The following is a 56532-nucleotide window of genomic DNA, read 5'->3' on the forward strand; positions in this document are numbered from 1 at the left end:
GGGGCCCGGCTCGAGGGGGGGTATTGTACGGACGCGGCCGGCCTCTGTAAGCCGTGTCACCGGCCGGTGACCTGCTACCCTCAGCGAAGGGATCCCCGTGCGTCGGGTTCCCGGCGCGGATCCCGCCGGTGCCATCTGTGCCACCTGATGAGGAGCCTCGTCCATGAGCATATGGGTCGTCGTTGCGGACGCCAGCCGCGCCCGGATCTTCAGTGCCGACAAGTCCTTCAGTCCGCTGGTGGAAGAGGAGGATCTCTCCCATCCTAAGGCGCGGCTGCATGCCCAGGAGCTGGAGACGGAGCGCATGGGGCGGGCGTTCGACAGTACCGGCGAGGGACGTCATGCCCTGAGCCGGGAGGTGCCGCCAAAGAAACAGGAGGCCCAGCGCTTCGCCCGGGAACTGTGTGAGCGCCTGAACACGGCCCGCGCCTCGGGGCGCTTCGAGAGGCTCTACATCATCGCCGCCCCGGCCTTTCTGGGCATCCTGCGCAACTGCTTGGACGACACCATGCAGAAATCCGTGGCGGGCACGGTGGATAAGAATCTGGCGGCCCATGACGTGGAGGAGATCCGCCGGCAGCTCCCCCGTTTCCTGTGAGCCACCCTTTCAGCCGCAGGCGTCTCTAGGCGGGGTACTGCGGGGCGGCTTGGGACCAGGGGGGCAGCTGTCAGCCCGGATCGCCAGGGTCGGGGGGCGGGGCCTCTGCCCCGGCACCAGGGGCACAAAACGGACCCCCAGGACCTTGCGCCGTTGCAGGTCCCCGTCCTGTGCGCGTGTCACCACCCACAGGTCCTGGGCCTGCCAGCCGGAATCCACCGGCAGCACCAGGCGCCCGCCGGGGCGCAACTGCTCTGGCAGGGCGGGGGGGATCTCGGGGGCGGCGGCGGTGACCAGGATGGCATCGAAGGGGGCCGCCTCGGGCCAGCCGGCGCGGCCGTCCCCCACCCGCGTCTGTACGCGGTTGTAGCCCAGCGCCTCCAGACGCTCCCGGGCGGCCCGGGCCAGTTCCGGCACCACCTCGATGGTATGGACCTGGGCCGCCATCTCCGCCAGTACCGCGGTCTGATAGCCGCAGCCCGTGCCCACCTCCAGCACGCGGCTGTCCTTGTCCAGGGCCAGCAGCTCCGTCATCAGGGCAACGATGAAGGGCTGGGAGATGGTCTGACCGAAGCCGATGGGCAGGGCGGTGTTCTCCCAGGCCCGGTGGGCGAGGTCCTCGGGGATGAAGCGCTCCCGGGGGACGCGGCGCAGGGCCGCCTCCACCCCGGGGGATGGGGCCTCCAGGCCGGTGGTGGCGGCGGTGGCCTGGTAGTCGCCGCGGATGCGGCGGAGGAGTCGGTCGATGGGGTCCTTCATCACGGGCCTGTATGGCTGGACGGGCGACACGGCGTTTCTTTTCAGATGATAGTATCTCCGCAGGCCGGTGGAAGGAGACCGGGGGATCCGGGACGGCCCGATGCCTGAATCATGACCACGGGGGAATGTACATGACCATGGGGATGGATGACGAAAAGCGGGACTTCCAGCGCCTGCAGGTGGATCATCCCGTGCGCGTCACCGAGACGGATGGCGGACGGACCCACGAGGCCCTGGGGCGGGATCTGAGCGCCACCGGCGTGTCCTTCGTGATGGCCTCGCCGCTGCCGGTGGGGGCCACGATCTCCGTGGCCATCGAGCCCAGCAGCACCATGCTGTCCCCCTTCCATGCCGATGCGCAGGTGCTGCGGGTGGAACCGGAGGACGGCGGCTACCGGGTGGCCGCCCGCATCCTCGGGGTGCGCAGATGATCCCGCCCTCGGACCGGGATCTGCAGTCCCTGGCCCGGACCGTGGAGCAGGCGGCCCTCGCCACCGGGGGCGGCCTGGCCACGGCGGAGTCCTGCACCGGGGGATGGGTGGCCAAGGTGCTCACGGACATCCCCGGTTCCTCCCGCTGGTTCGACCGGGGGTTTGTCACCTACAGCAACGCGGCCAAGCAGGCCCAGCTGGAGGTGCCGGCGGTCCTCCTGGAACGAGACGGCGCGGTCAGCCGGGAGACCGTGCGGGCCATGGCCGTGGGGGCCCTGGCCCGCAGCGAGGCCCGGGTGGCGGTGGCCATCAGCGGCATCGCCGGACCCGGCGGCGGCACCGCGGAGAAGCCCGTGGGCACCGTCTGGCTGGCCTGGGCCCGGCGCGGGGTGGAGGAGGTGGACACGGCCTGCCGCCATTTCCCCGGCGACCGGGACGCCGTGCGCCGCCAGGCGGTGGCCGCGGCCCTGGAGGGCCTGGCCGCGGCCCTGTCCCGGCGGTGAATACCGTACCTTCTTCGCGGTTGGCGGGGCAGGGGGAACCTGTGAGATAATCAACAGTTTGAACCGGCCACACGGCGCCTTGGGTCGTCGGCCGGGTTCCGGCAGCGCAAGAGGGAATGGATCTTGGACGAGAATCGCAAGAAGGCCTTATCCGCGGCCCTTGGGCAGATCGAACGCCAGTTTGGTAAAGGCGCCGTCATGCGCATGGGCGATGCCAGCGCCGTGCGCGACGTGCCGGCCATCTCCACCGGCTCCCTGGCCCTGGATATCGCCCTTGGGGTGGGCGGTCTCCCCCGGGGTCGGGTGGTGGAGATCTTCGGGCCGGAGTCCTCCGGCAAGACCACCCTCACCCTGCAGGTGATCGCCGAATGCCAGAAGCAGGGGGGCACCGCCGCCTTCGTGGACGCCGAGCACGCCCTGGATCCCACCTACGCCCAGGCCCTGGGGGTGGACGTGGACAACCTGCTGGTATCCCAGCCGGACACCGGCGAACAGGCCCTGGAGATCGCCGACATGCTGGTGCGCTCCGGTGCCGTGGACGTGGTGGTGGTGGACTCGGTGGCGGCCCTCACCCCCAAGGCCGAGATCGAGGGGGAGATGGGGGATGCCCACGTGGGCCTGCAGGCCCGCCTCATGTCCCAGGCCCTGCGCAAGCTCACGGCCAACATCAAGCGCTCCAACACCCTGGTGGTGTTCATCAACCAGATCCGCATGAAGATCGGCGTGATGTTCGGCAACCCCGAGACCACCACCGGCGGTAATGCCCTCAAGTTCTACTCCTCCGTGCGCCTGGACATCCGCCGCACCGGTGGCATCAAGAAGGGCGACGAGGTGATCGGCAACGAGACCCGGGTGAAGGTGGTCAAGAACAAGGTGGCCCCCCCGTTCCGGGAGGCCCACTTCGAGATCCTCTACGGCGAGGGCATCTCCCGCCTGGGGGAGATCATCGACATGGGGGTCAAGGACGGCCTGATCGACAAGGCCGGCGCCTGGTACAGCTACAAGGGCGAGCGCATCGGCCAGGGCAAGGACAATGCCCGCACCTATCTGAAGGATCATCCCGAGATCGCCCAGGCCATCGAGACCCAGATCCGCGAGGCCCATATGCCCCGCCGCGGCGGGGAGAGTTCCGAGGGTGAGGGCGAGGACGCCACCGCCCAGGGCTGACCAGGACCCGGCCGAGGCCGCGGTGCGCCTCCTGGCCCGCCGCGAGCACAGCCGCCTGGAACTGGGCCGCAAGCTCGCCGCCCGGGGCTACCCATGCCCCGACGTGGAGGCCGCCCTGGACCGTCTGGAGGCCCAGGGGCTGCTGAGCGAGGCGCGCTTCACCGAATCCCTGGTGCGCCAGCGGGTGCAGCAAGGGCACGGACCGCTGCGGATCATCGCGGACCTGCGCCAGCGGGGGATCGAGGATCCGGGTTCGGCGGTGGAGGCCGCGCAGGTGGACTGGGAGGCCCTGGCCCGGGAGGTGTACCGGCGCCGCTTCGGCGGCGACACACCGCAGGCGCCCAGGGAGCGCGCCCGGCGGATGCGTTTCCTGCAGGGTCGCGGGTTCCCCCCCGAGACCATCCGCAGGGTGATGAATGACGTGGATACGACATGAAAAGCGCCGAGATCAGAAGCAGTTTCCTTGAATACTTCCGCTCCAAGGGTCACGAATGCGTGCCCTCGAGCCCGCTGGTACCCGGCAACGACCCCACCCTGCTGTTCACCAATGCGGGCATGGTGCAGTTCAAGGAGGTGTTTCTGGGAAGGGAGCAGCGCCCCTACACCCGGGCGGTGACCTCCCAGCGCTGCGTGCGCGCCGGGGGCAAGCACAACGACCTGGAGAACGTGGGCTACACCGCGCGCCATCACACGTTCTTCGAGATGCTGGGCAATTTCAGTTTCGGCGACTACTTCAAGCGCGATGCCATCCACTTCGCCTGGGAATACCTTACCCGGGTGCTGGGCATGCCCCCGGAGAAGCTCTGGGTCACCGTCTACGAGACCGATGACGAGGCCTACGACATCTGGATCCACGAGATCGGTATCCCCCGGGAGCGGCTCACCCGCATCGGTGACGATCCGGACGGCGGCTCCGACAACTTCTGGCAGATGGGCGACACCGGCCCCTGTGGCCCCTGCTCGGAGATCTTCTACGATCACGGCCCCGAGGTCTGGGGCGGCCCCCCGGGCAGCCCCGAGGCGGACGGGGACCGCTACATCGAGATCTGGAACCTGGTCTTCATGCAGTACGACCGGGACAAGGACGGCGTCCTGCATCCCCTGCCCAGCCCCTCCGTGGACACCGGCATGGGCCTGGAACGCTTGGCGGCGGTGATGCAGGGGGTGCACTCCAACTACGAGATCGACCTCTTCCAGAACCTTCTCGCCGCCGTGGGCCGGGTGCTGGGCCAGGAGGATGTCCAGGGACCGTCCTTCAAGGTAATCGCCGATCACATCCGCTCCTGCAGCTTCCTCATCACCGACGGCGTCATGCCCGCCAACGAGGGCCGCGGGTATGTCCTGCGCCGCATCATTCGCCGCGCTGCCCGCCATGGCCACAAGCTGGGCATGAACGAGCCCTTCTTCCACCGCCTGGTGGCCCCCCTGGTGGAGGAGATGGGGGCGGCCTATCCGGAGCTGGCCCGGGACCAGACCCAGGTGGAGAAGATCCTGCTGCAGGAGGAGGAGCGCTTTCGCGAGACCCTGGAGCATGGCCTCAAACATCTGGAGGAGGGCCTGGAACGGATCCGGGACAAGACCCTCCCCGGCGGCCTCATCTTCAAGCTCTATGACACCTACGGTTTCCCCGTGGACCTGACCGGCGACATCGCCCGGGAGAAGGGTCTGGAACTGGACATGGCCGGTTTCGAGGAGGAGATGCGCCAGCAGCGGGAACGGGCCCGGGCCGCCAGCAGCTTCCGCATGACCGACGCCGGTGCCGTGGCCGCCGGACTCTCCGAGTCCCGCTTCGTGGGTTACGAGGACATCGAGGCGCCGGGCCGGGTGATCCGCCTGGGGCAGGGGGAGGACGGCACCCCCGTGGAGCGCCTGCAAGGGGATCAGTCGGGCAGTGTGGTCCTGGACACCACCCCCTTCTATGCCGAATCCGGCGGCCAGGTGGGGGATACCGGGTTCATCGAGGGTCCCCAGGGCCTGTTCCAGGTGACCGGCACCCACAAGCAGGGGGGGGTGTTCATCCACCAGGGACAGATGGTGCGCGGCAGCCTGGCCTGTGACGACATGGTCACCGCCCGTGTGGACGGCGAGCGCCGCCAGGCCGTGGTCCTGAACCATTCCGCCACCCACCTGCTGCACGCCGCCCTGCGGGAGGTGCTGGGGGAGCACGTGCAGCAGAAGGGTTCCCTGGTGGCCCCGGACCGGCTGCGCTTTGACTTCTCCCATTTCGAACCCTTGCGTCCCGAGGAGATCGCCCGCATCGAACAACTGGTGAACCGCGCCATCCGCGCCAACGCCCCGGCCGAGGCCCGGGTCATGCCCATCCAGGAGGCCCTGGAGGCGGGGGCCATGGCCCTGTTCGGGGAGAAGTATGGCGACCAGGTGCGGGTGCTCTCCCTGGGGGAGTTCTCCATCGAGCTGTGCGGCGGCACCCACGTGCGCCGCACCGGTGACATCGGTCTGTTCAAGGTGATCCAGGAGGCCGGTGTGGCCGCCGGCATCCGCCGCATTGAGGCGGTGACCGGGCAAAATGCCCTGGACCACGTGGCCCGCATGCAGTCCACCCTGGAGCAATCCGCCGAGCTGCTGCGCGCCCGGCCCGAGGAGCTCACCGAACGGGTCCGCCAGTTGCAGGAACACAGCCGCAGCCTGGAGAAGGAACTGGAGGCGGTGAAGAACCGCCTGGCCTCCCAGGCCGGGTCCAGCCTCACGGACCAGGTGGAGGATGTGGGCGGTATCCCGGTTTTGGCGGCCCGTCTGGATGGGGCCGATCCCAAGTCCCTGCGGGATACCGTGGACCAGCTCAAGAACAAGCTGGGGGAGGGGGTCATCGTCCTGGCCACCGCCCGGGAGGGCAAGGTGAATCTGGTGGCCGGGGTCACCGATGCCTACAACAAGACCCTCAAGGCCGGGGACCTGGTGAACGAGGTGGCCCGCCAGGTGGGGGGGCGCGGCGGCGGCCGTCCCGACATGGCCATGGCGGGGGGCAGCCAGCCCGAGGCCCTGGACGAGGCCCTGGCCTCGGTGAAGGCCTGGGTGCAGGCCCGGACCTAGCGCCTGTACGCAAAGACCCGATTTCCACGCGGCTTGAACGCAGCCGCCCGCGGGCGGTCTATACCTGAATAAAAGACTATGTCATTAATCGTACAGAAATACGGCGGCACCTCGGTGGGTAGCGTGGAACGCATCCAGCACGTGGCCGACCGGGTGATCGGCTACCGCCGCCAGGGACATGACGTGGTGGTGGTGGTCTCCGCCATGAGCGGGGAGACCGACCGGCTCTTGGGGTTGGCCCGGGAGATCCGGCCCGATGCCGACGGCCGGGAACTGGACGTGCTGCTCTCCACCGGCGAGCAGGTGACCATCGCCCTGCTGGCCATGGCCCTGGAGTCCAAGGGTTGCCCGGCCCGTTCCTTCACCGGGGCGCAGGTACATATCCGCACCGACAGTGCCCATAACAAGGCCCGCATCCAGGAGATTGACGGGGCCCGGGTACGCCGCGACCTGGCGGACGGGCGCGTGGTGGTGGTGGCCGGTTTCCAGGGGGTGGACGAGATGGGCAACATCACCACCCTCGGCCGCGGGGGCTCCGACACCACGGCCGTGGCCCTGGCGGCGGCCCTGAACGCCGACGAATGCCAGATCTTCACCGATGTGGATGGCGTCTACACCACTGACCCGCGGGTGGTGCCCAATGCCCGCCGGCTGGAGCGCATCACCTTCGAGGAGATGCTGGAGATGGCCAGTCTGGGCTCCAAGGTCCTGCAGATCCGCGCCGTGGAATTCGCAGGAAAGTACAACGTACCGCTGCGTGTCCTATCCTCCTTCGAGGAAGGCGGGGAGGGCACGCTCATCACGCTCGAGGAAGGGGACATGGAACAGGCGCTCATCTCCGGTATCGCCTTCAACCAGAACGAGGCCCAGCTCACCGTCGAGGGGGTGCCCGACCAGCCGGGTGTGGCCCACCGCATCCTGGGGGCCGTGGCCGATGCCAACATCGAGGTAGACATGATCGTGCAGAACGTGGGGGCCGATGCCACCACCGACTTCACCTTCACCGTGCACCGCAACGACTTCGACAAGGCCATGCGCATCGTCGGCGAACGGGCCCGGGAGCTGGGGGCCCGCGAGGTGAAGGGGGATCCGCGTATCGTCAAGATCTCCATCGTGGGCGTGGGCATGCGTTCCCACGCCGGCATCGCCAGCCGCATGTTCTCCGCCCTGGCGGCGGAAGGCATCAACATCCGCATGATCTCCACCTCCGAGATCAAGATCTCGGTGGTGGTGGACGAGAAGTACCTGGAACTGGGGGTGCGCGCCCTGCATGACGCCTTCGGGCTGGAGCACGCACCGCAAGAGGCTTCCTGAGGGAAGACAGCGCCATGGCCATGGGTACGGGGAGAAGGAACCACATCCCCTCCCAGGGCCGCAAGCGCACATGACGAACCGGGGTGAACACCGGTCGACCCCAGGCCCCGAGCCTGGATGATGATAAGCAAGGTGATTGAAGTTCAGAATGGAGAAAAGGACATGTTGATTTTGACGCGTCGGGTAGGTGAGACCCTGATGATCGGTGACGAGGTCACCGTGACCGTGCTGGGTGTGAAGGGGAACCAGGTCCGGGTAGGTATCAATGCCCCGAAGGACGTGGCCGTGCACCGCGAGGAGATCTACGAACGGATCCAGCGCGAGCAGGACGGAGAAGAAGTGGCGGCCGGCGACCAGTAAGACCGGTCGGTGGCTTGCATGCGCACAGACGGGGGGCCTTCAAGGCCCCCTTTTTTATTGAGGGGTTCATGCGCCGGTGTCCGCCCGCTGCGCTTTACCTGTCCCGCCGAAAACGCTACCATATACACTTTATCGGTCGCGCCGTCAGGGCGCCGTATCCGGAGAGATGGCCGAGTGGCTGAAGGCGCTCCCCTGCTAAGGGAGTATGGGTCAAAAGCCCATCGAGGGTTCGAATCCCTCTCTCTCCGCCATATTGCCAATGTGATCGGTCAGTGATGGGGAGGGCTGATTCTCCGCCCATCGGAGATTCCCCCGATCTGTGACCGGCCCATGCCGGCCATCCCGTCATGGGTAACCAGCGCCCCGAAGGCTTCGGCCTTCGGGGCGTTTTTGTTGCATACCGGTTTTTGCTTGCGAGACTCGTCATCGTGCATGGCCCCCTTGCGGGCAGAGGTCTTCCTCGGCCAACTCCACCCGGTTGCGGCCCGTCTCCTTGGCCCGTAGCAGGGCGTGGTCGGCGTTGCCAAGCAGCTTATGGGCCCGTGCCACCGGGTCCTGTCCCTGCAACCCCCCTGGGGGCAAACGGGCCCCGCCGATGGAGACGGTGACCTGGATGGCATCGTCTCCTTCCACGGGTACGGGGGCGGCGGCGACGGTGCGGCGCATGCGTTCTGCAATGGAACGCAGTTCGGAGTCGTCCAGGGCGGGCAGGAGGATGACGAACTCCTCACCGCCGTAGCGGGCCAGCAGGTCGAACCGGCGCAGATGGCGCGCCAGGCGCTGTGCCACGGCGGCAATCACCCGGTCTCCTGCGGCATGACCGTGGCCATCGTTCACCCGCTTGAAATGGTCGATGTCGATGAACAGGCAGGCCAGGGCGTGACCCTCACGGTCCATGCGCCCGATCTCGTCCCGCAGGCGCTGGTCAAAGAAGCGCCGGTTGCGTACGCCGGTGAGGGGGTCGGTGACGCCCATCTCCCGCAGCCGCCAGTGGGCAAGGGCGTTCTCCAGGCAGACGGAGACGATGGCCGCCAGGCGCCTGAGCAGAAAGGTGTCCTGGTCGGGGGTGTATCGCTCGGGCCGGTTACTCCCCAGCAGGAGCGCCCCCTGGGGCTGATCGCCGCGGCCCAGGGGCAGGAGGGCGCGGCTGGCCAGGTCTTCCCCCTCCGGACGCAGGACGGCGGGATCCCCATCCCCTGCAGGGCCCAGCACGGGGGCGTGCAGTCCCTGCAGGGGGGCGGCATCGGGGATCAGCCGCAGTGGCCATCTCCCGTCCAGGAGGGGATCTTCCAGGGCTGCCTGCAGGTCCCCCGTGGGATCGCAGAGCACCAGGCCCACGTGGTCCAGTTCGAAATCACGCTTCAGATCCTGCAGCAGGAGGCGCAGCAGGTGGGATAGATCCCTCGCCTGCAGGAGGCGGAACTCCAGGTCGGCCAGACGGTTGAGTTTGTCCTCGGTCTCCCGCGCGGTCTCGATCAGGGTCTCCAGCCGGGCACGCAACCATCGGTTCTCCGTTGCCAGTGGTGTGTCCATGGGGTTTTGGTCTTCTGTGCAGTAGGGATCGCGATGGGGATTCCGGGACGCGCCTGGCTAGCGTAATCCATCTTCATGGCCCGGGGATGACCCGTGAAAGGATGCCGTCGGGTGGCTGGGAGCATGCGGAAACGAAAAAGCCGGATCACCGTTGCCGGAAGAGATCCGGCACGATGACCCGGCATGGATCTGGTCTGCCCGCACCGCCGGGGGCGGGGCGGGCAAAGACCACAGGCCCCTCAGTAGAAGGGTCTCCAGAGGTAGACCAGGAAGTGGGCCACGGCAGCCAGCACCATGAAGACGGTGAAGGTGGTCTTGAACTGCTCGTGGAATTCCATCGCCTGTTCTTCGGTCAGGCCGGAGATGCTGGTTTCCATCGTCGTTGTCCTCCGATTGGTTTATTCGGCTTCGGATTCGGCGGCCGCCTGGGCGGACGCGTCGTAGGTGAGCGGGTTGTAGTTGTCGTTGCTGTACACGAAGGCGTGAACAACCAGGGCGACAAACAGAACCGCCATCAGGATCGGCATCAGCCAGGTGCCCGGATTGACCACCAGCCAGAGCTTCCAGTCGTCCCGGGGATTGCTGGGTTTCGTGGGTCTGTATTCGCTCATGCGGATTGTACCTCCCTTGAACAGGATTCAGGCGTTTGGATGTCACGGCATGCACGGCGGTCGTCGACATAACCGAGCGCATGTCCGCCGAAGAGGCCAATGACCGCCCAACCCCAGTTGCCGTGTGGTCTTGAGTGTAAGGGCGGCACACCGGATGTCAAGCACCCGGATCCAGGCAGGGAGGGGCCTCCCTGCCTGGATAGGTGGCGATCAATCCGGCACGAACAGCTTGCCCCGGAAGAGGGCGATGGTGGTGGCCACCAGCACCACCAGGATGATGAAGGAGGTGATGGTCAGCAGCGTCCAGCCGATGAGGGTCAGGCCGAGGCCGCCGGTGACCGCCAGGTATTCCAGGGTGGCGATGGTCATGGCCGCCAAGGGGAAGGTGTAGGCCCACCAGGAGACGAAGAAGGGTACCCGCAGGAACTGGCGCACCAGGCTGAGGTTGAGCACGGTGATGAACAGGCCGGAGTAGACCAGGAGCTTCACCAGCACGTCCGCCTGGTGGTTCATCAGGCCCATGTAGGCGATCACCGCCACCCCCGGCGGGGCGATGAGGATGAATAGGGTGGGCAGGAACTTGGCGGGCATCGGATTGTGGAAGACGATGCGATAGAAGACGATGGTGAACAGGAGTATCCAGAACACCATACCGATGGAGAAGAAGAACCAGGAGGTCTCCAGAAAACCCAGCCGCACCCCGGCGATGGGCACCAGCAGGTTCCCCACCACGGGGATGAACCAGGCCGGGTTGATCATGTGGATCTCATGGGTATGGTTGATCCAGCGGCCCATGAAATAGACCGTGGCGATGAAGTGCAGGGTCGTGCCCATGCCCCACAGGGCCAGGGAGGTGGCCTGGGAGTAGTCGAAGGAGGCGATGGCCAGCAGCAGCAGGGAGATGCTCACCGTGGGGAAGAAGTTCACGCGGATGGGATTGGAGAACTCCGCCTTCACCTCCCCGGGATGGGCGATGGCCTTGGTCATGTAGAGCATGAAGATGAGTACGAACAGCACCGCGCCCGTACCCAGGAGGTATTCCCCCACCATGGCCGGTGCCCCCAGTACGTGCCCGGCCTTGCGCCAGGCCAGGCCGAGACCCGTGATACCCATCACCATGGCAAACAGGGGGATGGGCACGTGCATCAGCCAGTAGGTGCCCCCCTCGGATGTTTTTTCCTGAGAAGCGTTGGCAGCTTGTGACATCGTGTTCGGTTCCTCGTGATGTGGTTGGATGGTGGATGTGGACCCGGTGGCCGGCTGGTCCTTCGGTGAATGGGAATATAATACAATACCAATATACTCAGGTACTGACATTGACCCTTTTCAATCCCTGTGGGCCCATCGGCGAAAGAATCGGCCGCCGCTGACCAATGGGGTTGAATATTAGAAAATACTGATTCCATAATGAAGGGTCCGGCGTAACACACGAGGTCAGGTCATGCTCAGGCGCAATCTGGGAGAATCGTACAACCCACTGTTTTTTCTTGCCCCTTTGGGGGCCGGCGGGCTGGCGGTGTCCTTCTTTCTCTATCCCATGTTCCTGGTGGATCACCAGGGCGTGCCCCTGGTGACCTTCGAACACATCTGGCCCATCCTAACGGGGCCGGTTTCCCTGGGCTCGGCGTTGCTGGGGTTGGCCCTCCTGCTGGTGCTGTTCTTCGCCGTGCTCCACTTTCGTCTGCTGGTCTGGAACCTGCGGGAATACCGCTTGTTCCGGTGCACCCCGGCCTTCGAGAGGCTGCGCAACAGCAATGACGAGATCGCCCTCATGGCCATCCCCCTGACCCTGGCCATGACCATCAATATCCTGTTCGTGCTGGGGGCGTTGTTCGTGCCCGGCCTGTGGACGGTGGTGGAATGGCTCTTCCCCATGGCCCTGGTGGGTTTCGCCGCGGTGGGGGTGTACGCCCTGAAGATCCTCACCACCTATTTCGCCCGCACCCTGGCCCAGGGCAACGTGGACTTCTCCACCAACAACAGCCTCTCCCCCATGATCGCCATCTTCGCCCTGGCGATGATCGCCGTGGGCTTCGCCGCCCCGGCCATGATGAGCCAGACCCTGGTGACCATGATGATGGGGATGCTGCTGTCCCTGTTCTTCTTTACCTCCGCGGCCCTGTTGGCGGTGATCAAGCTGGTGCACGGCTTCCAGGCCATGATGATCAAGGGGATTCGTGAGGCAGCCAGCCCCAGCCTGTGGATCGTCATCCCCATCCTCACCCTCATGGGCATCACCTGGGTGCGCCTGAGCTATGGCATGCATCACACCCTGGGCCAGCCCATGGATCATACGGACATCCTGGTGTTCGGCGCGGGCATCGTCTCGGCGCAGATCCTCTTCGGTCTCATCGGTTACGCCGTGATGCAGCGCCTGGGGTATTTCCGCGATTACGTGCGCGGCCCCAAGGGGGATGCCGGCACCTTCACCCTCATCTGCCCGGGGGTGGCCTTCTTCGTCTTCGGCCTGTTTTTCATCCATTTGGGCCTGATCGCCAGTGGCGTGGTGCAGGCCGGATCCTGGGTCCACTACACCCTCATGGCCCCGTTCGTGCTGGTGCAGGCCAAGACGGTGCTTGTGATGCTGCATCTCAAACGCCATGTGCTGCACGAGCCCGCGGCATCCACGGCCACGGCGACCCGCTAAGCGGCACCCGATCCTTTGGGTGGCCGCCTATCGATCCCTGTGGGGCCCTGTAGCAGGGCCTCTGGGGCATCCCGCCCGGCGGGGATCTTTTCCGCCGGATCCATGTAAAACCGCAACCGTATCCATTGGGAGCTCTCGATGAAGCAGACCCTGTTCCAGGAAAAGTATCCCGTGTTCTATTTCGAGGTGGACAAGTCCGAAACCACCTTCCAGTCCGTGCCCGAGATCATCGCCTATTTCAAGGAGAAGGTGGACGCCCACCCGGTGGCCCAGTACATCGGAGAATTCGATCACTACAACCACACCAAGCAGCTGGAAGAGGGTGAGATCAACCCGGATATCCTGGATGCCAAGCACATCCTCTTCTGCTTCGGCATCAAGCTGCCCACGCCCCGGGCCATGGCCGTGCGCCCCCGCTCCATCGGCGTGTGTGAAATGGCCGACCATTTCGTGATCGATTTCCTGGAGGCCCCCATGCCGGCCGCCAATGCCGCCATGGAGGAGTGGACCCGGGCGGTGCGCAACAAGGACTGATCCGGCCAAGACCGCCGGGGAGGAAGGAGGCGATCGCGGCGCCATGTACGCCGCGGCAGGTTGGACCCACCCCGTCTGGGGTGGGTTTTTTACGTTATAACGTTTTAAAAAAGCCCCGAGCCCAGGGCTCCCGCCTCAGGGGGCGGCCTTGCCCCGCAGGGATTCCAGGTACTGGCGATAGTCCCCGTGGGGGATCTGGCACCGGGGATCCACCCGGGCGTTGTAGAGGTAGACCAGCACCTCCCGGGGTTCCCCATCCACCCGCCAGGCCCGGCGGGTCACCCGGCGATACAGGGATCCAGCGGGATCCTGGGGATCGTAGTCCTCGAGGCGGTCCATATGGGCCAGGGTGGCCGCATCCACACGGTAGATCTCGCCCCGCACCCGATCCGGCCCGGGCCGGAGGGCCGGGTAGGGGCCCAGGTCGAAGAGCCGGCCCCGCAGATGGGCATGCCCCAGGAATTGCGCCCCCGCCAGGACCCCGTGGTGGCGCAGTCCCTGCAGGAGGGTGCCGTAGACGAAGACCTCGTGCATTGCCGAGCCCTGTATGGCTTGGGTTTGTCCCCGATCCTAATGCCTGCCTCCGGTGAGGGCCAAAGGGCCCTGCCGAATCGGGATGGTCCGGCGGTTCGCCGCCGGGTACCATTGAGACCTGGTTCAAAACCCCAGGGGCGTCCCCATGTCCCGGCGGATTCATACGATGGTGCGCCTCCTCCTGGCGGCCCTGCTGGCCGGGGGCGGAGCCATGGCCGTGGCCCAGGTCCCCGCCGGGTATTGGACCATCGAGGACTATCTGCAACGCCATCCGGAGCAAGCCGCCCTGACGGAGGCCTTCACCCGGCGGGTGCGTGGTCCCGCACTGCCCCTGGCGGAGCGGGAGGGCGGATCCCGGCCGCGGGTGCAGGTGGCGGTGATCTACCCTGGGTTGCAGAGTTCCGGATACTGGCGCCGCAATCTGGTGGCCTTCCGCAAACGGGCTCGGGAACTGGGCCTGGAACTGGACCTGCAAGTCTTCTTCAGCGGTCCCGATAGTGGCGACGTGCAACTGCAGGCCGATCAGCTTCGGGAGGTCCTGCTGCAAGACCCCGATTATCTCGTGTACACCCTGGATACGGACCTGCACCGCGAGCTCATCGACCGCATCCTGGCCCGGGGGGATGGGCCGCGCCTCATCCTGCAGAACATCACCACCCCGGTGCGCGCCTGGGAGGGGCGCCAGCCCCTCATCTATGTGGGTTTCGATCACGCCCAGGGATCGCGCATCCTGGCAAAACACCTGCGCGGCATACTCCCCGGCGGCGATCTGGTGATCCTCTATGGCACGGACGGCTATGTGAGCCGCGCCCGGGGCGGCGCCTTCCTCAAGGCCCTGGAGGGCAGCGGCCTGCGCATCCGGGAGGGCTATGTCACCGATTTCCTGGCCCCCGTGGTGCGTCGGGCCACCCGGGACGCCCTGGCGCGTTACCCGCAGTTGAAGGCGGTCATCGCCTGCGCCACGGACATGGCCCTCACCGCCGCCGGGATGTTGCAAGAGGCGGCGCCGGAGCGAGAGATCCTGGTGACCGGCTGGGGCGGGGGCAGCGAGGAGCTGGCGGCCCTGGAGGCGGGCCGCCTGGCGGCCACGGTCATGCGCATGAACGACGATGCCGGCGTGGCCATGGCCGAGGCGGTGGCCCTGGATGTGGCGGGAAAGGGAGACCAGGTACCCACCGTATACGCCGGGGATATGGTGTTGGTGACCCGGCAGACCCCGGTCCAGGTGTTGCGCGGCCTGGAGGCCCGGGCCTTCCGTTACTCCGGGCGTGATACGGAGGCGGGGAGCGCCCCAATCCCCGATGCCGGAAAGGGGATACCCCAATGAAACGGCAAGGGCCCCGATCATGACCGGCGTCGATCCCCCCGCCGTTGCAGAGAATACCCCTGCCACGCCTCGACCCAGGACACTGATCCGCACCCTGGTGCTGGCCCTGGGCGGGGCCATGACGGTCTTCACCCTGCTGGCGGTGCTGCTGGCGGTCCAGGGGGCGCGGGAGACCACGCTGCAGGAACTGCAGCGCGGCTTTGATCGCAGCGCCGCCCTGGCCGCCCTGGTGCTGGACCAGGAGATCCAGGCGGCGGAGCGGGCCGTGGGGGAACTGGCGCGGCTGCCGGCCCTGGAACAGGCAGTGCGGGGGGATCGCCCGCAGCAGGCGGCGAAGGTGCTCAACCAGCCCCAGGCCGGGGCGGTGGCGCGGCGGTTCGATGCCGTGGTCCTCACCCGGGATGCCGTTACCCCCTGGGCCGCCGGGGGGGTGGCCCTGGGGCACCGGGGGGATCTGCAGGCATGGCTCGCCCGCCGCGCCGCCACACCCTACCTTTCCAATACCCGTCTGGTGATCCATCCCGGGGACGCCAATCGGGCCCCGTCGCTGGTGCTTGTGGTGCGGCGGGGGGTGCGCGATCCCGCCACCGGACGCGCCGTGGCCCATCTGGCCGGGGCGGTGATCTTGTCGGATAAACTCTCCCTGTTCAACGCCATCCGCCACCACGCCCGCCTGGAGGGGGTGGGCCTCACCCTGGGGGACCGCCTCTTCACGATCCCGGATCCCCAGGGCCAGGGATTGGCGCAACTGGAGTGGCCACCATCGGGGCAGTACACGGCCGTTCCTTCCCCGGAGGGTCGGCATGTGGCCTGGCGTCCTTTGGGTCTTTCCCATCTGCAGGCCCCGGCGGGTGTGCTCATGAGCGTGCGGGACCATGGTGGCGAGGCCGGGGTGCTGGTGCGCACGGTTCTTCTCATCGCCGCCCTGATGCTGGTGATCATGCTGGCGCTGCTGGCCTTCCTCACCCACTACATCGGGCTCCCGCTGCGTACGCTGGCGGAACAGGCCCGTCAGTCCCATGTGGGCCCCTTCCAGCCCCTGCGGCTGCCGCAACGGCATCGGGCGGACGAACTGGTGGGGCTGGTCACTGCCTTCAATGACCTGATCCATCGCATCGGCACCCATCAGGCCGAACTGGACCGCATCGCCCACTACGACGCCCTCACCGGGGTGCCCAACCGGCGCCTGCTGGTGGCGCGCCTGGAGCGGGCCGTGACCGCCGCCCGCCGTCACGGCAATCCGCTGGCGGTGTGTTATCTGGACCTGGATGGCTTCAAGTCCATCAACGATCGCCACGGCCATGCCATGGGGGACCGGTTGCTGCTGGAGATCACCGCACGGCTCAAGGACCTGCTGCGGGCGGGGGATACCCTGGGCCGCCTGGGCGGGGATGAGTTCGTCATCCTGTGCAACCGCATCGGGTCGCCGGATCGGGCCGACGCTGCCCTGCGCCGGGTGCTGGAGGCGGCCAGCGCGCCGGTGTGGCTGGACGGCCTGCGCCTGCAGGTCTCTGCCAGCATCGGTGTGACCTTCTGCCCGCCGGACGAGGGGGACCCCGACCATCTGCTGCGCCATGCCGATCAGGCCATGTATCAGGCCAAGGAGGCCGGGCGCAACCGCTATCACCGCTTCGATCCCGAGCGTCATCGCGAGGTCCGGGACCTGCAACACCAGGCCGAACGGGTGCGGTCGGCCCTGCGGGAGGATGAGCTGACCATCCACTATCAGCCCAAGGTGGACCTGCGCACGGGGGAAGTGTTGGGGGCGGAGGCCCTGGTGCGTTGGGACGAGCCCGGGTGCGGGTTGCGGGGGCCGGATCATTTCCTGCCCGCCTTCCGCGCCGCGGGCCTGGAGGGGGACCTGGACGAGTGGGTGCTGGAACAGGTGTTCAGGCAGATGGAATCCTGGCGGCGGGCGGGCTTTCATTGTCCCGTGGGCGTCAATGTCAGCGGTGAATTCCTCCTGGGGCCGCGCTTCGAGCCCGCCTGGCGCCGGGGTCTGGAGGCCCATCCTGCGGTCTCCCCCGAGGATCTGCAGTTCGAGATCCTGGAAACCACCACCCTGGCGGACCTGCCCCAGGCCAGCGAGGTGATCTCCCGCTGCCTCCATCATGGCGCCCAGTTCGCCCTGGATGATTTCGGTACCGGCTATGCCTCCCTCAGCTATCTGCGTACCCTGCCGGTGGCCACCCTCAAGATCGACCGCAGCTTCGTCCTGGACATGTTGCAGGATCCCAATGACCTGGACATGGTGGAGAGCATCGTGCGTCTGGGGCGCACCTTCAACAAGCAGGTGGTGGCGGAGGGGGTGGAGACCCTGGATCATGCGGCGCTGCTGCTGCGTCTGGGATGTGTCCAGGCCCAGGGCTATGCCTTCACTGCGGCACTGCCCCCGGAGGCGTTGCCGCCCTGGGTGGAACAATGGCGCCGGGGGAGGACCTGGGAGGGGCTGGCCCACCGGCTCCCGCAGGAGGGGGACCCCACCCTGGGACTGGCGGCCCGCTGCCACGCCCGCTGGTCGGGGGAACTGATGCGCGTCCTCGCCGAGGGGGGCAGGGCCTCCCCCGAGGCGGATGCCGCCCTGAAGCGCTTCGAACGCTGGTATTTCGGCAGCGGCACCAACCGCTATAGCGAGCATCCCGGCTTCGAGGAACTGGGCCGGGCCCATCGGCGGATGCGTACCCAGGCGCAGATGCTGCGCAAGCTGCGCCGCCGCGGCTGGTTGGATGCCCTGCAGCGCCATCTGCCGGAACTGCAGGCCGCCCGGACCCAGGCGGATACGGCCTTTAAGCGCCTGATGAGCGCCTGCGCCCGCGGGGGCTAGGGTGCACCAGGGGTCGCATGAGAACCGGCCGGATCCGGGTATGGGGCCAAGACCCTAAGGGACCTCAAGAATCGGTGGCGGCGGCCGATTCCTTTGAGCAAAGCCAAGGTGCCGCAGTCCATTCGCCTGCAAGGAGAGGAACCATTGTTTAAGAACATCAGCGTCAAGGCGCGCCTGATCTTTGTCATCGCGCTGTTGTCCATCCTCCTGGTGATCATCGGGGCCATGGGGCTGACCGGCATGCAGGGGGCCAACGAGGGGCTCCGCACGGTCTATCAGGACCGCCTCATCCCCTCCCAGCAGATCGCCGATATCAATAACCTCATGCAGGCCAACATCATCGAGCTCAACCTGGCGGCGATGCACGATCCGCGCCTGGAAGAGAGCCGCCTGCACGATCACCCCATCACCCTGCACACCGACGAGATTCGCCGTAACATTGCCCGCATCAGCGAGATCTGGTCCGCCTACATGGACACCTATCTCACCCCCGAGGAGCGGCGCCTGGCGGAGCGTTTTACAGAGTTGCGGGCGCAGTTCGTGCGCGAGGGGCTGGTGGCCACCAGCAACCTCTATGAGGCAGGGGAGTTCGCCGAGGCCAACATGCGCATGGTGGAGGTGACCAACCCCGCCTATGACGCCGCCGTGGAGGTGGTGCGCGAACTGCTGGATCTCCAGCAGGAAGTGGGCAGGAGTGAGTTCCAGCAGGCCGTGGAGGCCTACAATGGCACCCGTAACCTGACCGTCATCCTCATCGCCGCCGGTGTGCTCATCGCCACTGTCATCGGCTTTCTGCTCATCCGGGCCATCGTCGGGCCCCTGAACCGGGCAGTGGGTTATTTCAACCGCATCGCCGAGGGCAAGCTGGACAACGAGATCCAGGTCACCCGTCACGACGAGATCGGCAAGGTCCTCTCCAACCTGGCGGACATGCAGTCCAAGTTGAACGCGGATATCACCGAGACCCGGCGTGTCGCGGCGGAGAACCTGCGCATCCGCTTCGCCCTGGACAATGTCTCCTCCAGCGTCCTGGTGGCGGATCCCGAGACCCGGATCATCTACACCAACCAGGCCCTGACCACCATGTTCCGGCGCGCCGGCGACGGCATCCGCAGGGAACTGCCCGGGTTCCAGGGGGACCGTCTGGAAGGTTCCCGCATCGATGTCTTCCAGGACAAGCTGGGGGAGGCACGCCAGCGCATGGAGAACAGCCGTTCCGGCTATCAGGGGGAGATCGTCATCGGCGGTCACACCTTCCGCCTCATCGCCAACCCCATCGTCAATCAGGAAGGGGAACACCTGGGTACGGTGATGGAATGGAACGACCGTACCGCCGAGGTGCAGGTGGAACGCCAGGTCACCGCCCTGGTGGAGGGCGCGGTGAAGGGGGACTTCACGCGGCGGGTGGCCACCGAGGAGCTGGACGGCTTCTTCAAGCGCCTGGGAGAAGGGGTGAACACCCTCATGGAGAAGACGGCCACGGGCCTTGGCGAGGTGGCCAACGTGCTCAACGCCGTGGCCGAGGGGGACCTGACCCAGCGGGTGACCGGGGAGTACGAAGGCACCTTCGGCGAGCTCAAGCGGGACACCAACAACACCGCCGAGCGGCTCAAGGAGCTCATCGGCCAGATCCAGGAGTCGGTGGACGCCATCAACACGGCGGCCAAGGAGATCGCCTCGGGGAACACGGACCTGTCCCAGCGCACGGAGGAGCAGGCCTCCAGCCTGGAGGAGACGGCCTCCAGCATGGAGGAGCTCACCTCCACGGTGAAGCAGAACGCCGACAACGCCCGCCAGGCCAATCAACTCTCTGATACCGCACAGGAAGTGGCTTCCCAGGGGGGCGCCAAGGCCAAGGAGGCCATGGAGGCCATGAAGGCCATCACCGAGAGTTCCGAGAAGATCAGCGACATCATCACCGTGATCGACGGCATTGCCTTCCAGACCAACATCCTGGCCCTGAACGCGGCGGTGGAGGCGGCCCGTGCCGGGGAACAGGGCCGCGGGTTTGCCGTGGTGGCCGGGGAGGTGCGCAACCTGGCGCAGCGCTCCGCCTCTGCGGCCAAGGAGATCAAGACCCTGATCAACGAGAGCTCCGAGACCATCGAATCCGGCAGCCAGCAGGTCATGGAGGCCGGGGGCAAGATGGAGGAGATCGTGGATCAGGTGAAGCGGGTGTCGGATCTCATCGCCGAGATCGCGGCGGCGTCGGACGAGCAGAGCTCCGGCATCGAGCAGGTGAACTCGGCGGTGACGCAGATGGACGAGGTGACGCAGCAGAACGCCTCACTGGTGGAGGAGGCGGCGGCCGCGGCCGAATCCCTGGAGGAGCAATCCCAGGGATTGGCCCGCGCGGTGAGCGTCTTCCGCGTGGATGATGCCGGCCGTCAGCCGGGGCTGCCGGCCCCCAGCGGTGGCCAGCGTGCCACCCCACGCGGTCGTGCCGCGCCCGCACGGGGGAGCGAGCATCCGGGCCGGTCCGGCGCCAAGGCCCTGGAAGCCCCCGAGGACGGGGAATGGGAGAGTTTCTGATCCCCCCAGGGGGCGGCAGATGAGCGGCGGCGGATCCCGGTAAGGCGATCCCCCCCCGGAACCCCGACACGCCTGCGGATGTCCCAAACCGGGGACATCCGTTTTGTTCGGATCCAGAGCCGGTACCGCCCAGAGGATGGTGCCATGGCCGATCCCCGTGGTGGCCCTGACCGCCCACGCCTCCCGGGGGGATCTGAAGCGCATGCGCGCCGCGGGGTTCACCGACCACCTGGGCAAGCCCCTGGAGGTGGACCGTTTCCTGCAGCGTCTGGACCGCTGGCTGCAGGGGGACGGTTCGCAGGGGTTCTGACCCCCCCCCGTTCAATTCACCCTTCCAGCCAGTCCAGGATAAAGCGGGCGATGGCCGGCGGCGCGTTCAGGTCCAGCAACGGCAGGGGGATCTCCAGGGATGCGGGGGCATCGCTGGCCACGGCGAGGATGTCGGGATCCCCGGGATGCAGCAGGGGGCGGCCCAGGGCGGCGCGGTGGAGTTCGATCTTGGGCAGCCGGGGTGCTTCCCGGAAGCCCTCCACCAGCACCAGGTCCGTGCGGCCGGGGTCCAGATGGCGCAGCAGTTCCTCCAGTTGCGGCTCCCGGGGTTCGGGGGATTCCACCATGAGGGCCATGCGGTGGCGGGAGGCCACCAGTACCTGCTCCGCCCCGGCCTCGCGCAGGACGTGGCTGTCCTTGCCGGGGTGGTCCACGTCGAAGCGGTGATGGGCGTGTTTGATCAGGGCGGGGCGCAGGCCCTGGGCCCGCAGCAGGGGGATCAGGGCCGCCAGCAGGGTGGTCTTTCCGGTGCCGCTCCAGGCGGCCAGGCCCAGGATGGGGATGGGGTTGTCGGGGCGATGGGGAGACGGGTCAGCGGCATGCATGGCGGTCACGGGTCCTTTGCGGTCGATGCCCCTGCCTCATGGGGAAGCGGATCCGGGGGCGCGTCCGCCCCGGGCGGCGGCGATCTCCTCCGCCGCCCGACGGCCCGTGTGCAGGGCCCACTGGATGGAGGGGGCGGTGGGGTATTCGCCGCAGACCCACAGGTCCTCTCCCCGGCGCAGCTCCGCGGCCCCGGGGTAGGGCACCGGGGGGTGCTGTGCCGGCAGGGCCTCGGGGATGCGGTAGCCCCGAATCAGCCGCCAGTCCCGGACCGATTCGCCGAACCAGGCCGCCATCTCGGCGCGCACGCTCTCCTCCAGGGCCTCGGGCTCGGTCTCGGCACCGTGCAGGTTAACGCCGACCAGCTGGCGGCCGGCGGGGGCGTAGTGCTCCGACAGTTGCGCCGGGCAGACCACGTTGTTCACCCGCCCGCGGCCCTCGCCGTTGACCAGCAGGTACGGCCCCGACACCGGCGACTCGGGGGCCTCGAAGTACAGGCAGGTGGTGCCGCGGGTGGGGAATGGTTCGGGATCCCCCAGCAGGCGCGCCGCCTCGGTCCCCGGGGTGGCCACCACCACCGTGCCCGCTTCCAGTTGCTCCCCGGATTCCAGGATCAGACGCCGGCCTTCCAGCCGTTCCACCCGGGTGTTGAGGCGCAGGTCCCCGGCGGGCAGGCGGTCCGCCAACTGCCGCGGGATGGCCTCCATGCCCCGGGCCGGCAGGGCCGTGTCCCCCAGGGCGAAGGCGCGGAAGACGAACTCGAAGGCCCGGGAGGAGACATGGAGTTCGGGATCGAAAAAGACCCCGCTGAAAAAGGGCTTGAAGAAACGCTCGATGATGCGTGACGAGAACCCCATCTCCCGCAGGTGAGTGATGGCATCCCGTTCATGGGCCGTATAGAGGGCTTGCAGATCCCCCCGCAGGCATTGGCGGCGCAGGCCCAACAGGCGCAGCTTATCCGTCCAATGCCCCACCGGCGAGAACATCATCTCCGCAAGACGACCGGGCCGGCGCCAGACATCGCTCACCCGGTGCATGCGGCCGCCGAAGCGCACCAGGGCCCCGGTCTCGAAGGGGCGCAGGTCCAGGGCGTCGTAATCCAGGAACCGCCGGGCCTCCGGGTACCAGGTCTGCAGCACCTGGAACCCCCGGTCCAGCAGGAAGCCGTCTCGCACATCGGTGCGCACGCGCCCGCCGGGCGCGTCGGCGGCCTCCAGGATCAGGGGCTCGCGGCCGTGTTCCCGCAGGGTCAGGGCGCAGGCCAGACCGGACAGGCCGCCGCCGATGATCACTACGTCTGCATGCATTGTCCGCTCGCTCCATGGGATGATGGGGGTCCTATGATACCGATGAATCGCCACCGGGTGCTGCCCATGACCCTGACACAGGCGCGGATCCTGTCCACCGCCAAGGCCCTGGTCCCGAAGAAGCGCGTCTTCATCTCCATTTGCCCCCAGCCATGGCCCCGGCCGGTCCGGTCCCTGGCGGTGGGAGCGGGGCGGTGAGCGCCCGCATCGGGCGCTGGCTGCGCCGTCTGCTCCCGGGCAACAGGCGCACCCACCTGAATGCCGCCCTGGAGGAGAGCCATGCCCGTCTGGAGGCATTGAAGCGGGAATCCGAGGCCCGGGAACGCAGTCTGCGTGCCACCCTGGAGGCCCTTCAAGAGAGCGAGCGGCGCCTCCAGGAGAATGAACGCCAGTTGGAGTTGTTCTTCTCCCAGTCCCTGGAGGGCTTCTTCTTCTTCATGCTGGACGAACCGGTGTTCTGGCAGGGGGCTTCCGACAAGGAGGCCCTTCTGGACTACGTCTTTGCCCATCAGCGCGTCACCAAGGTGAATCAGGCCCTGTTGGATCAATACGGGGCCACCGAGGCGGAGTTTATGGGGCTGACCCCCGATGATCTCTTTGCGGATGAACCGGACCAGGGGCGTGCGGTCATGCGCGAACTCTTCGAACGGGGGCGCCTGCACGTGGAGACCCGGGAGCGGCGCCTGGATGGCAGCCCCATCCTCATCGAGGGGGACTACATCTGCCTGTATGACGACCAGGGCCGCATCACCGGGCATTTCGGGGTGCAGCACGACATCACCGAGCGGCGCCGTTCGGAGGAGATCCTGCAGCAGCGGGAGACCCTGTTCCGCGGCCTGTTCGAACTCTCCCCCGTGGGCATGGCCATGAACGACCTGGAGACCGGGGCCTTCCTGGATTTCAACTCGGCCCTGCTGGAGCCCTCGGGGTACACGGCGAAGGAGTTCAGGGCGCTGAGCTACTGGGACCTGACCCCCGAGTGTTATTTCCCCCAGGAACAAGAACAACTGCGCCAGCTCCAGGAGACCGGACGCTACGGTCCCTTTGAGAAGGAGTACATCCGCAAGGATGGCAGCCGCTATCCCGTGCTGCTCAACGGCTTCATCATGACCGATCCCGCCACCGGGAAGGTGGTGGTCTGGTCCGTGATCCAGGACATCTCCGAGCGCAAGCGTGCCGAGCAGGAGATGCGCCAGGCCAAGGAGACCGCGGAACAGGCCAATCAGGCCAAGAGCGAGTTCCTGGCCAACATGAGCCACGAGATCCGCACCCCCCTGACCGCAGTCATCGGCATGAGCGAGCGCCTGCTGGAGACGGACCTGACCCCGGCGCAGCGGGATCTGACGGGCAAGATCCACGGCTCCTCGCGCCTATTGCTGGGGATCCTCAATGACATCCTCGATTACTCCAGGATCGAGGCCAACCGCCTGGAGCTGGAACCCCATCCCTTCCCGCTCCAGGACCTGCTGGACCAGCTCAAGACCCTCTTCAGTACCGAGGCGGAACGCAAGGGACTGGAGCTGATCTTCCGCGTCGCCCCCTGCGTCCCCGGCCGCTGGTTCGCCGATTCCCTGCGCCTGGGCCAGATCCTCACCAACCTGATCGGCAATGCCATCAAGTTCACCGAAGCGGGCCACGTGCTGGTGGAGATCGACTGCCTGGAAGAGGAGGGGGGCCCGGGGGGCCATCGCCATCTCCATTTCGAGGTGACGGACACGGGCATGGGGATGTCCCCGGAACAGGTGGCGCGTCTGTTCCGGGCCTTCTCCCAGGCGGACACCTCCACCACGCGGCGCTATGGCGGCAGCGGCCTGGGGCTGGTGATCAGCCGCCGGCTGGTGGAGGCCATGGGCGGGCGCCTGGAACTGGAATCGACCCCCGGGCTGGGAAGCCGCTTCTTCTTTGATTTGACCCTGCGGGCGGAGGCGGGGGAGGAGCCCCCGTTGCAGGGGATCCCGGGAGGCCATGTACTGGTGGCGGACGATCACGCCATGGCCCGGCTGGTGCTGCGGGATCTTTTGGAGAGCGCCCGTTTCCGGGTGGCCGAGGCCGAAAGCGGCAGGGAGGCCGTGGATCGGGTGGAGGCCGCGGCCCGTGCGGGCCGGCCCTTCGATTTCGTCCTTCTGGACTGGCGCATGCCCGGGGAGATGGACGGGCTGCAGGCCCTGAAACATCTGAGGCAGCGTTACCGCAGGGGGGCGCTGCCGGGCAAGCCCCCGCATATGCTCATGGTCAGCGCCCATGCCCGGGAGGAACTGCCGGAGGCCCTGCGGGGGGAGGTGGGATTTCTCAGCAAGCCCGTCACTGCCTCCGGATTGTTCGATGCCCTCATGGAGATCACCGGCGGCATGGACCCCGCCCGCACGGGTATGGAACCGGGACGGATCCCGGATCTGTCGGGCCGGTCCATCCTGGTGGCCGAGGACAACGCCCTCAACCGCGAGGTGGTGGCGCATCTGCTGGAGCGCACCGGGGTCGGCTTCACCCTGGTGCACGACGGGGCCCAGGCCGTGGAAGAGGTGGAAAAGGGACGGTTCGATCTGGTGCTCATGGACCTGCAGATGCCGGTGATGGACGGCTTCGAGGCCACCCGCCGCATCCGGGTGGGGCATCCGGACCTGCCGGTGATCGCCCTCTCCGCCGCCGTGATGGCCTCCCACCGGGAGCAGGCCCGGGCGGCGGGGATCGACGCCCACCTGGGCAAGCCTATCGACACCCCGGTGTTCTATGACACCCTGCGCCAATGGGTGCCGCCGCGAAAGGAGACCGATGCCCCTGAAGCCCGCCGGACGGGGAGGGTGCCGACGCCATCGCCATCCGATGTGCTGCCCGACCACCTGGAGGGGTTTGACCTTGCCCGGGGGCTGCGCCTGGCCGACCGGGATCCGGTCTTTCAGCGGACCCTGCTGCGTCGGTTTGCGTTGCAGCTTTCCAGTGAATTCGCCCACCTTGGAGAGGCGTTACGGCATGGGTCTCCGGAGGATGCCGCATTGCGGCGCCGGGTCCATACCTTGAAGGGGCTGGCGGGCACGGTGGGTGCGGTGGACATCGCCCATATCGCCACCAACGCGGATGCGCGACTGCGCACCGGGAAAGCGGTGGAGGCTGCCACCTGCGCCGCGCTGGGGCAGGCGATTCAGGATGCCCGCACGACCCTGGAGGGGCTGGAACTTGCGCCTCCGGCGGCAGTGGGCCAGGGCATTGCCACATCGGAGGGAGCTCAGGGCAGGGACGTCCTGGTGGAACTGGCCCGGGCCCTGCAGCACCAGGAATGGGTGGAGGAGGGGACGCTGGCCGGCGTCGTGCGCCATCTGGAGCATGATCTGGGAGAGGGGGCAGCCAGTGATCTTACCCAGGCCGTGACGGCATTCGAGCATGATCGCGCCCTGGGGCTGCTACAGGATCTGGCGCAACGGGCCGGGGTGGATCTGGGCTGATCCCCCGGATTCAATCCTCCGCTGCCATCACCCGATTGCGCCCCGCGGCCTTGGCGCGGTAGAGGGCCCGATCCGCCGCCTGCAGCAGATCGGCCGGGCTGTGCAGCCCTTCCCGGGGCAGGCCGGATGCCAGGGTCGCGCAGCCCAGGCTGAGGGTGACCTGGCGGCGATCGCAGGCGGCATGGGGGATCTGCTGGGTCTCCACCCCTTGGCGTAGTCGTTCCGCCACCTCATAGCCCCCCGGGGCGTCGGTCTCCGGGAGCAGGGCGACGAATTCCTCGCCGCCGTAGCGGGCCAGCAGGTCCCCGGGGCGCTGCAGCTGGGCGTGCAGGGCCCGGGCCACGCGGCACAGTCCGTCGTCCCCGGCGCCATGGCCGTAGTGGTCGTTGTACTGCTTGAAATGGTCGATATCCATGAGGATCAGGGTCAGGTCATGTCCCTTCCGCAGGGCCCGCGCCCATGCCTCCGCCAAGCGTTCGTCGAACAGGCGGCGGTTGGCCACGTTGGTGAGGCTGTCGCGCATGGAGTATTGCTCCAGCAGGTCGCTCTTCACCTTCAGGCGCATGTGGTTGCGCACCCGGGCACGCACCACGGCGGGTCGGAAGGGCTTGGAGATGTAATCCACCGCCCCCAGGGTGAGGCCCCTTTCCTCATCCTCGGGATCGTTTCGGGCGGTGATGAACAGGACCGGGATGCCCACGGTACGGGGATGGGACTTCAGCCGCCGGCAGACCTCGTATCCGTCGATACCCGGCATCTCCACGTCCAGCAGGATCAAATCCGGCGGGTCTTCCCCCTGGGCGATCTCCAGCGCCCTTTCCCCGCCCGTGGCCACGCGCACCCGGTAGTCGTCCTTGATGAGCCGGGCCAGGACCTGGATGCTGTCCGGCTGGTCGTCCACGATGAGCACGGTACGCTGGGCGAGGCTGTCGGGCATGGGGGTGGGTACTCGGCTTGGCATGGCCTGCATGGTGGGGCCTTTCGCTTCAGGATGCATTGATTTCCCAGGATTGTGCCCTCATCCGTCTGTCTCCCGCGATCGCCTTTGGCTATGATAGGCCAACAAACCAGAAAGGGGAGGCCACCATGCAGGCTGGGGCGGATCGGTCCGGGGTGCGGCAGATGGAAACCGTGTGGATCCCCATGCCGGATGGCTGCCGGCTGGCCGCTCGTATCTGGTTGCCTGCCGATGCCATGGAGCACCCGGTGCCGGCGATCCTGGAGTACATCCCCTATCGTACACGCGACCACAAGGCCCTGCGGGATGCCGAGATCCACGGCTTCTTCGCCGCCCACGGCTATGCCGGGGTGCGCGTGGACCTGCGCGGCAGCGGGAACTCCGAGGGTATCCTGCGGGATGAGTACCTGCAGCAGGAATTGGACGACGGCCTGGAGATCCTGCGCTGGCTCGCCGCCCAGCCCTGGTGTTCCGGCAGGGTGGGGCTGTTCGGGCTCTCCTGGGGTGGGTTCAACGGCCTGCAACTGGCGGCCCTGCAGCCGCCGGAGTTGGGGGCCGTGGTGTCGGTGTGCTCCTCCGATGACCGTTACGCCGACGATGTGCACTACATGGGGGGATGTCTGCTCACCGACAACCTGTCCTGGGCCTCCACCATGTTCGGCTTCAACAGCTGCCCGCCGGACCCACAGGTGGTGGGGGAGCGCTGGCGCGAGATGTGGCGGGAGCGGCTGGAAGGCAGCGGCCTGTGGATCCACAAGTGGCTGCAACACCAGCGCAGGGATGACTACTGGCGCCACGCCTCGGTGTGTGAGGACTACGATGCCATCCGCGTGCCGGTGATGGCGGTGAGCGGCTGGGCCGACGGGTATTCCAACACCGTGTTTCGCCTGATGCGGCATCTGAAGGTGCCCCGCCGCGGGCTGGTGGGCCCGTGGGGGCACAAATACCCCCATATGGGCGGGCCGGGGCCCAGCATCGACTTCCTCGGGGAATGCCTGCGCTGGTGGGACCATTGGCTCAAGGGCATCGACCGGGGGGTGGAGGCGGACCCCATGTTGCAGGTGTGGATGCACGACCGGCGCGATCCGCTGCTGCCGGACATCAGCGGCCAGTGGGTGGCGGAGCCGCAATGGCCCAGCCCGGCAGTGCATCCCAGGGGGTATCGTCTGGCCCGGGGGCGTCTCCTGCCGGAGCAGGGGGAGACGCCCCCGGATGCGGAGGAGCTCACCATCCAGAGCCCCCTGAGCGTGGGTCTGTTCGCCGGCAAGTGGTGCTCCTATGCCGAGACCACGGATCTGCCTTCGGATCAGCGTCTGGAGGACGGCGGTGCCCTGGTGTTCGACACCCCGCCCCTGGAGAAGGACCTGCAGATGCTGGGGGCACCGGAGGTGGAACTGGAACTGGCCGCCGACAAGCCGGTGGCCCAGGTGGCGGTGCGGCTGTCGGACCTGGCCCCGGACGACCGGGCCACGCGGGTGACCTTCGGCATCCTCAACCTCACCCACCGGGAAGGTCATGAGACCCCCAGGGAACTGGAGCTCGGACAGCGCTACCGGGTGCGGGTACGCATGAACGAGGTGGCGCAGCGCTTCCGCGCCGGGCACCGCATCCGCCTGTCGGTGTCCAGTTCCTACTGGCCCCTGGCCTGGCCAGCACCGGAACCGGTGCGATTGAGCCTGTACACCGGCGGCTGCCGCCTGACGCTGCCGTGTCGCGGCGCGGGGGACCAGGACGCCAACTTGCGGGACCTGGGGCAGTCGCGCCGCGCCCCCACCCCGGAACACACCCTGCTGGCCCCGGCCCACCGGGAATGGAAGGTGGTGCACAACCTGGCCACGAACCAGGTGGCCCTGGAGGTGGTCAACAACGATCCCACGCTGCGCCTGGAGGACATCCAGCTGACCTTCGGCCGCCGGGTGCGGGAGCGCTACAGCTACAGCAACGAGCGGTACGACACCCTGCGCGGGGAGGTGGTGCACGAACGGGACTTTTCCCGGGGGGACTGGTCGGTGTATACCATCACCCGCACGGTACTCAGCTCCACCCGTTCCCATTTCAGCATCCGCGCCACCCTGGACGCCTACGAAGGGGATGTGCGCGTGTTCGCCAGGACCTGGGACGAGTCCGTCCCCCGGGACGGGATCTGATCTCGTTCTTCCGATTCGCCTCTACCTCGATCCAAGGAATCCCGGATGGCCAAGAAAAACGTCTTCATCATCGGTCTGGACGCCTTCAACCGTGAAAAGCTGGAGCGTCTGCCCCAGGCCCGGGAATGCGCCTTCCACGCGGCGCTGGATATCAGCGATATCCGCAATGTGGACCAGTACGACATCCAGCACCTGATCGACAAGGCCACCCGCACCATGGAGGCCTTCGATGGCCCCGTGGATGCCGTGGCCAGCTACTACGACTTCCCCGGCACCGTGCTGGTCCCCATCCTGGCGGCCCGTTTCGGGGTGCCCGGCCCCAGCCTGGAGGCGGTGCTCAAGTGTGAGCACAAGTACTGGAGCCGTCTGGAGCAACGCAAGGTGATCCCGGAGCACATCCCCCAATTCCGGGCCTTCGATCCCTTCGATGACGAGGCCTATGGCCATATCGGTCTGCTGCCCCCCTTCTGGATCAAGCCCATCAAGTCCTTCCGTTCCTTCCTGGCCTTCCATATCAACGACGAGCGCCAGTTCCGCGCGGTGATGCCCCTGTGCCGCGAGAAGGTGGGCTTCATGGGGGAGCCCTTCCGCTACCTGATGGAACGGTTCGGTGCCCCGCCGGAGATCGCCGGCATGCCCGAGAGCTTCGTTGCGGAGACCCCCATCGGCGGCTGGCAGTGCACCCTGGAGGGATACAGCTACGACGGGCGGGTGCATGTCTACGGTGTGGTGGACTCGGTACGTGAGCAGGACAGCTCCTCCTTCGCCCGCTACGAATATCCCTCCTCGCTGCCCCTGGAGATCCAGCACCGCATGATGGATGTGGTGCGCTCGGCGATACAGCAGATCGGGCTGGACAACGCCCCCTTCAATGCCGAGTTCTTCTATGACCAGACCTCCGACCAGGTGTGGCTCCTGGAGATCAACCCACGGGTGTCCCAGGCCCATACGGACATCTTCGAGAAGGTGCATGGCCTCTCCCATCTCTCGGTGATGGTGGATCTGGCCCTGGGGCGCAAGCCCAAACCCATGGAACGCAAGGGACCCTTCAACGTGGCCGGACACTTCATGCTGCGTACCGTGGAGAGCGGGCGCGTGTTGCGCGTGCCGAGCCAGGCGGCCATCGACCGCCTTCGCCAGCGCCAGCCGGGCACCGTGGTGAAGATCCCGGTGCAGCCGGGCCAGCACCTGCGGGAACTCCAGGGACAGGATATGTACAGCTTCGAGATCGCCAATGTCTTCATCGGTGGACGCGACCAGGCGGAGATGCTGGACCGCTACGACGAGGCCCTGGCGGTGCTGCAGTTCGACATCGAGAAGGATACCGATCCCGTGATCACCTGACCCCCGGCGCCCGGGACCTCGCCTGGCGGCCCCCGCCGGGCGTTGCTACCATGCCGCCATCCCCACTGGAGTCCTTGCCCATGTCCCTTCGTCTTTCGTCCCTTGTGGCCTGCCTGGCCCTCATCTCCACCCTGCAGGCCGCCGACACCCGTCCTAACCTGAACCCCGGTCAGTGGACCTTCGACAACGTCAGCCGCATGGAGGGCAGCGCCGCCTTCCCCGAGCAGCGCAACACCTCCAGTGAGTGCATCACCGAAGCGGATCTGGACAAGGGCCGGGAATTTCTCGGGGTGGAGGAGAACTGCGAGATCCGCTCCATGGACCTGACCGCCTCCCGCGCCCGCTATGATCTGCTCTGCACCCAGGAGGGGATGGAGGTGGAGATGCAGGCGGAGATGCAGTTTTCCGGGGACACCCTGGAGGGGCAGGCCAATGCCACCATGCAGACCCCCATCGGCCCCATGCGCATGCGCACCGAGATCAGCGGCCGCCGCACCGGTCCCTGTGACTGATGCCGGGGATGGTGCCCGCGCTGCTGGTGCTGCTCCTCTGCCAGCTGGCGGGGGAGGTGCTGGTGGCCGCCCTGGGGCTGCCGTTCCCCGGCCCCGTGGTGGGCATGATGCTGCTGTTCGCGGGCCTTTTGGCCCGCGGCGGGGTCCCTGACGCCCTCCGGCGGGTGTGCGACGGATTGCTGCGCCATCTGGCCCTGCTGTTCGTGCCCGCCGGGGTGGGGCTGATGGTGCATTTCGATCGCGTCCTGCAGGATGCCTGGCCCCTGCTCACGGGGCTTTTGGTGAGCACCGCCCTGGCCCTGGGGGTGACCCTGGGGACGTTGAACCTCCTCATCCGCGGCGCGGGGCGTACAGGCCGGGATGGCTGAGGGGGTCACCGACATCTGGGCCTTCCTGGCCGCGAGCCCGCTGCTGTGGCTCTCCCTGACCCTGCTGGCCTTTCAGGCCGGCCTCTGGCTCCAACGCCGCCTGGGGGGCAGCCCGGTGCTGCATCCGGTGCTGCTGGCCATGGTGGGGCTCATCGCCCTGCTGTTGCTCACCGGCACCGACTACGAGACCTATTTCGAGGGGGCCCAGTTCATCCATTTCCTGCTGGGACCCGCCACCGTGGCCCTGGCCATCCCCCTCTATGATCACCGCCGCCAGATCCGCGCCCTGCTGCTGCCCCTGCTCACCGCCGGCGTGGCCGGGGCGGGCACCGCCGCCGTCAGCGCGGTGGCAGTGGCCCAACTCCTGGGGGCGGATCCCCGCACCCTGGCCTCCCTGGCCCCCAAGTCGGTGACCACGCCCATCGCCATGGGGGTGTCGGAGAAGCTGGGGGGGTTGCCGTCCCTCACCGCCGCCCTGGTGCTGCTCACCGGGGCACTGGGCTGCCTGCTGGCGCCTGTGCTCATCCGTCTCATGGGCATCCGGGACGACCGGGTGAAGGGCTTCGCCCTGGGGGTGACCGCCCACGGCTTTGGCACCGCCCAGGCCTTTGGTATCAGCGCCACGGCCGGGGCCTTCGCCGGCCTGGGCCTGAGCCTGGCCGGGATCCTCACCGCCTTCCTGCTGCCCCTGGCGCGCCCCCTGCTGCCGGGCCTGGGTCTCTGAGAGGTTGTGCCCATGGATAGGGACTGGCGTAGAATCCCGACCATGCGGAACGAAGACGATATCCAGCATTTCAGACAACGCCTGGAGGCCAACCCCGCCGTGACCCGGTGCATCCACTGTGCGGAGAAGGCGGAGGGTTGACCCCGTCAGGGACCGATCCACACCTCCCGGGTATCGCGGCAGGTCTCCCGGAAGTCGTCGAAGCGGGCGCATTCCGTGCGCACGAATCCACCCTGTCCGGGGCGGTATTCGCACCGGGTCTCGAAGTGGCAACTGCCGGAGAAGTCGTCCCAGTGCTGGCATTCCTCGACGCATTCCACGCCGCCGGCCCGGTGGATGCGGCGCTGGAACAGGCAATCGTCACGGAAATCGTCCCAGTGCTGGCATTCGCTGAGCACCACCGGCTGTTCCGATCCCCGCGGCCGCTCGCACCATACCTGCACATCCCCCCGCCGCCATTGTTCCCCCTCCTGCAGGAAGATGGTCTCCGCCTGCAGGGGCAGGGCGGTGAGGGCGCAGCACAGGGCGAGGGGCAGGGTGCGAAGGTTCACGGGAGGCTCCTGGGAAACGGCCTGGGAGAAATCAGATTGCCACCCGCCCGGCACATGGGCAAGCGCTTGCGCTCCTCGCTGCACGGGGCCGGCGCAGGCGCCGCCGTTCCGTTGGGTATGGGCCATGGGGGCGCTGCCCCGAAGGAGAAGAGAGGGTGAGGGCATCGGCGGGCGGGACGGGACGGGACTGGCGGCAGGCCCTGGGGGTCTACCGCCATCCCCGGGTCATCGGCATGCTCTTTCTGGGCTTCTCCGCCGGGCTGCCCCTGCTGCTGGTGGGGGGCACCTTCACCGCCTGGCTGCGGGACCTGGGGGTGGAGCTGGCGGCCATCGGTTTTCTCAGCTGGGTGGGCATGGCTCACTCGGTGAAGGTCTTCTGGGCGCCGGTGGTGGATCGGCTGCCCCTGCCGCTGCTCAGCCGAATCTTGGGACGGCGCCGTGCCTGGATGTTCCTGGCCCAGGGGGCCATCGGCCTGTCCCTGCTGGGGCTGGCCTTTACCGATCCCGTGGACCATCTGGGGTGGGTGGCGGCGTGGGCCGTGCTGGCCGCCTTCGGCTCCGCCACCCAGGACATCGCCGTGGATGCCTACCGCATCGAGGCGGTGAGCCGGGACCGCCAGGGGGCCATGGCCGCCAGTTATATCCTGGGCTACCGCGTGGCCCTGCTGGTGGCCGGGGCGGGGGCGCTGCACCTGGCGGCGGTGGGGGACTGGACCCTGGCCTATGCCGCCATGGCCGCCCTCATGGGGGTGGGCCTGGCCACCACGTTGATCGTGCGGGAGCCGGAAGGCGATGTGGACCGGCGCACCTGGCAGACGGAGCAGCGGGTGGTGGACTACCTGGCCCGCACCCGCAGCCAGGGCTGGCGGCGGGATCTGGCGGCCTGGTTCATCGGTGCGGTGGTGTGCCCCTTCGCCGACTTTATCCGCCGCTACGGGCGCATGGCCCTGGTGATCCTGGTCTTCATCGGGATCTTTCGCATCAGCGACATCTTCATGGGGGTGATGGCCAATCCCTTCTATCTGGACCTGGGCTTCACCAAGGGCCAGATCGCCAACGTGGCCGCCGCCTTCGGCCTGGCCATGACCCTGCTGGGGGCCGGCCTGGGGGGGGTGCTGGTGGCCCGCTTTGGCATCATGCCCATGCTCCTCCTCACGGCCTTCATGGCCCCGCTCACCAACCTTGCCTTCTCCTGGCTCGCCCTGCTGGGGCCGCAGATGGGGGGGCTGGTGCTGGCCATCGTCGCCGACAACATCACCGGCGGCCTGGCGGTGGCGGTGTTCATCGCCTATCTCTCCATCCTCACCAACACCGCCTATACCGCCACCCAGTACGCCCTGTTCAGCTCCCTCATGACCCTTCCGGGCCAGTTCCTGGCGGGCTTCACGGGCCTGCTGGTGGAGGCGGTGGGTTGGTCCTGGTTCTTCGTCACCTCCGCCCTGGCGGGCCTGCCCGCCATCGCCCTGGCCTTCGTCCTCGCCCGCAGGGCCAACCCCGACCACGCCCCGCGGCCGGAGATCAAGGAAGATGGTGACTAGACAGATAAAGGTCTATAATAAGCCCTAAATATGGCTCTTTTTTGGGTAAGGTGATGCGTCAGGTTCTGGCAGATTATTCCGTAAGTATTTCAGAATTGAAGAAAAATCCATCCTCTGTGCTGTCCAAGGCCAATGGTTCGCCCATTGCGGTTCTGAACCACAACAAGCCAGCCGCATACCTGATCCCGGCGGAACTTTACGAGGTGATGATGGACAGGATTGAAGACGACGAACTCGCCAGCATCGTCGAGGAACGACTCGGGGACAAGGGGCAGGCCGTGCCGGTGTCACTGGATGACCTATAGGCTCAAGTTTCTACCCATTGCCCTGAAGGAATGGGAGAAGCTGAGGGAGCCGATAAAAACCCAGTTCAAGAAAAAACTGGCGGCAAGGCTTGAAAACCCGTAACTACTCAGCCCCCGCCCCAGCCATTCGCAGCACCTCGAAGGGGTTTTGACCTTGCAGCTTGCTGGTTTCCCAGACGGAGCGGATGATGCAGAAGGCCTGACTTCCGCCCATGGCCCGGAAGCCGCCGATGACCTTGAGCTTGACCTTGATGGGCCGGACCATGCGTTCGGCGTGGTTGTTGCTGAAGGGGACGCGCCAGTCCGTGAGGAAACGCCAGATGGCCGTGCGGTGGTCCCGCAGTCGCATGAGCAGGTTGGTGGAGGGGTGTTGTCGGCTTCGTCGATGACTGCCGGGTTTTGGGAGTTTGACCGGGTGGGCCTTCAGTCCCTGGTGCAGGTGGCGGTCATAGGCGTGCAGGAAGGTGGCGATCTGGTCTTCCGGTAAACGGATCTTCCCTTGGGCGCGGGCCTGAACCACGGCCTGCTGGGCCGAAATCAGGGTCTCGCGCAACTGGCGGGGCCAGTCATATCCGGTCAGCGCTTCGCTGTAGTTCAGTTCGCGCAGGTGATGGGCATTGCACAGGACATGCTGGCACTTTGTGTAGCGCCAATAGGGGGACCAATGGTCATGGACCGCAACGCCCTGGAAATGCGGCAGAATACCGGCCGCCTCCATGGCCTCATGCCCACGCCGGGCATGGACGGTGTAGTGCACCGCCTCCGTCGTGGCGGCTACATGCAGCCAGTGCAGCCGGCCCCGAACCCGCAGGCCACTCTCGTCGAAGTGGGCCACGTCGGACCGGCGGATCTGTTCCCTTGCCGCTTCATAGGCCGGGGTCAGGGCCGTGGCCATCTCCTGGATCCAGTTCTGCAGTGTGCCCACCGAAGGCGCCACGCCGTACTGGTCCCTCAGGATCTGGCAGGTCCGCTCCAAGGCCACGAAGTGCCCCTGGTTCAGACCCACGGCATAGGCCTTCAGGCGCGGACCATGGCTCACGTTGGGCGTCACACCCGCAGGAAATATCCCCGCATGGCGTCGGCCACAGCGACAGGTCACCTGCATCTGCCGGTATTCGGTTACCACCCGACGGGGCATTGGAATCTCGATCTGCTGACGACGTTCCTTCACCCGAGCCGGCAGGGCCTCCAGGACCCCACCACAGGAGCAGGTGCCCTGGGGATGCAGCACCTCCACCCGGTCCGGTTGATCCACCATCTGCCGGGTGGACCCCTTGTGCCCCTTCTGTCCGCCACTGGACCGCTTGCCCTTCTGCCGTGGCTGCGCCGGACCCTTGCGCAGACCATCCGAAGACGGCGGCTTGCTGGAGTTCCGGCTGGTCTTGGCCACTTGCTTCTCCAACTCCGCCACCCGGGCCGTAAGTGCCTCCAGGGCATCGAACAGCTGCATGATCAGCTGATCCTTCTGCTCCGAAGTCATGCGGTTGAGCTCTTCCTGGGTGGGGCGTTGCAGCTTCATGAAGGGAGCATAGCCATACAGGGGTGGGTGCGCCACCCTGTGAGCCAGGGGTGGCCTGAGTAGTTACGAAAACCCTAGGGTGCCGACGGATCGGTTAAGCGGATATGAATCCGTCTACAAGATCAAACTCCGGGCCGTTGGTTATCGTCTGGTGTATGAGGTGGTGGATGACACGCTGATCGTGTATGTCCTGGCGGTCGGGAAGCGGGGCAAGGGCAGGATCTATGCCTTACTCAAGGGTCGACTCTAGTTGATGTACAGCAATCCGACTGGGGTGGGCCCGCTGTAATCGTTGAGATGGCTTCAAATACCGGTCCAGGCCCCTTTGGCCTTTCGGCCCGGATCGTGGACAATACCGGACTTTCCCTGTCCGGTATCCGCCATGCCCAACCCCTGCCCGTACCCTCATCGCCCATGACCCCTACCGTCCTGTATCTGCTGGTGCCGGGCCTGTGGCGACGGGTGCCGGAATGGTGCGCCTCCTACGGTGGCGTGGGGCGGGCGCCGGGGCTGGAATGGCTCCGGGGCCGGGGGGCGGTCTCGTCCTCCCCGGACCAGGCCGTGGAGACCCAGCTGTGCCGCCGCTTCGGCCTGGAGGCGGGGACGCCCGCCGCCCCCTTTCTGCGCCTGGCCTTGGGCGCCGATCCGGGGAGGGAGGCCTGGGCCTGCGCCGACCCGGTGCATCTGCAGGTGGGGCCGGAGGATCTGGTGCTCACCGATGCCTCCCGTCTGCGGCTGTCGGCCGGGGAGGCCGCGGATCTGGTGGGGGAGTTGAACGCCCATCTCGGGGATTCCATCGGCGGCTTCGAGGCCCTGACCCCGGATCACTGGCAGCTGCGCCTGCAAACGTCCGCCCCCCTGGACAGCGCCCCCCTGTCCCAGGCCACGGGGGGGCGCATCCAGCGCCTGCTGCCCGGGGGCGGTGAGCGGGCCGATCATGCATGGGTGCGCCTGCTTACGGAGATCCAGATGGTGCTGGATGCGTCCCGGGTGAACCGGGAGCGGGGACAGCGGGGGCTGCCGGCGGTGAACAGCCTCTGGCTCTGGGGGGCCGGTGTGCTGCCTGCCCCCCCCATGGCCCCCCCCCTGGCGGCGGCCTTCGGCGATGCACCACTGCTGCAGGGGCTGTGCCGGTGGAGCGGGGTGACCTTGCAGCCGTTGCCGGAGGATGCCGATGCCCTGTGGGCGGCCCTGGAGGCCCGCTCCCGCCGGGGCCCCGTGCTGGTGCTGCTGGACCCGCTGCAGAGGGAGGCCGCCTACGACGATATCGAGGCCTGGATGGCCACCCTGGAGGGGCTGGACCGGACCTGGTTCGCCCCCCTGCGCGCCCGCCTGCGCCGGGGGGTATTGAAGGAACTGCAGGTGCATGCCGACGACCAGGGGCTGCGCCTGGATCGCGGGGCTGCGTGGCGCCTCTGGCGCCGTCCCCGCCCGCTGTGCGAGGGGGGGGTATGAAGGCCCGGCGGCGCCTGGTGCGGCTGGCCCACAGCCCGGCGGATGCGGATGTGCTCACCCGGGTCTATGCCCACCGTGGCATCACGGACCCGGCCCAGGTGGATCATGGCCTGGGCGGCCTGCCGCCCCATACCGCGCTCTCGGGGATCGATGCGGCCACGGCGCTGCTGGAGACGGCCCTGTGGGAGGCGTGGTCCATCCTGGTGGTGGGGGACTTCGATGCCGACGGCGCCACCAGCACCGCCCTGGCCCTGCGGGCCCTGGGGGCCATGGGGGCCTCGCGCCTGGACTACCTGGTGCCCAACCGCTTCGATTATGGCTACGGACTCACCCCGGAGATCGTGGCGGTGGCCGCCGACCGGGCACCGGACCTGATCATCACCGTGGACAACGGCATCGCCAGCATCGAGGGGGTACGGGCGGCCCGGGACCGGGGGATCCGGGTGCTGGTCACCGATCATCACCTGCCCGGGGAGCACCTGCCGGAGGCGGATGCCCTGGTGGACCCCAACCTGCCCGGCGATCCCTTCCCCGCCAAGTCCCTGGCGGGGGTGGGGGTGATCTTTTATGTCCTGGCGGCCCTGCGGGCGCGCCTGCGGGCGGGCGGCTGGTTCAGGCAAAGGGGATTACCGGAGCCGGTCATGGGCGATCTCCTGGACCTGGTGGCCCTGGGCACGGTGGCGGATGTGGTCCCCCTGGAGCGCACCAATCGCATCCTGGTGGAGCAGGGGTTGCGGCGCATCCGTGCCGGCAGGGCCGTGCCGGGTATCCGGGTCCTGCTGGAGGTGGCGGGACGCAACCCGCAGCGGGTGGTGGCCGCGGACCTGGGGTTCGCGGCCGGTCCCCGCCTCAACGCCGCCGGGCGTATGGACGACATGTCCCTGGGCATCGAGTGCCTGCTGACCGACGACGCCAACCGGGCCCGAGAACTGGCCCGCGCCCTGGACGATCTCAACCGGGAACGCCGGGAGGTGGAACAGCAGATGCAGGCCGAGGCCCTGGAGGGGCTGGAGGCCTTGCTCCAAGGCGGCCTGGACCGGGAGACCTGGCACGGGCTGTGTGTGCATGAACCCCACTGGCATCAGGGGGTCATCGGCATCGTGGCCTCGCGCCTCAAGGAGCGGCTGCACCGGCCGGTGATCGCCTTCGCCCCGGGTGAGGAGGGGACGCTCAAGGGCTCCGCCCGCTCCATCCCCGGGTTGCACATGCGCGACGCCCTGGCGGCCATCGACGCCGCCCATCCGGGCCTCATCACCCGCTTCGGCGGTCATGCCATGGCGGCGGGGCTGAGCCTGCCGGCGGACCGGTTGGAGACCTTCCGCCATCGGTTCGATGACCACGTGCGCCGGACCCTGAAACCGGCGGACCTGGAGGGGTTGATCCAGAGCGACGGCCCCCTGGCGGAGCACGAACTGAACCTGGAGACCGCCGAGGCCCTGCGCGCCGCCGGCCCCTGGGGGCAGGGCTTTCCGGAGCCCCTGTTCGACGGGGAGTTCCAGGTGCTGGAACGCCGGCTGCTGGCGGGGCGTCATCTGCGCCTGCGCCTGCGGCCCCGGGGCGGCCGCACGGAGATCGGCGGCATCGCCTTTCATATCGATCCCCAGGACTGGCCGGAGGATCGGGACAGGGTGCATCTGGCCTACCGCCTGGATGCCAACGAGTTCCGCGGGGCCTGCAGCGCGCAACTGGTAGTGGAGCATGTGCTGGACCCGGACCGGGTCTGAGCCATCCCCCATCCCCAACGGATACAACCACAAGGGAAGCGACCCATCATGGCCAATGCCACCGCGAAAGCCGCGCCCGAGGAAGGGCCGGTCCTCCAGGTCCGGGATCTGCGACGCGCCTATGAGGAGGGGGGGCGCCGGCGCGTGGTCCTGGACGGTATCGACGCCCGCGTGGAGCGGGGGGAGATCGTCGCCCTGCTGGGACGCTCCGGCTCGGGCAAGTCCACTTTGCTGAATCTGCTGGCGGGGATCGACCGCCCCGACGGCGGCGAGATCCGGGTGGAGGGGCAGCGACTGGACCGCATGGGGGAGCGGGAGCGTACCCTGTTCCGCCGCCGCCGCGTGGGCTTCATCTACCAGTTCTTCAATCTGGTGCCCACCCTCACCGTGGCGGAGAACATCGCCCTGCCCCTGGAACTCAACGATGTCCCGGCCCGGGAACGGCGCAGTCGCGTGGAGGACCTGCTGGGACAGGTGGGCCTGCCCGGCCGGGGCGGGGCCTTTCCCGATGCCCTCTCCGGGGGCGAGCAACAGCGGGTGGCCATCGCCCGGGCCATCGCCCACGAGCCGGCGCTGCTGCTGGCGGATGAACCCACGGGGAACCTGGATGCCGACACCGGGGCCCGTATCATCGCCCTGCTCAGGGACCTGGCCCGGCGCCAGGGCCGTACCCTGGTGATGGTGACCCACAGCCGCGAGGTGGCGGCGGTGGCCGACCGGGTGTGGACCCTGTGCGAGGGCCGCCTGGACCACGGGGATGTGCATCCATGAGCAGCCTGTTCCTGGCCCTGCTGCGGGATCACCGGCGCCATCCCTGGAACGTGCTGCTGTCCATCCTCGGCGTCGCCCTGGGGGTGGCCGTGGTGGTGGGGGTGGATCTGGCCAATTCCAGCGCCTCCCGGGCCTTCGAACTGTCCCTGGACGCGGTCTCCGGGCACGCCACCCACCAGGTGCTGGGCGGCCCGGCGGGGCTGGACGAGGCCGTCTACACCCGCCTGCGCCTGGCCGGGGTGCGGGACAGCGCCCCGGTGGTGGAGGGGCATGTACAGATCCGGGGCGAGACCCTGACCCTGCTGGGGCTGGATCCCTTCGCCGAGGCCCCCTTTCGCAGCTACGCCGCCGGACTGCAAGGCGGCGGCATGACCGGCCTGATCACCTCCGACGATGGCGTGGCCCTGAGCCGACGGGCCGCCCACCGCCTGGGTCTGGAGGCAGGGGAGGACTTCACCCTGGAGGTGCTCGGGGAGCGGCAGCGGGTGACCCTGGAGACCGTCCTGGACCACGACGATCCCGCCCTGGACGGCATCCTGGTGGCGGACATCGCCCATGCCCAGGGGCTCCTGGATCGGGTGGGCCGCCTGGACCGCATCGACCTGATCCTGAAGGACCGGGCGGCGGTGCAGCGGGTGCGGGCCCTGTTGCCCCCGGGGGCCGACCTGGTGCGCACCGAGGGGCGCAATGAGGCCACGCTGCAACTGGCCCGGGCCTTTCAGGTGAACCTGGCGGCCATGAGCCTGCTGGCCCTGCTGGTGGGGGGCTTTCTCGTCTACAACACCATGATCTTCTCCGTGCTGCGCCGCCGGCGTCTGCTGGCCATGCTGCGCATGCAGGGCATGACCGGCGGCGAACTGGGCCGCCGGGTGATGGCGGAGGCCCTGGTGGTGGGCCTGGTGGGTACGCTGCTGGGGCTGCTGGCGGGGACGTTCATCGGCCGCTTCCTGCTGCAGATGGTGACCCGCACCATCTCGGATATGTATTTCGTCCTGAGCGTCACCGGTCTGGCCCTGTCCCCCTGGGTGCTGCTCAAGGGGCTGGCCCTGGGGCTCGGGGCCACCGCCGTGGCGGCCCTGGGGCCCGCCTGGGAGGCGGCCCGGGTCTCCCCCCGGGATGCCCTGAGCCGCTCCCACCTGGAGCACCGGGTGGGACGTCTGATCCCGTGGCTGGGACTGGCGGGGGTGGGGCTCATGGTCCTGGGCCTGGCCCTGATCCTGTGGCCCAGCCGCAGCCTGGTGCTGGGGTTCGTGGCTCTGTTTACCCTCATCCTGGGCTACGCCCTGCTGGTGCCGCCGGGGCTCATGGCCCTCTCCCGGGGGCTGGCCCCGGTCATGGGGGGGGTGTTCGGGGCCATGGGCCGCATGGCGGCGCGGGGGGTGAGCGCCGGGCTGAGCCGTTCCGCCCTGGCGGTGGCCGCCCTGGCGGTGGCCGTCTCCGCCACCATCGGCGTGGGCGTGATGGTATCCAGCTTTCGCACCACCGTGGATGACTGGCTGGGCCAGACCTTGCAGGGGGATGTCTATGTCAGCGCCCCGGGGCGCTCCAGCCTGGGCCTGAACCCGCTGCTGCCGGATGCGGCCCGGCCCCGGCTGCAGGCCCTGGAGGCGGTGCAGGCCGTGAGCACGGCCCGCCGCGTGCCCGTGCAGTCGCCCCGGGGCACCCTGGAACTCATGGCGGTGGATCCGGCCCCCCGCACCCCCGAGGGTTACCGCTTCCGCTCCGGGGAGCGGCGCGCCGCCTGGGAGGCCCTGGCGCGGCGGGATGCGGTGATCGTCTCCGAACCTTTGGCCTGGCGCCTGCAACTGCACACGGGGGATCGCCTCACCCTGCGCACCGACCGGGGGCTGCGGGACTTCGAGATCGTGGGGGTGGTGCAGGAATACGGCTCCGACCGGGGGCTGGTGACGATCCACCGGGACCGCTATGACCGCTACTGGGACGATCCCGGCGTGGCCTCCCTGGCCCTGTTCCTGGACCCGGGGATCCCCCGGGCGCGCGCCCTGGCGGACGTGCGCGAGGCCGTCGCCGGCCTGGATGACCCCGTGCTGGTCACCCCCACCGGGGAGATCCGGGAGGAGGCCATGGCGGTGTTCGACCGCACCTTCGCCATCACCCATGTGCTGCGCCTGCTCACCGTGGGGGTGGCCTTCGTCGGGGTGCTGAGTGCCCTCATGGCCCTGCAGCTGGAGCGGGCCCGGGAGCATGCCGTGCTGCGGGCCACCGGCGTCACGCCCCGGGAACTGGGGGCGATGGTGGCGCTGCAAAGCGTCTTGCTGGGTCTGGCGGCGGGGCTGTTCGCCATCCCCCTGGGGCTTTTGATGTCCGATGTGCTCATCGATGTCATCAACCGCCGCTCCTTTGGCTGGAGCATGGCCCACAGCGTCCCCTGGGGGGTGCTGGCCGACGGCCTGTGGCTGGCGGTGGCGGCGGCCCTGCTGGCCGGGGCCTATCCCGGGTACCGCATGAGCCGGGCCCGGCCCGCCGAACATCTGAGGGAGGAATAGGCCATGTCCGGGCGTACTGGCCGCGAGTGGATCCGGCGCATCCTGCTGCCGTTGCTGATCCTGGTTGTGGCGGGCTGCGAAGGCCCGGAACCGGCCCCAGGGGAGGGGGAGCGCCTGCAGGTGTCCCGGGCCCTGAGCGGGGATGACCTGTCGGGCTATGCCCGGGCCGTGGAACCCCGCAGCTTCCGCTTTCCCCAGGATCACGGGGCCCATCCCGACTATCGCAACGAATGGTGGTATGTCACCGGCAATCTGGAGGACGAGACCGGGCGCCGCTTCGGCTACCAGCTCACCTTCTTCCGCTTCGCCCTGGCCCCAGAAGCCCCGTCCTCCCCCTCCGCCTGGGCCACGAACCAGGGCTGGATGGCGCACCTGGCGGTGACCGATGTGGCGGGGGCGGGGCACCGGGCCTTCGAGCGCTTCTCCCGGGGCGCCGCGGGGCTGGCGGGGGCGGGGCTGGGCCCCTTCCGGGTCTGGCTGGATGACTGGCGCCTGGAGGCGGTCGCCGGCAACGGCTTCCCCTGGCGGCTGCGGGCCGGGGCGGGGGCGGTGGCGTTGGATCTGCGCCTGGATGCCCTCAAGCCCGTAGTGCTGCAGGGGGAGGCAGGCCTGAGCCAAAAATCCGGGCGCCCGGGGAATGCCTCCTATTATTACTCCATTACCCGCATGCAGACCGAGGGCAGGCTCACCCTGAACGACAAGGAATACCGCGTATCCGGCCTGTCCTGGATGGATCGGGAGTGGAGCACCAGCGCCCTGGGGAAGGATCAGGTGGGCTGGGACTGGTTCTCCCTGCAGCTGGCCGATGGCCACGATGTGATGCTCTACCGCATGCGCCTGGAGGACGGGGGCGTGGACCCGGTGAGCCACGGGCTGTGGGTGGATCCCCGGGGCGGCTACCGACCCATCCCCCGGGAGGGCTACCGGGTGCGGGTGCTGGACACCTGGACCGCCCCCTCCGGGGCCGTGTATCCCGTGGCCTGGCGGGTGCATCTGCTGGGGCAGGATCGCACCCTGGAGGTGCGCGCCGTGCGTCCCGACCAGGAGATGGACCTGACGGTGCGCTATTGGGAGGGTGCCGTGGATGTCTTCGAGGACGGCCGCCCCGCGGGGCGGGGTTTCGTGGAGCTGACCGGCTACGATCCCCAGGGACGGGATGTGCAGACCGATGCCCATGGGCCATCATGAACCCCCATCCCGCACCGAAAGGAGACCGGCGATGACGCAGAGTAGAGAGACGCAAGAGGCGATCCCGTTGCGCCCCCTCAGGTTGTGGGACGCCCCCACGCGTCTGTTCCACTGGGCGCTGCCGGTGCTGCTGGCGGCCCTGTGGTATACGGCCCGGGACATCACCACCCTGGGTTGGCACATGCAACTGGGCTATGTCCTGCTGACCCTGTTGCTGTTTCGCATCGCCTGGGGGTTTTGGGGCAGCCGCAGCGCCCGCTTCTCGGACTTCGTCCAGGGACCCGGCAGCGTGGCCCGCTACGCGGCGGACCTGGCCCGGGGGCGCATGCATCGCAGCTTCGGCCACAACCCCCTGGGGGGATGGTCGGTGCTGCTCATGTTGGGCCTGCTCCTGGTGCAGACGCTCACCGGGCTCTTCGCCGATGACGAGATCTTCACCCAGGGGCCCCTGGCCGGTTGGGTCTCCGGGGACACCCGGGCCTGGCTCACCGGGGTCCATAAGGCCAATTTCAATCTGATCCTGGCCCTGGTGGCGGTGCACGTGGTGGCCGTGGTGCTGCACGGGGTACTCAAGGGGGACGACCTGGTGCGGCCCATGATCACCGGGCGCAAGCCCATGCCCGCGGATCGCGGCGTGGAGGAGGTGCGTTTCGTCGGTCCGTTGCACGCCCTGGCGCTGCTGGCCCTGTGTGCCGTACTGGTCTGGGCCCTGGTGGTCCTGGCCCCCTGAGGGGCCAGGCGCTGATGTGCCGCCCCGGGCGGGGTGGCGGCGGGGTTCAGTCCTCCCGGTAGTGGTCGTGGCAGGCCTTGCAGCTCTGTCCCACGGCCCCGATCTGGCGGCGGATGTCCCCCTCGGGGGCCTCGCTTTGCACCAGTTCCGCCAGGGTGGCGGCGGCCTGTTCGAAGTCGGAGGCCTTGGACTCGAAGCCCTCACGGTCCGTCCACACCTCCGCCAGGGCCTCGCTGTCCCCCATGTCCGAGCCTTCGACAAAGCCCTGCCAGGGCATGTCCGCCACCCGGTTCAGCTGTTGGGCGTACAGGGCCGCCTTCTCCCGGTCGAAGGGCATCTTGCCCTGGGCCATGGCCCCCAGGGGACCCATGTTCCATTTGAAGACCTCGAACACCGCCTGGCGGTATTCAATGGCCTCCTTGGGCTCCACCGCCTGGACGGCGCTGGCGCTCAGGGCCAGCAGGGTGCCGGTGATCAGGGCCTTGGTTGCGATTCTCATGCGGGATACCTCCGATGTTCCTTCGTTGAATGTCCGCAGGGAGTGTAGCAGTTGCACAGACCCTCACCGTGAAAGGCCCCCGAACTGTGACGGCTTACCCGAGCGGCGGATTCGGGTATGCTTGCGGCCATGGAACTGCGCTGCATCACCTTCGATCTGGACGACACCCTCTGGGCGTGCGCCCCCGTGATCCGCCGGGCGGAGTATGCCTTCCATGCCTGGCTGGAGGCGCATTACCCGCGCATCACCCAGCGCCTGGACGCAGAGGCCCTGATCCGCCACCGCCAGGACTGGTTCTCCCCCCGTGCCCACCGCTACCCCGACCTGACGGTGCTGCGCAAGGAGTGGCTGCAGGAGCTGGCGCGGCAGTACGGTTACGACGGGGACCTGGTGGAGCCGGGTTTCCGGGTCTTCTGGGACGCCCGCAATGAGGTGGAGCTATTCGACGCGGTGATGGACACCCTGGAGGCCCTGTCGCGGCACTACCGCCTGGGGGCCATCACCAACGGCAACGCCGATGTGCACCGCATCGGCATCGGCGGCTTCTTCGATTTCGTGGTGACCGCCTCCCGCACCGGGGCGGCCAAGCCTGCGGCGGAGATCTTCACCGCCGCCCTGGACGAGGCCGGGGTGGCGGCCGGTGAGGCCCTGCACGTGGGGGATGATCCGGAGCGGGACGTGAAGGGGGCGGCCCGGGTGGGGATGCGCACCGCCTGGGTGAACACCCACCTGGCCCCGTGGCCCGGGGGGCCCTACCCCGATCTCATGGTGCGGGGCGTGGGGGAGCTGCCGGGGCGCCTGGCGGCCCTGGGCTGGCACCGGGCCGGGACCGCCGCCGGCGACTAGTCCTGCGCATCCAGCAGCGGTTCCAGTTCCGGCCAGACGGTGTCCAGCATGCGCGCCTGGGCCCGGGCGGTGGGATGGATCCCGTCCGGCTGCATCATGCCCGCCTCCAGGGCCACCCCCTCCAGCAGGAAGGGCACCAGGGGCACGTCCTGGGACTCCGCCAACTGGTGGTAGATGCCGTGGAACCTCTCGGCGTAGCGCCTGCCCAAGTTGGGCGGCACGCGGATCCCCACCAGCAGGACCCGGGCACCGGCCTTGCGGGCGGTGCCCACCAGGGCCTCCAGGTTGTCCCGCGCCTCGTCCGGGGAGATGCCCCGCAGGCCGTCGTTGCCCCCCAGGGCAAGGACCACCACCTGGGGTTCATGGCGTTGCAGCAGTGCGGGCAGGCGGCTCAGGCCGCCGCGGGTGGTCTCGCCGCCGGCGCTGGCGTTGACCACCCGCCAGGGCGGATCGCGCCGTTCCAGGCGATCCGCCAGCAGGGCCACCCAACCGGCCTCCAGGGGGATGCCGTGGGCGGCGCTGAGGCTGTCCCCCAGCACCAGCAATGTGGGACGGTCCATCGCCATGACCGGGGCAATGGCCAGAATAGGCAGGGCCAGACAGGCCATGATCAGCAGCATCAGGAGTCGTGAACGCATGGTATCCGAGTCTTCCAGTCCTGTGGTGCAGGCAAGGGGTCTCGCCCGGTGGATCCCGGGCCCCGAGGGGCCCGTGTCCATTCTAGCGGGCGTGGATCTGGATGTGGCCGCAGCCGAGGCGGTGGCCATCCTGGGCACCTCCGGTTCCGGCAAGTCCACCCTGCTGGGGCTGCTGGCGGGGCTGGACTCCCCCTCCGCGGGGGAGGTGCATCTGCTGGGCACGGCCCTCTCCGCCCTGGATGAGGACGGGCGCGCGGCCCTGCGGGCCGGGCGCGTGGGCTTCGTGTTCCAGTCGTTCCAGTTGCTGCCCGCCCTCACGGCCCTGGAGAACGCCATGCTGCCCCTGGAGCTGGCGGGGCGGGGTGCCGGTGCCCGCAGCGTGGCGCGGCAGGCCCTGGAGCGGGTGGGTCTGGCCCATCGCCTGGGGCACTATCCCCACCAGCTCTCCGGCGGTGAGCAGCAACGGGTGGCCATCGCCCGCGCCTTCGCTCCGGGGCCCCGGGTGTTGTTCGCCGATGAACCCACCGGCAACCTGGATCGCCATACCGGGGAGCGGGTGGTGGATCTGCTCTTCGATCTGCGCGCGGCGGATGGCACGGCCCTGGTGATGGTGACCCATGACCCGGACCTGGCGGCCCGCTGCGAACGCAGCTACCGCCTCGACGACGGTGTGCTGGGGGCGGCATGAGCGAGATCCTGCGGGAATCCCTGCGGGCCCTGGGGCGGGAATGGCGTTCCGGGGCCCCGGGCATCCTGGTGCTCGCCCTGGTGGTGGCGGTGGGGGCGGTGACCTCGGTGGGGCTGTTCACGGACCGCGTCCAGGGGGCGGTGGACCTTCAGGCGGCGGCCCTGCAGGGCGCCGACCTGGTGATCAGCGCACGGCAGCCGCCGCCGGAGAACCTGGCGCAACGGGCCCGCCGCATGGGGCTGGAGACGGTGCGCACGGCCGAGTTCCGCAGCGTGCTCTTCCACGGCGAGCGTACCCAGCTGGCGGAACTCATGGCGGTGGAGGCAGGCTGGCCCCTGCGGGGTACGGCCCGGGTGGCCGATGCACCCTTTGCCAAGGACCGTCCGGCCCGGGGCGTCCCGGGCCCCGGTGAGGCCTGGGCCCAGGCCCCGCTGTTGCAGCGCCTGGGTGTGGACCTGGGGGCGCGCCTGGAGGTGGGGGATGCCACCCTGACCCTCACCCGGGTGATCACCGACGAGCCGGGGCGGGGCGGATCGCTCTTCCAGATGGCGCCGCGGCTGCTGTTCAACCACGCCGATCTGGCGCGCACGGGCCTGATCGTGCCCGGCAGCCGCGTGGACCACCGCCTGCTGCTGGCCGGGCCGGCGGATGCGATCCAGGCCTTTCATGCCTGGGCCGAAACCCGGGTGGAGGAGGGCACGCAGATCCGGGGCGTGGACGATGCCCGGCCGGAACTGCGCCGGGCCATCGACCGCAGCCGCCGTTTCCTGGGCCTGGCGGCGCTGATGGCCGTGCTGCTGGCCGGGGCGGCGGTGGCCGTGGCCGCCCGCCATGACAGCGCCCGCCAGGCCGATGCCGTGGTGGTGATGCGCTGCCTCGGGGCCTCGCGGCGGCGGGTGACGGCGGTGTTCGCCCTGCGCATGCTGTGGATCGTGCTCCTGGCCGGGGCCGCCGGCATCATTCTGGGGGCCCTGGCCCAGGCGGGCCTGGCGGCCCTGGTATCGGACTGGTTCGGTACGGCCTTGCCGGCGCCGTCCCTGCGGCCGCTCCTGCTGGGGCTGGGGGTGGCGGCCATCACCGCCCTGGGATTCGCCCTGCCGCCGCTGCTGACCCTGGGGGGCGTGCCGCCCCTGCGGGTCCTGCGCCGGGATCTGGCGCCCCCCACCCCTTCGGCCTGGCTGGTGGCGGGATTCGCCCTGATGGCCTTCGGCGCACTGGTGTTCTGGCAGGCGGGGGACCCGGCCCTGGCGGGCTGGGTGCTGGCGGGGACCCTGGGACTGCTGACGGTGCTGCTGGGGGTGGCCTGGGCCCTGGTGCGGGTGCTGGGCCGGCTGCGCACCGGCGGCGGGGTAGCCCTGCGCTTCGGCCTGGCCAACCTGGCCCGCCGCGGCGGGGTGAGCGCCCTGCAACTGGCGGCCTTCGGCGTGGGCATCATGGCCCTGCTGCTGCTGGCCGTGGTGCGGGTGGACCTGCTGGCCACCTGGGAGGGGCAGTTGCCGGAGGCGGCCCCGGATCATTTCCTCATCAACGTGCAGCCGGACCAGGTGGCGCCCATTCAGGACCTGTTCCGGGAGTCCGAACGATCCGCCCCGGAGTTCCATCCCCTGATCCGGGCACGTCTGGTGGCCATCGATGGGGAGACGGTGCACGCCGAGGCCTTCGCCCCGGGGCGGGCCCGCCGACTGGCCACGCGGGAGTTCAACCTCTCCCATGCCCGCACACTGCAGGCGGACAACCGCATCGTGGCGGGGCAGTGGTGGGGGGCGGACGGGAGCCCGCCCGGTTTCTCCGTGGAGGCGGATCTGGCCCGGACCCTGGGGATCGCCCTGGGGGACACCCTCACCTTCCGGGTGGAGGGGGAACGGGTCTCGGCCCCGGTCACCAGCCTGCGGCAGGTGGAATGGGATTCCTTCAACGTCAACTTCTTCGTCCTGGCCTCGCCGGGGCTGCTGGAGGGCTACACCCCCAGCTTCGTCAGCAGCTTTTACCTGGGGGAGGCCGCTGAGGGGCTGCTTACGGATCTGGCACGCCGGTTCCCCAGCGCCACGGTGCTGGACGTGGGGGCCCTGCTGGATCGCATCCGGCGCATCGTGGATCGGGCCACCCTGGCGGTGGAATACGTCTTCCTGTTTACCCTGGCGGCGGGCCTTACGGTGCTGCTGGCCGCCATCCATGCCACCCGGGACCTGCGCCGCCGGGAAACGGCGGTGCTGCGCACCCTGGGGGCCACCCGGGGACAGATCCGCGCCGGTCTGCTGGCGGAATTCCTGGTCCTGGGCGCGCTGGCGGGGCTGCTGGCCGCCGCCGGGGCCAGCGCCGGCGGTGTCCTCTTGGCCACCCGGGTCTTCGAACTCCCCTACGGCCCGGATCCCCTGGTGTGGATCCTGGGCGTGGGCGGTGGGGCCCTGGGGGTGGGCCTGGCCGGCTGGCTGGGGGTGCGCCCGGTGCTGCGCCAACCCCCGCTGTGGACCCTGCGGGGTCCTGCCTGAGCGGCCCGCCTTCGCCCCGCATCGCCCATTCTTCGACGGACGGATATACTCTGCGCCCATGCGGCATACGCAATACGATAAGACCCCCCTGGGGGAGCAGCCCCTGGAGGCCCTGCTGGAGCGCTTTGCCCCGGTGGACACACCCCAGGACCCGCGCCTGGGGGAGGCCCTGAGCCTGGCCCTGCGGCCCTGCCATCGTGAGCCCACCCAACCCCATTGCCTGGACGTGGCGGAGAACCTGCGGGTGCTGGGGGCGGACATGGACACCCTGATCGCGGCCATGCTGCTGGACGCCCACATGGACGGCTCCCTGGGGGATGAGGCCATCCGTGAGCACTACGGCGAGGCCGTGGCCTGTCTGGTGCGCAACGTGCACCTGCTGACCCACTTCAAGCGCTCCGCCAGTCAGGTGCAGAGCACCCCCGAGCAGGCGGAGCGCCTGCGGCGGATGCTGCTGGCCATGGTGGACGATGTGCGCGCCGTGCTCATCAAACTGGCCTACCGGCTGCAGCACCTGCGCCTGGTGGCGGCCGAGCCCGATGACCTGGCCCGGGCCATTGCCCAGGAGACCCTGGAGATCTTCGCGCCCCTGGCCAACCGCCTCGGGGTGGCCCAGCTCAAGTGGGAGATGGAGGACCTCTCCCTGCGCATCACCCAGCCGGAGGAATACCGGCGCATCGCGGCACTCCTGGAGGAAAATCGAACCGAAAGAGAGCGTTATATTGTGGACTTCATTGATCAGTTGAAGTCCATGCTGCATCAGGAGGGGATCCCGGCGGAGGTGCGGGGGCGCCCCAAGCACATCTACAGCATCTGGAAAAAGATGCAGCGTAAGAACCTGGAATTCCACGATCTTTACGACCTGCGGGCGGTGCGGGTGATCGTGGGCCGGGTCTCCGCCTGCTACGCCGTGCTGGGGGTGGTGCACGGGGCCTGGCCGCATATCCCCAAGGAGTTCGACGACTATATCGCCAACCCCAAGGACAATGGCTACCAGTCCCTGCACACGGCGGTGCTCGGCCCCGAGGGCAAGGTGGTGGAGGTGCAGATCCGCACCCGCGACATGGACAGTTTCGCGGAACTGGGGGTGGCCGCCCACTGGCGCTACAAGGAGGGCGGTCCGGAGGATCAGGCCATGACCCGGGCCATCGCCTCCCTGCGCCGGCTGCTGGAGAACCAGGAGAGCGACCGGGACCTTCTGGACAGCTTTCGCTCGGAGCTCTTCCAGGACCGGGTCTTCGTGCTCACCCCCCGTGGGGACGTGATGGACCTGCCCAAGGGGGCCACGCCCCTGGATTTTGCCTATGCGGTGCACACCGAGGTGGGACACCATTGCCGGGGCGCCAAGGTGAACGGGCGCATCGTGCCGCTCACCTACGAACTGCGCTCCGGCGAGCGGGTGGAGATCTTCACCAGCCGCACCGGCGGTCCCAGCCGCGACTGGATCAACCCCAACATGGGCTACCTGCGCACCTCCCGCGCCCGCGCCAAGGCCCGCAGCTGGTTCCGCCAGCAGGACCGGGAGAAGAACCTGGCGGAGGGCCGCGCCGTGCTGGAGCGGGAGGCCCAGCGCATGGGGGTGCAGCAGCCGGACATGGACGAGCTCATGCGCCGCTTCCACCAGCCCAGCCGGGAGGAGCTGCTGGTGGCCATCGGCGCCGGGGACATCACCCCCGCCCAGCTGGCCGCCGCCATGCAGGTGCCCATCGAGCCCACGGCGGAGGAGACCCTGGTGGGCCGCCACGGCCGTCAGGGCCCTCCGGATGACCGTGAAGGGGGGCAGGGGATCCGCATCCGCGGCGTGGGCAACCTGCTCACCCAGATGGCCCGGTGCTGCCGGCCCGTGCCCGGGGATCCGGTGATCGGCTACATCACCCGGGGCAAGGGGGTCACCATCCACCGCCGGGACTGCGTCAACATCCTGCACATGCCGGCGGAAAAACGCCACCGCCTGGTGGAGGTCTCCTGGGGCGACGATCACCGCGCCTACCCGGTGTGCATCCACCTGGAGGCCTTCGACCGTCAGGGGCTGTTGCGGGACATCACCCAGGTGCTGGCCAACGAGCGGGTGAATGTCCTCTCCGCCTCTACCCGCACCGATCCCGCGGAGAACACCGTGACCATGGATCTGACCATGGAGATCACCGGCACCGACCAGCTCAGCGCCGTCATGGACAAGATCGGGGCGGTGTCCAACGTCTTCACCGTGCGCCGGACCTCCAGCAGTTGAATTCCACCCCCGTGAACCGGCCCGAACCCAAGATGCCTCAGCGTGCCATGAACATCCCCCCCCCTCCATCTCCCCATCCTGCTGTTCCTGCTGCTGGCCGGGGGCTGCAGTACCGCCCCCTACCGCTGGCCGCAGGAATCCGCCGGCGGGGGCCAAACCCCGCCGCAACCGGCAGCCGATGCCGGTGACTCGACCGAACAACGGACCGATCCCGAGCCGGCGCAGGAGGAACCGGGGCAGGAGCGCGTGTCCACGCCCATGCCCGCCATCGCCCGTGCCCCGGTGGAGGAGACACCCGCCGCAGCCCAACAGCCCCCGCTGCCGGCGGTGGCGGCCCTGACCCAAGATGCCGACCGGCATCGCCGGGCCGGGGATCTGGACGCGGCCGCGGCCAGTCTGGAGCGGGGTCTGCGCATCGCCCCGCGGGATCCCCGCCTCTGGCAGCGGCTGGCACAGGTGCGCCTGGAGCAGGGGGATGCCCGGCAGGCGGAGGAACTGGCCCGGCGGTCCCTGGGCCTTTCCGGCGCCAACACGGCGCTGCGCATCCGCAACTGGGAGATCGTCGCCCAGGCCCGGCGCCTGCAGGGCGACGGCGAAGGGGCAAGACGCGCCCTGGAACGGGCTCGTGGGCTGCGCTCGGGAGAGACGGGTTGAGTGCCTCGCCAGCGGATCTTTTGGGGGCGGACGGCCCCCTGGCACGGACCCTGGAGCGCTTCGCCCCGCGGGAATCCCAGCAGCGCATGGCCGATGCGGTGGGCGCCGCCATGGGCGACGGGGAGACCCTGGTGGTGGAGGCCGGCACCGGCGTAGGCAAGACCTTCGGCTACCTGGTGCCCGCCCTGCTGCATGGCGGCAAGGTGCTCCTCTCCACCGGCACCCGCAACCTGCAGGATCAGCTCTATCACAAGGACCTGCCCCTGGTGCGCCGCGCCCTGGGGGTGCATGCCCGCATCGCCCTGCTCAAGGGCCGGGCCAATTACCTGTGCCCCCACCGCCTGGCCCTGGCGGTGGCCGAGGGACGCCAGCTGGAGCCGCGGCTGCGCCAGCCCCTGGCGCAGGTGCAGGCCTGGGCGGAGCGCACCCGCAGCGGCGATATCGCCGAACTCCAGGGCCTGGGGGAGGACGCGGAGATCTGGCCGCGGGTGACCTCCACCACGGACAACTGCCTGGGCACCGACTGCCCGGAGTACGATCGCTGCTGCGTGGCCCAGGCCCGCCGCCGGGCCCAGGAGGCGGATGTGGTGGTGATCAACCATCACCTGCTCATGGCGGACCTGGCCCTGCGGGAGGAGGGGTTCGCGGAACTGCTGCCCTCCGCCGACGCCTTCGTCCTGGACGAGGCCCATCAGCTGCCGGATGTGGCCGGCAGCTTCTTCGGCACCACCGTGAGCGCGCGCCAGTTGGTGGACCTGTCCCGGGACTGCCTGGCGGAACTGGTACGGGAGGCCCCGGACGTGCCCGAGCTGCGCACCCGGGCCGACGCCCTGGGGGATGGGGTCAAGGCCTTCCGGCTGGTCCTGGGCGGCGGGCTGGAGCGCCGTGCCTGGGAGGCCGTGGCGGATCGGGATGAGGTGCAGACCGGCCTGGAGGAGCTGGAGACGGCCTTGCGGGAGTTGGCCGAGGGCATGGAGGCGGTGGCCGACCGGGCCAAGGGTCTGGAGTCCTGCGCCCGCCGCGCCCGGGACCACCTGCAACGTCTGCAGCGTTTCCGCGACCCCCCGTCGGACGAGGTGCCCTGGTATGAGACCTGGACACGCACCTTTGCCCTGCACCTGACGCCCCTGGACGTGGCCTCGGTCTTCGCGCAGCGCCGCGCGGCCTGTGCCAGCGCCTGGGTCTTCACCTCCGCCACCCTCTCCGTGGACGGCCGCTTCGACCATTTCAACCGGCGCATGGGCCTGGGCAGGCCCCGGGAACTGTTGCTGGACAGCCCCTTCGATTACGCGAACCAGGCCCGGGTCTACCTGCCTCGGCCCATGCCCGAACCCAATGCCCCCGGCTTCACCCGGGCGGTGGTGGACACGGCCCTGCCGCTGATCCGGGCCAACCCCGGGGGGACCTTCCTGCTGTTCACCAGTCTCAGGGCCCTGCGCGAGGCGGCGGAACTCCTGGCCCAGGGCCTGCAGGACCGGGAGCTCCTGGTCCAGGGCAACGGCCCCCGGGGGCTGCTGCTGGAGCGTTTCCGGGAGGCGGGTAACGCGGTGCTCCTGGGCTCCCATAGCTTTTGGGAGGGGGTGGACGTGCGCGGCGATGCCCTGAGCTGTGTGGTCATCGACCGTCTGCCCTTCGCCGCCCCCGGGGATCCGGTGCTGGAGGCGCGCATGGCCGCCATCCGTGAGCGGGGCGGCAACCCCTTCCGCGACCTGCAACTGCCCCAGGCGGTGATCGCCCTGAAGCAGGGGGCCGGGCGCCTGATCCGGGACAGTCACGATCAGGGGGTCTTGATCCTGTGTGATCCTAGAATCCAGACAAAGAGTTACGGAAAGATCTTCATGAAAAGTCTACCCCCCATGGGCCGGGTCTCGGGCCCGCAAGAGGTGATCCGGTTCCTGCAGGAGGGGGCCTGATGGAGCCGCAAACCGCGAAGATCCTGGCCCTGGAGACGGCCACTGAGGGCTGCTCCGCCGCCCTCTGGGTGGACGGCACCGTCACCCAGCGCTTCGAGGTGATGCCCCGGGCCCATGCCCGCCTCATCCTGCCCATGATGGATGCCCTGCTGGCCGAGGCGGGGCTGACACTGAAGGATCTGGACGCCCTGGCCTTCGGCCGGGGGCCAGGGGCCTTCACCGGGGTGCGGGCGGCCGTCGGCGTGGTGCAGGGGGCGGCCTTTGCCGCGGACCGGCCGGTGGTGCCCGTGTCCACCCTGGCGGCCCTGGCGCAGCAGGCGGTGGATGCCGGGGCCTCCCGGGTGCTGGCGGCCCTGGATGCCCGCATGGGCGAGGTCTATTGGGGCGCCTTCGAGGCCCGGGAGGGGCTGGCCCGGGCCGTGGCCGAGGAATGTGTGTGCCCGCCAGAGTCGGTTCCCGTGCCCGCCGTCCCGGGTTGGACCGCCGTGGGGCGGGGCTGGACGGCCTACGGCGAGGCCCTGTTGCGGCGTCTGGAGGGGCGCGTCGATGCCCTGCCGCAGGCAGACTGCATCCCCCGCGCCGCCGAGGTGGCGCGGCTGGCGGTGGGGGAATGGACCCAGGGCCGCGTCGTCTCCGCGGAGTCGGCCCTGCCGGTGTATCTTCGGGACCGGGTGGCCGAGCCTCCCCGGGAGGCCAGGTGATGAGCGGGGAGAAAAGGGCATTGCATGAACAGGACACCCCGCCGCTTCAGGGGCGCATCCGCAGTCAGCCGGAGGATTTTCGCGTGGATGAGCTGCCGGCCACGGCGCCGGAAGGGGAGGGGGAGCACCTGTGGCTGCGGGTGCGCAAGACGGGTCTGAACACCGAGCAGGTGGCGTCGATGCTGGCCCGGGCCGCAGGGGTGGGGCGCCGGGCCGTGGGCTATGCGGGCCTGAAGGACCGTCAAGCGGTGACCACCCAGTGGTTCAGCCTGCACCTGCCGGGCATGGCGGACCCGCACTGGGGGGACCATCTGCCGCCGCAGGTGGAGGTGCTGGAGGCGGCGCGTCACCGGCGCAAGCTGCAGATCGGACACCTGGCCGGGAACCGCTTCCACCTGCGGGTGCGGGCCTGTGACGGGGATCGGGAGGCGGCCGAGGCTCGCTTGGCCGCCATGGCCCGCGGCGGTGTGCCCAACTTCTTCGGGCCGCAGCGCTTCGGCCGCGACGGGGACAACCCGGCCAAGGCCGCCGCCCTGTTCCAGGGCCAACTGCGGGTGCGGGACCGCAAGCTGCGGGGGCTCTATCTCTCCGCCGCCCGCGCCCTCCTGTTCAACGACCTGCTGCGGCGCCGGGTGGCGGACGGCACCTGGGACCGGGCCCTCATCGGCGATGCCCTGCAGCTGGACGGCCGTGGCAGTTTCTTTGTGCACCAGGGGGAGGACCCCACGGTGGATGCCCGCGTGGCAGACCTGGACTTGCATCCCACGGGCCCCCTCTGGGGGCGGGGGACATCCCCGGTGGAAGGGGCGGTGGCCGCGCTGGAGTCGGAGGTGGCGGCGCAGCACCCCGTACTGGCCCGGGGTCTGGAGGAGGCCGGCCTGCGCCAGGAGCGCCGGCCGCTGCGGCTGCGGGTGGAGGGACTGGCCTGGGACTGGCCCCAGGAGGATATCCTGGAACTGGCCTTCACCCTGGGCCCCGGGGGCTATGCCACCACGGTGCTGGCCCGGGTGATGCGGCTCGAGGAGGGGGAGTAACCCCCGGGTCGGCTCAGCCCAGCAGGCCGCTGGTGTCGCCGCCGCTCAGCTCCCGCAGGGCATTGCGGTCGTGGAGGTAGACCACCCCCGCCTTTTCGGAGAGGTACCCGCGGCGTTTCCAGTCGGCGAAGAAGCGGCTCACCGTCTCCACCGTCAG

At 68.7% G+C, this 56532-nt stretch carries 52 protein-coding genes and 1 tRNA gene (1 of these 53 cut by a window edge); 39 read left to right on the plus strand and 14 right to left on the minus strand.

Features of this window, described 5'->3' with window-relative positions; all coding sequences use genetic code 11:
• Window positions 1-163: 163 nt before the first annotated feature.
• The gene (locus BM214_RS02185) at window positions 164-598 is read left to right on the plus strand and encodes a host attachment protein (protein WP_090483562.1); all 435 of its coding nucleotides are present in this window, start codon (window positions 164-166) and stop codon (window positions 596-598) included.
• Window positions 599-607: 9 nt separating this feature from the next.
• On the opposite strand, the gene BM214_RS02190 is transcribed toward BM214_RS02185, so the two are convergent.
• On the minus strand, window positions 608-1357 hold the full coding sequence (locus BM214_RS02190; RefSeq protein ID WP_090483695.1) for a protein-L-isoaspartate(D-aspartate) O-methyltransferase: 750 nt from the start codon (window positions 1355-1357) through the stop codon (window positions 608-610).
• A gap of 143 nt (window positions 1358-1500) precedes the next feature.
• Here BM214_RS02190 and BM214_RS12480 point away from each other — a divergent pair, with 143 nt between their 5' ends.
• The 8 genes from BM214_RS12480 to BM214_RS02230 all read left to right on the plus strand — a co-directional run bounded on the left by BM214_RS12480 (window position 1501) and on the right by BM214_RS02230 (window position 8434).
• Window positions 1501-1788, plus strand: coding sequence for a PilZ domain-containing protein (locus tag BM214_RS12480; RefSeq protein ID WP_177217554.1), 288 nt, complete (start codon window positions 1501-1503; stop codon window positions 1786-1788).
• A complete protein-coding gene (locus BM214_RS02200) occupies window positions 1785-2291 on the plus strand; it encodes a CinA family protein (RefSeq protein ID WP_090483563.1) in 507 nt (168 codons plus the stop codon). The genes BM214_RS12480 and BM214_RS02200 overlap by 4 nt, the downstream gene beginning before the upstream one ends.
• Before the next feature lie 123 nt (window positions 2292-2414).
• Entirely contained in the window at window positions 2415-3458 is a 1044-nt protein-coding gene (gene recA, locus BM214_RS02205) for a recombinase RecA (RefSeq protein ID WP_090483564.1), read from the plus strand.
• Window positions 3459-3480: 22 nt separating this feature from the next.
• The gene (locus tag BM214_RS02210) at window positions 3481-3894 is read left to right on the plus strand and encodes a regulatory protein RecX (RefSeq protein ID WP_090483565.1); all 414 of its coding nucleotides are present in this window, start codon (window positions 3481-3483) and stop codon (window positions 3892-3894) included.
• Complete coding sequence (gene alaS / locus BM214_RS02215; protein WP_090483566.1) at window positions 3891-6509, plus strand: alanine--tRNA ligase; 2619 nt, start codon at window positions 3891-3893, stop codon at window positions 6507-6509. The genes BM214_RS02210 and alaS overlap by 4 nt, the downstream gene beginning before the upstream one ends.
• Before the next feature lie 78 nt (window positions 6510-6587).
• The gene (locus tag BM214_RS02220) at window positions 6588-7823 is read left to right on the plus strand and encodes an aspartate kinase (protein ID WP_090483567.1); all 1236 of its coding nucleotides are present in this window, start codon (window positions 6588-6590) and stop codon (window positions 7821-7823) included.
• Between the two features lie 162 nt (window positions 7824-7985).
• Complete coding sequence (gene csrA / locus BM214_RS02225) at window positions 7986-8183, plus strand: carbon storage regulator CsrA (RefSeq protein WP_090483697.1); 198 nt, start codon at window positions 7986-7988, stop codon at window positions 8181-8183.
• Window positions 8184-8343: 160 nt separating this feature from the next.
• A tRNA-Ser gene (locus tag BM214_RS02230) sits at window positions 8344-8434 on the plus strand.
• A gap of 172 nt (window positions 8435-8606) precedes the next feature.
• Here BM214_RS02230 and BM214_RS02235 read toward each other — a convergent pair.
• The 4 genes from BM214_RS02235 to BM214_RS02250 all read right to left on the minus strand — a co-directional run bounded on the left by BM214_RS02235 (window position 8607) and on the right by BM214_RS02250 (window position 11533).
• Window positions 8607-9716 (minus strand): GGDEF domain-containing protein, encoded by a 1110-nt coding sequence (locus BM214_RS02235; protein WP_090483568.1) that lies wholly within the window; start codon window positions 9714-9716, stop codon window positions 8607-8609.
• 239 nt (window positions 9717-9955) lie between these two features.
• A complete protein-coding gene (pufB, locus tag BM214_RS02240) occupies window positions 9956-10093 on the minus strand; it encodes a light-harvesting antenna LH1, beta subunit (protein WP_090483569.1) in 138 nt (45 codons plus the stop codon).
• A gap of 21 nt (window positions 10094-10114) precedes the next feature.
• Window positions 10115-10327 (minus strand): light-harvesting antenna LH1, alpha subunit, encoded by a 213-nt coding sequence (gene pufA / locus BM214_RS02245; protein WP_090483570.1) that lies wholly within the window; start codon window positions 10325-10327, stop codon window positions 10115-10117.
• Between the two features lie 210 nt (window positions 10328-10537).
• The gene (locus tag BM214_RS02250) at window positions 10538-11533 is read right to left on the minus strand and encodes an SLAC1 anion channel family protein (RefSeq protein ID WP_218149027.1); all 996 of its coding nucleotides are present in this window, start codon (window positions 11531-11533) and stop codon (window positions 10538-10540) included.
• A gap of 235 nt (window positions 11534-11768) precedes the next feature.
• Between BM214_RS02250 and BM214_RS02255 the strand changes: the two genes are divergently transcribed.
• Both BM214_RS02255 and BM214_RS02260 read left to right on the plus strand, forming a co-directional pair.
• The gene (locus BM214_RS02255; protein WP_090483572.1) at window positions 11769-12974 is read left to right on the plus strand and encodes a TsoY family (seleno)protein; all 1206 of its coding nucleotides are present in this window, start codon (window positions 11769-11771) and stop codon (window positions 12972-12974) included.
• Between the two features lie 138 nt (window positions 12975-13112).
• Window positions 13113-13508 (plus strand): DUF6858 family protein, encoded by a 396-nt coding sequence (locus BM214_RS02260; protein ID WP_090483573.1) that lies wholly within the window; start codon window positions 13113-13115, stop codon window positions 13506-13508.
• Window positions 13509-13643: 135 nt separating this feature from the next.
• Here BM214_RS02260 and BM214_RS02265 read toward each other — a convergent pair whose 3' ends face one another.
• A complete protein-coding gene (locus BM214_RS02265) occupies window positions 13644-14042 on the minus strand; it encodes a gamma-glutamylcyclotransferase family protein (protein ID WP_090483574.1) in 399 nt (132 codons plus the stop codon).
• A gap of 166 nt (window positions 14043-14208) precedes the next feature.
• Here BM214_RS02265 and BM214_RS02270 point away from each other — a divergent pair, with 166 nt between their 5' ends.
• The 4 genes from BM214_RS02270 (at window position 14209) to BM214_RS12355 (ending at window position 21035) form a co-directional block, all read left to right on the plus strand.
• Complete coding sequence (locus BM214_RS02270) at window positions 14209-15369, plus strand: autoinducer 2-binding periplasmic protein LuxP (RefSeq protein WP_177217555.1); 1161 nt, start codon at window positions 14209-14211, stop codon at window positions 15367-15369.
• 19 nt (window positions 15370-15388) lie between these two features.
• The gene (locus BM214_RS02275) at window positions 15389-18193 is read left to right on the plus strand and encodes a putative bifunctional diguanylate cyclase/phosphodiesterase (RefSeq protein WP_143096329.1); all 2805 of its coding nucleotides are present in this window, start codon (window positions 15389-15391) and stop codon (window positions 18191-18193) included.
• A 144-nt stretch (window positions 18194-18337) separates the two neighbouring features.
• A complete protein-coding gene (locus BM214_RS12925; RefSeq protein WP_143096330.1) occupies window positions 18338-20725 on the plus strand; it encodes a methyl-accepting chemotaxis protein in 2388 nt (795 codons plus the stop codon).
• A 136-nt stretch (window positions 20726-20861) separates the two neighbouring features.
• Entirely contained in the window at window positions 20862-21035 is a 174-nt protein-coding gene (locus BM214_RS12355; protein WP_143096331.1) for a response regulator, read from the plus strand.
• A 16-nt stretch (window positions 21036-21051) separates the two neighbouring features.
• Here the strand turns inward: BM214_RS12355 and mobB are convergent, their stop codons facing one another.
• Together mobB and BM214_RS02290 are read right to left on the minus strand one after the other, a co-directional pair.
• The gene (mobB, locus tag BM214_RS02285) at window positions 21052-21600 is read right to left on the minus strand and encodes a molybdopterin-guanine dinucleotide biosynthesis protein B (protein ID WP_090483578.1); all 549 of its coding nucleotides are present in this window, start codon (window positions 21598-21600) and stop codon (window positions 21052-21054) included.
• 36 nt (window positions 21601-21636) lie between these two features.
• The gene (locus BM214_RS02290; RefSeq protein ID WP_090483579.1) at window positions 21637-22905 is read right to left on the minus strand and encodes a protoporphyrinogen/coproporphyrinogen oxidase; all 1269 of its coding nucleotides are present in this window, start codon (window positions 22903-22905) and stop codon (window positions 21637-21639) included.
• Between the two features lie 194 nt (window positions 22906-23099).
• Here BM214_RS02290 and BM214_RS02295 point away from each other — a divergent pair, with 194 nt between their 5' ends.
• Window positions 23100-26342: a hybrid sensor histidine kinase/response regulator gene (locus tag BM214_RS02295; RefSeq protein WP_177217556.1), complete on the plus strand. Its 3243-nt coding sequence runs from the start codon at window positions 23100-23102 to the stop codon at window positions 26340-26342.
• Window positions 26343-26352: 10 nt separating this feature from the next.
• On the opposite strand, the gene BM214_RS02300 is transcribed toward BM214_RS02295, so the two are convergent.
• On the minus strand, window positions 26353-27279 hold the full coding sequence (locus BM214_RS02300; protein ID WP_090483581.1) for a diguanylate cyclase: 927 nt from the start codon (window positions 27277-27279) through the stop codon (window positions 26353-26355).
• 185 nt (window positions 27280-27464) lie between these two features.
• Here BM214_RS02300 and BM214_RS02305 point away from each other — a divergent pair, with 185 nt between their 5' ends.
• The 6 genes from BM214_RS02305 to BM214_RS12360 all read left to right on the plus strand — a co-directional run bounded on the left by BM214_RS02305 (window position 27465) and on the right by BM214_RS12360 (window position 32536).
• Window positions 27465-29447, plus strand: coding sequence for a CocE/NonD family hydrolase (locus BM214_RS02305; RefSeq protein WP_425319146.1), 1983 nt, complete (start codon window positions 27465-27467; stop codon window positions 29445-29447).
• A gap of 45 nt (window positions 29448-29492) precedes the next feature.
• Window positions 29493-30791 (plus strand): ATP-grasp domain-containing protein, encoded by a 1299-nt coding sequence (locus BM214_RS02310; protein WP_090483583.1) that lies wholly within the window; start codon window positions 29493-29495, stop codon window positions 30789-30791.
• A gap of 80 nt (window positions 30792-30871) precedes the next feature.
• Complete coding sequence (locus BM214_RS02315; RefSeq protein WP_177217557.1) at window positions 30872-31303, plus strand: DUF3617 domain-containing protein; 432 nt, start codon at window positions 30872-30874, stop codon at window positions 31301-31303.
• A gap of 8 nt (window positions 31304-31311) precedes the next feature.
• On the plus strand, window positions 31312-31671 hold the full coding sequence (locus BM214_RS02320; RefSeq protein ID WP_090483585.1) for a CidA/LrgA family protein: 360 nt from the start codon (window positions 31312-31314) through the stop codon (window positions 31669-31671).
• Window positions 31664-32395: an LrgB family protein gene (locus tag BM214_RS02325; protein ID WP_090483586.1), complete on the plus strand. Its 732-nt coding sequence runs from the start codon at window positions 31664-31666 to the stop codon at window positions 32393-32395. The genes BM214_RS02320 and BM214_RS02325 overlap by 8 nt, the downstream gene beginning before the upstream one ends.
• Before the next feature lie 42 nt (window positions 32396-32437).
• Window positions 32438-32536: a TraR/DksA C4-type zinc finger protein gene (locus BM214_RS12360; protein ID WP_177217558.1), complete on the plus strand. Its 99-nt coding sequence runs from the start codon at window positions 32438-32440 to the stop codon at window positions 32534-32536.
• Between the two features lie 5 nt (window positions 32537-32541).
• Here BM214_RS12360 and BM214_RS02330 read toward each other — a convergent pair whose 3' ends face one another.
• Complete coding sequence (locus BM214_RS02330; protein ID WP_090483587.1) at window positions 32542-32946, minus strand: hypothetical protein; 405 nt, start codon at window positions 32944-32946, stop codon at window positions 32542-32544.
• 155 nt (window positions 32947-33101) lie between these two features.
• Between BM214_RS02330 and BM214_RS02335 the strand changes: the two genes are divergently transcribed.
• Both BM214_RS02335 and BM214_RS02340 read left to right on the plus strand, forming a co-directional pair.
• Window positions 33102-34484: an AmpG family muropeptide MFS transporter gene (locus BM214_RS02335; protein ID WP_425319147.1), complete on the plus strand. Its 1383-nt coding sequence runs from the start codon at window positions 33102-33104 to the stop codon at window positions 34482-34484.
• Window positions 34485-34537: 53 nt separating this feature from the next.
• Window positions 34538-34789: a type II toxin-antitoxin system prevent-host-death family antitoxin gene (locus BM214_RS02340; protein ID WP_090483588.1), complete on the plus strand. Its 252-nt coding sequence runs from the start codon at window positions 34538-34540 to the stop codon at window positions 34787-34789.
• A 103-nt stretch (window positions 34790-34892) separates the two neighbouring features.
• Here BM214_RS02340 and tnpC read toward each other — a convergent pair whose 3' ends face one another.
• Window positions 34893-36308, minus strand: a complete 1416-nt coding sequence (tnpC, locus tag BM214_RS02350; RefSeq protein ID WP_218149028.1) for an IS66 family transposase — start codon at window positions 36306-36308, stop codon at window positions 34893-34895.
• Between the two features lie 79 nt (window positions 36309-36387).
• Between tnpC and BM214_RS02355 the strand changes: the two genes are divergently transcribed.
• The 7 genes from BM214_RS02355 (at window position 36388) to BM214_RS02385 (ending at window position 44683) form a co-directional block, all read left to right on the plus strand.
• Window positions 36388-36558 (plus strand): type II toxin-antitoxin system RelE family toxin, encoded by a 171-nt coding sequence (locus tag BM214_RS02355; RefSeq protein ID WP_244887814.1) that lies wholly within the window; start codon window positions 36388-36390, stop codon window positions 36556-36558.
• A gap of 164 nt (window positions 36559-36722) precedes the next feature.
• Window positions 36723-37763: a hypothetical protein gene (locus BM214_RS02360; RefSeq protein ID WP_090483590.1), complete on the plus strand. Its 1041-nt coding sequence runs from the start codon at window positions 36723-36725 to the stop codon at window positions 37761-37763.
• Window positions 37760-39487, plus strand: a complete 1728-nt coding sequence (gene recJ / locus BM214_RS02365) for a single-stranded-DNA-specific exonuclease RecJ (RefSeq protein ID WP_090483591.1) — start codon at window positions 37760-37762, stop codon at window positions 39485-39487. Before BM214_RS02360 ends, recJ begins: the two co-directional genes overlap by 4 nt.
• 48 nt (window positions 39488-39535) lie before the next feature.
• Window positions 39536-40258 (plus strand): ABC transporter ATP-binding protein, encoded by a 723-nt coding sequence (locus BM214_RS02370; RefSeq protein WP_090483592.1) that lies wholly within the window; start codon window positions 39536-39538, stop codon window positions 40256-40258.
• A complete protein-coding gene (locus BM214_RS02375) occupies window positions 40255-42765 on the plus strand; it encodes an ABC transporter permease (protein WP_090483593.1) in 2511 nt (836 codons plus the stop codon). The genes BM214_RS02370 and BM214_RS02375 overlap by 4 nt, the downstream gene beginning before the upstream one ends.
• Window positions 42766-42768: 3 nt before the next feature.
• A complete protein-coding gene (locus BM214_RS02380) occupies window positions 42769-43953 on the plus strand; it encodes a lipocalin-like domain-containing protein (RefSeq protein WP_090483594.1) in 1185 nt (394 codons plus the stop codon).
• A gap of 31 nt (window positions 43954-43984) precedes the next feature.
• Window positions 43985-44683 carry a cytochrome b/b6 domain-containing protein gene (locus BM214_RS02385; RefSeq protein WP_090483595.1) on the plus strand — a complete coding sequence of 233 codons (699 nt, stop codon included), beginning with the start codon at window positions 43985-43987 and terminating at the stop codon, window positions 44681-44683.
• Window positions 44684-44729: 46 nt separating this feature from the next.
• Here BM214_RS02385 and BM214_RS02390 read toward each other — a convergent pair whose 3' ends face one another.
• Complete coding sequence (locus BM214_RS02390; protein ID WP_090483596.1) at window positions 44730-45182, minus strand: c-type cytochrome; 453 nt, start codon at window positions 45180-45182, stop codon at window positions 44730-44732.
• Between the two features lie 117 nt (window positions 45183-45299).
• Between BM214_RS02390 and BM214_RS02395 the strand changes: the two genes are divergently transcribed.
• Window positions 45300-46028 (plus strand): HAD family hydrolase, encoded by a 729-nt coding sequence (locus tag BM214_RS02395; RefSeq protein WP_244887815.1) that lies wholly within the window; start codon window positions 45300-45302, stop codon window positions 46026-46028.
• Here the strand turns inward: BM214_RS02395 and BM214_RS02400 are convergent.
• Window positions 46025-46666: an arylesterase gene (locus tag BM214_RS02400; protein WP_090483597.1), complete on the minus strand. Its 642-nt coding sequence runs from the start codon at window positions 46664-46666 to the stop codon at window positions 46025-46027. The genes BM214_RS02395 and BM214_RS02400 overlap by 4 nt on opposite strands.
• Here BM214_RS02400 and BM214_RS02405 point away from each other — a divergent pair.
• From BM214_RS02405 to truD, 7 genes are all read left to right on the plus strand, one after another.
• Window positions 46665-47354, plus strand: a complete 690-nt coding sequence (locus BM214_RS02405) for an ABC transporter ATP-binding protein (protein WP_090483598.1) — start codon at window positions 46665-46667, stop codon at window positions 47352-47354. The two genes, BM214_RS02400 and BM214_RS02405, sit on opposite strands and share 2 nt — an antisense overlap.
• Complete coding sequence (locus BM214_RS02410) at window positions 47351-49843, plus strand: ABC transporter permease (protein ID WP_090483599.1); 2493 nt, start codon at window positions 47351-47353, stop codon at window positions 49841-49843. The genes BM214_RS02405 and BM214_RS02410 overlap by 4 nt, the downstream gene beginning before the upstream one ends.
• 58 nt (window positions 49844-49901) lie before the next feature.
• Window positions 49902-52073 carry a GTP diphosphokinase gene (gene relA, locus BM214_RS02415; RefSeq protein ID WP_090483600.1) on the plus strand — a complete coding sequence of 724 codons (2172 nt, stop codon included), beginning with the start codon at window positions 49902-49904 and terminating at the stop codon, window positions 52071-52073.
• A 246-nt stretch (window positions 52074-52319) separates the two neighbouring features.
• Window positions 52320-52727, plus strand: a complete 408-nt coding sequence (locus tag BM214_RS02420) for a tetratricopeptide repeat protein (protein ID WP_244887816.1) — start codon at window positions 52320-52322, stop codon at window positions 52725-52727.
• On the plus strand, window positions 52724-54640 hold the full coding sequence (gene yoaA, locus BM214_RS02425) for a DNA repair helicase YoaA (protein ID WP_244887817.1): 1917 nt from the start codon (window positions 52724-52726) through the stop codon (window positions 54638-54640). The genes BM214_RS02420 and yoaA overlap by 4 nt, the downstream gene beginning before the upstream one ends.
• Entirely contained in the window at window positions 54640-55341 is a 702-nt protein-coding gene (tsaB, locus tag BM214_RS02430; protein ID WP_090483602.1) for a tRNA (adenosine(37)-N6)-threonylcarbamoyltransferase complex dimerization subunit type 1 TsaB, read from the plus strand. The genes yoaA and tsaB overlap by 1 nt, the downstream gene beginning before the upstream one ends.
• Complete coding sequence (truD, locus tag BM214_RS02435; protein ID WP_090483603.1) at window positions 55341-56375, plus strand: tRNA pseudouridine(13) synthase TruD; 1035 nt, start codon at window positions 55341-55343, stop codon at window positions 56373-56375. Before tsaB ends, truD begins: the two co-directional genes overlap by 1 nt.
• A 13-nt stretch (window positions 56376-56388) precedes the next feature.
• On the opposite strand, the gene BM214_RS02440 is transcribed toward truD, so the two are convergent.
• Window positions 56389-56532, minus strand: partial view of a Crp/Fnr family transcriptional regulator gene (locus tag BM214_RS02440; protein ID WP_177217559.1) — the 3' portion only. It continues 606 nt past the right edge of the window; 144 of the gene's 750 nt are visible here — the last part of the coding sequence; its start codon lies beyond the right edge, outside the window; its stop codon occupies window positions 56389-56391.

Source organism: Ectothiorhodospira mobilis (assembly GCF_900114895.1).
Taxonomy (GTDB): Bacteria; Pseudomonadota; Gammaproteobacteria; order Ectothiorhodospirales; family Ectothiorhodospiraceae; genus Ectothiorhodospira; species Ectothiorhodospira mobilis_A.

Excerpts from the sequence above, each read along its gene's own strand:
- BM214_RS02185 (WP_090483562.1), top strand. The coding sequence starts at position 164 with ATGAGCATATGGGTCGTCGTTGCGGACGCCAGCCGCGCCCGGATCTTC.
- BM214_RS02190 (WP_090483695.1), bottom strand. The coding sequence starts at position 1,357 with ATGAAGGACCCCATCGACCGACTCCTCCGCCGCATCCGCGGCGACTAC.
- BM214_RS12480 (WP_177217554.1), top strand. The coding sequence starts at position 1,501 with ATGGATGACGAAAAGCGGGACTTCCAGCGCCTGCAGGTGGATCATCCC.
- BM214_RS02200 (WP_090483563.1), top strand. The coding sequence starts at position 1,785 with ATGATCCCGCCCTCGGACCGGGATCTGCAGTCCCTGGCCCGGACCGTG.
- alaS (WP_090483566.1), top strand. The coding sequence starts at position 3,891 with ATGAAAAGCGCCGAGATCAGAAGCAGTTTCCTTGAATACTTCCGCTCC.
- BM214_RS02220 (WP_090483567.1), top strand. The coding sequence starts at position 6,588 with ATGTCATTAATCGTACAGAAATACGGCGGCACCTCGGTGGGTAGCGTG.
- csrA (WP_090483697.1), top strand. The coding sequence starts at position 7,986 with ATGTTGATTTTGACGCGTCGGGTAGGTGAGACCCTGATGATCGGTGAC.
- BM214_RS02235 (WP_090483568.1), bottom strand. The coding sequence starts at position 9,716 with ATGGACACACCACTGGCAACGGAGAACCGATGGTTGCGTGCCCGGCTG.
- pufB (WP_090483569.1), bottom strand. The coding sequence starts at position 10,093 with ATGGAAACCAGCATCTCCGGCCTGACCGAAGAACAGGCGATGGAATTC.
- pufA (WP_090483570.1), bottom strand. The coding sequence starts at position 10,327 with ATGAGCGAATACAGACCCACGAAACCCAGCAATCCCCGGGACGACTGG.
- BM214_RS02250 (WP_218149027.1), bottom strand. The coding sequence starts at position 11,533 with ATGTCACAAGCTGCCAACGCTTCTCAGGAAAAAACATCCGAGGGGGGC.
- BM214_RS02255 (WP_090483572.1), top strand. The coding sequence starts at position 11,769 with ATGCTCAGGCGCAATCTGGGAGAATCGTACAACCCACTGTTTTTTCTT.
- BM214_RS02260 (WP_090483573.1), top strand. The coding sequence starts at position 13,113 with ATGAAGCAGACCCTGTTCCAGGAAAAGTATCCCGTGTTCTATTTCGAG.
- BM214_RS02265 (WP_090483574.1), bottom strand. The coding sequence starts at position 14,042 with ATGCACGAGGTCTTCGTCTACGGCACCCTCCTGCAGGGACTGCGCCAC.
- BM214_RS02270 (WP_177217555.1), top strand. The coding sequence starts at position 14,209 with ATGGTGCGCCTCCTCCTGGCGGCCCTGCTGGCCGGGGGCGGAGCCATG.
- BM214_RS02275 (WP_143096329.1), top strand. The coding sequence starts at position 15,389 with ATGACCGGCGTCGATCCCCCCGCCGTTGCAGAGAATACCCCTGCCACG.
- BM214_RS12355 (WP_143096331.1), top strand. The coding sequence starts at position 20,862 with ATGGTGCCATGGCCGATCCCCGTGGTGGCCCTGACCGCCCACGCCTCC.
- mobB (WP_090483578.1), bottom strand. The coding sequence starts at position 21,600 with ATGCATGCCGCTGACCCGTCTCCCCATCGCCCCGACAACCCCATCCCC.
- BM214_RS02290 (WP_090483579.1), bottom strand. The coding sequence starts at position 22,905 with ATGCATGCAGACGTAGTGATCATCGGCGGCGGCCTGTCCGGTCTGGCC.
- BM214_RS02300 (WP_090483581.1), bottom strand. The coding sequence starts at position 27,279 with ATGCCCGACAGCCTCGCCCAGCGTACCGTGCTCATCGTGGACGACCAG.
- BM214_RS02305 (WP_425319146.1), top strand. The coding sequence starts at position 27,465 with ATGGAAACCGTGTGGATCCCCATGCCGGATGGCTGCCGGCTGGCCGCT.
- BM214_RS02310 (WP_090483583.1), top strand. The coding sequence starts at position 29,493 with ATGGCCAAGAAAAACGTCTTCATCATCGGTCTGGACGCCTTCAACCGT.
- BM214_RS02315 (WP_177217557.1), top strand. The coding sequence starts at position 30,872 with ATGTCCCTTCGTCTTTCGTCCCTTGTGGCCTGCCTGGCCCTCATCTCC.
- BM214_RS02320 (WP_090483585.1), top strand. The coding sequence starts at position 31,312 with ATGGTGCCCGCGCTGCTGGTGCTGCTCCTCTGCCAGCTGGCGGGGGAG.
- BM214_RS02325 (WP_090483586.1), top strand. The coding sequence starts at position 31,664 with ATGGCTGAGGGGGTCACCGACATCTGGGCCTTCCTGGCCGCGAGCCCG.
- BM214_RS12360 (WP_177217558.1), top strand. The coding sequence starts at position 32,438 with ATGCGGAACGAAGACGATATCCAGCATTTCAGACAACGCCTGGAGGCC.
- BM214_RS02340 (WP_090483588.1), top strand. The coding sequence starts at position 34,538 with ATGCGTCAGGTTCTGGCAGATTATTCCGTAAGTATTTCAGAATTGAAG.
- tnpC (WP_218149028.1), bottom strand. The coding sequence starts at position 36,308 with ATGAAGCTGCAACGCCCCACCCAGGAAGAGCTCAACCGCATGACTTCG.
- BM214_RS02360 (WP_090483590.1), top strand. The coding sequence starts at position 36,723 with ATGACCCCTACCGTCCTGTATCTGCTGGTGCCGGGCCTGTGGCGACGG.
- recJ (WP_090483591.1), top strand. The coding sequence starts at position 37,760 with ATGAAGGCCCGGCGGCGCCTGGTGCGGCTGGCCCACAGCCCGGCGGAT.
- BM214_RS02370 (WP_090483592.1), top strand. The coding sequence starts at position 39,536 with ATGGCCAATGCCACCGCGAAAGCCGCGCCCGAGGAAGGGCCGGTCCTC.
- BM214_RS02375 (WP_090483593.1), top strand. The coding sequence starts at position 40,255 with ATGAGCAGCCTGTTCCTGGCCCTGCTGCGGGATCACCGGCGCCATCCC.
- BM214_RS02380 (WP_090483594.1), top strand. The coding sequence starts at position 42,769 with ATGTCCGGGCGTACTGGCCGCGAGTGGATCCGGCGCATCCTGCTGCCG.
- BM214_RS02385 (WP_090483595.1), top strand. The coding sequence starts at position 43,985 with ATGACGCAGAGTAGAGAGACGCAAGAGGCGATCCCGTTGCGCCCCCTC.
- BM214_RS02390 (WP_090483596.1), bottom strand. The coding sequence starts at position 45,182 with ATGAGAATCGCAACCAAGGCCCTGATCACCGGCACCCTGCTGGCCCTG.
- BM214_RS02395 (WP_244887815.1), top strand. The coding sequence starts at position 45,300 with ATGCTTGCGGCCATGGAACTGCGCTGCATCACCTTCGATCTGGACGAC.
- BM214_RS02405 (WP_090483598.1), top strand. The coding sequence starts at position 46,665 with ATGGTATCCGAGTCTTCCAGTCCTGTGGTGCAGGCAAGGGGTCTCGCC.
- BM214_RS02400 (WP_090483597.1), bottom strand. The coding sequence starts at position 46,666 with ATGCGTTCACGACTCCTGATGCTGCTGATCATGGCCTGTCTGGCCCTG.
- BM214_RS02410 (WP_090483599.1), top strand. The coding sequence starts at position 47,351 with ATGAGCGAGATCCTGCGGGAATCCCTGCGGGCCCTGGGGCGGGAATGG.
- relA (WP_090483600.1), top strand. The coding sequence starts at position 49,902 with ATGCGGCATACGCAATACGATAAGACCCCCCTGGGGGAGCAGCCCCTG.
- tsaB (WP_090483602.1), top strand. The coding sequence starts at position 54,640 with ATGGAGCCGCAAACCGCGAAGATCCTGGCCCTGGAGACGGCCACTGAG.
- truD (WP_090483603.1), top strand. The coding sequence starts at position 55,341 with ATGAGCGGGGAGAAAAGGGCATTGCATGAACAGGACACCCCGCCGCTT.